53 protein-coding genes and 1 pseudogene (2 of these 54 only partly in view) are annotated in these 56814 nt (G+C 74.3%); 40 read left to right on the top strand and 14 right to left on the bottom strand.

All coding sequences use genetic code 11. The features are described from left to right. On the bottom strand, window positions 1-481 hold the 5' portion of the coding sequence (locus NRO40_RS05025; RefSeq protein WP_058941650.1) for a response regulator. The gene continues 191 nt to the left of window position 1, outside the view; the window shows 481 of its 672 coding nt (coding positions 1-481); it begins with the start codon at window positions 479-481; its stop codon lies beyond the left edge, outside the window. A 9-nt stretch (window positions 482-490) separates the two neighbouring features. Next, on the bottom strand, window positions 491-1351 hold the full coding sequence (locus tag NRO40_RS05020; protein ID WP_232791019.1) for a RecB family exonuclease: 861 nt from the start codon (window positions 1349-1351) through the stop codon (window positions 491-493). A gap of 121 nt (window positions 1352-1472) precedes the next feature. Here NRO40_RS05020 and NRO40_RS05015 point away from each other — a divergent pair, with 121 nt between their 5' ends. The 3 genes from NRO40_RS05015 (at window position 1473) to NRO40_RS05005 (ending at window position 4577) form a co-directional block, all read left to right on the top strand. Further along, window positions 1473-2729, top strand: coding sequence for a site-2 protease family protein (locus tag NRO40_RS05015; RefSeq protein WP_058941652.1), 1257 nt, complete (start codon window positions 1473-1475; stop codon window positions 2727-2729). 159 nt (window positions 2730-2888) lie between these two features. Beyond that, complete coding sequence (locus tag NRO40_RS05010; RefSeq protein WP_058941653.1) at window positions 2889-3776, top strand: tRNA (adenine-N1)-methyltransferase; 888 nt, start codon at window positions 2889-2891, stop codon at window positions 3774-3776. Window positions 3777-4004: 228 nt separating this feature from the next. Then, window positions 4005-4577, top strand: coding sequence for a hypothetical protein (locus NRO40_RS05005; RefSeq protein ID WP_058941654.1), 573 nt, complete (start codon window positions 4005-4007; stop codon window positions 4575-4577). A gap of 4 nt (window positions 4578-4581) precedes the next feature. Here the strand turns inward: NRO40_RS05005 and NRO40_RS05000 are convergent, their stop codons facing one another. After that, window positions 4582-4893, bottom strand: a complete 312-nt coding sequence (locus tag NRO40_RS05000; RefSeq protein WP_058941655.1) for a ferredoxin — start codon at window positions 4891-4893, stop codon at window positions 4582-4584. A 254-nt stretch (window positions 4894-5147) separates the two neighbouring features. Between NRO40_RS05000 and arc the strand changes: the two genes are divergently transcribed. The 5 genes from arc to prcA all read left to right on the top strand — a co-directional run bounded on the left by arc (window position 5148) and on the right by prcA (window position 10985). Next, window positions 5148-6914, top strand: coding sequence for a proteasome ATPase (arc, locus tag NRO40_RS04995; RefSeq protein WP_058941656.1), 1767 nt, complete (start codon window positions 5148-5150; stop codon window positions 6912-6914). A 261-nt stretch (window positions 6915-7175) separates the two neighbouring features. Next, window positions 7176-8687: a depupylase/deamidase Dop gene (dop, locus tag NRO40_RS04990; protein ID WP_079046969.1), complete on the top strand. Its 1512-nt coding sequence runs from the start codon at window positions 7176-7178 to the stop codon at window positions 8685-8687. A 143-nt stretch (window positions 8688-8830) separates the two neighbouring features. Next, window positions 8831-9049 (top strand): ubiquitin-like protein Pup, encoded by a 219-nt coding sequence (locus tag NRO40_RS04985; RefSeq protein WP_058941658.1) that lies wholly within the window; start codon window positions 8831-8833, stop codon window positions 9047-9049. Window positions 9050-9333: 284 nt separating this feature from the next. Further along, the gene (gene prcB, locus NRO40_RS04975) at window positions 9334-10182 is read left to right on the top strand and encodes a proteasome subunit beta (RefSeq protein WP_058941659.1); all 849 of its coding nucleotides are present in this window, start codon (window positions 9334-9336) and stop codon (window positions 10180-10182) included. A 35-nt stretch (window positions 10183-10217) separates the two neighbouring features. After that, complete coding sequence (gene prcA / locus NRO40_RS04970; RefSeq protein WP_079046970.1) at window positions 10218-10985, top strand: proteasome subunit alpha; 768 nt, start codon at window positions 10218-10220, stop codon at window positions 10983-10985. A 313-nt stretch (window positions 10986-11298) separates the two neighbouring features. Here prcA and NRO40_RS04965 read toward each other — a convergent pair whose 3' ends face one another. Beyond that, complete coding sequence (locus NRO40_RS04965; RefSeq protein WP_058941661.1) at window positions 11299-12330, bottom strand: LacI family DNA-binding transcriptional regulator; 1032 nt, start codon at window positions 12328-12330, stop codon at window positions 11299-11301. Between the two features lie 155 nt (window positions 12331-12485). Here NRO40_RS04965 and NRO40_RS04960 point away from each other — a divergent pair, with 155 nt between their 5' ends. From NRO40_RS04960 to NRO40_RS04910, 11 genes are all read left to right on the top strand, one after another. Beyond that, complete coding sequence (locus NRO40_RS04960) at window positions 12486-13769, top strand: MFS transporter (RefSeq protein ID WP_232791020.1); 1284 nt, start codon at window positions 12486-12488, stop codon at window positions 13767-13769. Window positions 13770-13778: 9 nt separating this feature from the next. Further along, on the top strand, window positions 13779-15140 hold the full coding sequence (gene pafA, locus NRO40_RS04955) for a Pup--protein ligase (RefSeq protein WP_058941663.1): 1362 nt from the start codon (window positions 13779-13781) through the stop codon (window positions 15138-15140). Between the two features lie 276 nt (window positions 15141-15416). Further along, the gene (locus NRO40_RS04950) at window positions 15417-16400 is read left to right on the top strand and encodes an FKBP-type peptidyl-prolyl cis-trans isomerase (RefSeq protein WP_058941664.1); all 984 of its coding nucleotides are present in this window, start codon (window positions 15417-15419) and stop codon (window positions 16398-16400) included. Window positions 16401-16442: 42 nt separating this feature from the next. Continuing rightward, the gene (locus NRO40_RS04945) at window positions 16443-16814 is read left to right on the top strand and encodes an FKBP-type peptidyl-prolyl cis-trans isomerase (RefSeq protein WP_058941665.1); all 372 of its coding nucleotides are present in this window, start codon (window positions 16443-16445) and stop codon (window positions 16812-16814) included. 206 nt (window positions 16815-17020) lie between these two features. Continuing rightward, window positions 17021-18007, top strand: coding sequence for a helix-turn-helix transcriptional regulator (locus tag NRO40_RS04940; RefSeq protein WP_058941666.1), 987 nt, complete (start codon window positions 17021-17023; stop codon window positions 18005-18007). A gap of 42 nt (window positions 18008-18049) precedes the next feature. Continuing rightward, window positions 18050-19009, top strand: a complete 960-nt coding sequence (locus tag NRO40_RS04935) for a helix-turn-helix transcriptional regulator (protein ID WP_058941667.1) — start codon at window positions 18050-18052, stop codon at window positions 19007-19009. 81 nt (window positions 19010-19090) lie between these two features. After that, a complete protein-coding gene (locus NRO40_RS04930) occupies window positions 19091-19363 on the top strand; it encodes a hypothetical protein (RefSeq protein ID WP_058941668.1) in 273 nt (90 codons plus the stop codon). A gap of 39 nt (window positions 19364-19402) precedes the next feature. Then, window positions 19403-19606, top strand: coding sequence for a hypothetical protein (locus tag NRO40_RS04925; RefSeq protein WP_058941669.1), 204 nt, complete (start codon window positions 19403-19405; stop codon window positions 19604-19606). Between the two features lie 177 nt (window positions 19607-19783). Beyond that, window positions 19784-20056, top strand: a complete 273-nt coding sequence (gene tatA / locus NRO40_RS04920) for a Sec-independent protein translocase subunit TatA (protein WP_058941670.1) — start codon at window positions 19784-19786, stop codon at window positions 20054-20056. A gap of 86 nt (window positions 20057-20142) precedes the next feature. Continuing rightward, a complete protein-coding gene (tatC, locus tag NRO40_RS04915; RefSeq protein ID WP_058941671.1) occupies window positions 20143-21096 on the top strand; it encodes a twin-arginine translocase subunit TatC in 954 nt (317 codons plus the stop codon). Window positions 21097-21342: 246 nt separating this feature from the next. Beyond that, entirely contained in the window at window positions 21343-24171 is a 2829-nt protein-coding gene (locus NRO40_RS04910; RefSeq protein ID WP_058941672.1) for a DEAD/DEAH box helicase, read from the top strand. 80 nt (window positions 24172-24251) lie between these two features. On the opposite strand, the gene NRO40_RS04905 is transcribed toward NRO40_RS04910, so the two are convergent. Beyond that, window positions 24252-24707, bottom strand: coding sequence for an ABA4-like family protein (locus NRO40_RS04905; protein ID WP_058941685.1), 456 nt, complete (start codon window positions 24705-24707; stop codon window positions 24252-24254). Then, window positions 24704-25906 carry a hypothetical protein gene (locus tag NRO40_RS04900; protein WP_408056977.1) on the bottom strand — a complete coding sequence of 401 codons (1203 nt, stop codon included), beginning with the start codon at window positions 25904-25906 and terminating at the stop codon, window positions 24704-24706. The genes NRO40_RS04905 and NRO40_RS04900 overlap by 4 nt, the downstream gene beginning before the upstream one ends. Before the next feature lie 114 nt (window positions 25907-26020). Here NRO40_RS04900 and NRO40_RS04895 point away from each other — a divergent pair, with 114 nt between their 5' ends. Next, window positions 26021-26662, top strand: a complete 642-nt coding sequence (locus NRO40_RS04895; RefSeq protein ID WP_058941686.1) for a MerR family transcriptional regulator — start codon at window positions 26021-26023, stop codon at window positions 26660-26662. Window positions 26663-26875: 213 nt separating this feature from the next. Here NRO40_RS04895 and NRO40_RS04890 read toward each other — a convergent pair whose 3' ends face one another. Further along, window positions 26876-27724, bottom strand: a complete 849-nt coding sequence (locus tag NRO40_RS04890; protein ID WP_198549308.1) for a siderophore-interacting protein — start codon at window positions 27722-27724, stop codon at window positions 26876-26878. A 47-nt stretch (window positions 27725-27771) separates the two neighbouring features. Beyond that, window positions 27772-28680 carry a 5'-3' exonuclease gene (locus NRO40_RS04885; protein WP_058941674.1) on the bottom strand — a complete coding sequence of 303 codons (909 nt, stop codon included), beginning with the start codon at window positions 28678-28680 and terminating at the stop codon, window positions 27772-27774. A gap of 135 nt (window positions 28681-28815) precedes the next feature. Between NRO40_RS04885 and NRO40_RS04880 the strand changes: the two genes are divergently transcribed. Then, window positions 28816-29373, top strand: a complete 558-nt coding sequence (locus tag NRO40_RS04880) for a helix-turn-helix domain-containing protein (protein ID WP_058941675.1) — start codon at window positions 28816-28818, stop codon at window positions 29371-29373. 64 nt (window positions 29374-29437) lie between these two features. Next, complete coding sequence (locus NRO40_RS04875; RefSeq protein ID WP_058941676.1) at window positions 29438-30160, top strand: helical backbone metal receptor; 723 nt, start codon at window positions 29438-29440, stop codon at window positions 30158-30160. Here the strand turns inward: NRO40_RS04875 and NRO40_RS04870 are convergent. After that, window positions 30087-31193 (bottom strand): SLAC1 family transporter, encoded by a 1107-nt coding sequence (locus NRO40_RS04870; RefSeq protein ID WP_257375561.1) that lies wholly within the window; start codon window positions 31191-31193, stop codon window positions 30087-30089. The genes NRO40_RS04875 and NRO40_RS04870 overlap by 74 nt on opposite strands. A gap of 208 nt (window positions 31194-31401) precedes the next feature. Here NRO40_RS04870 and NRO40_RS04865 point away from each other — a divergent pair, with 208 nt between their 5' ends. After that, window positions 31402-32304 carry a LysR family transcriptional regulator gene (locus NRO40_RS04865; RefSeq protein WP_058941678.1) on the top strand — a complete coding sequence of 301 codons (903 nt, stop codon included), beginning with the start codon at window positions 31402-31404 and terminating at the stop codon, window positions 32302-32304. Between the two features lie 146 nt (window positions 32305-32450). Here the strand turns inward: NRO40_RS04865 and NRO40_RS04860 are convergent, their stop codons facing one another. The 3 genes from NRO40_RS04860 to NRO40_RS04850 all read right to left on the bottom strand — a co-directional run bounded on the left by NRO40_RS04860 (window position 32451) and on the right by NRO40_RS04850 (window position 35476). After that, window positions 32451-33137 carry a gamma-glutamyl-gamma-aminobutyrate hydrolase family protein gene (locus NRO40_RS04860; RefSeq protein ID WP_058941679.1) on the bottom strand — a complete coding sequence of 229 codons (687 nt, stop codon included), beginning with the start codon at window positions 33135-33137 and terminating at the stop codon, window positions 32451-32453. A gap of 59 nt (window positions 33138-33196) precedes the next feature. After that, on the bottom strand, window positions 33197-34651 hold the full coding sequence (gene eat / locus NRO40_RS04855) for an ethanolamine permease (RefSeq protein WP_058941680.1): 1455 nt from the start codon (window positions 34649-34651) through the stop codon (window positions 33197-33199). Between the two features lie 99 nt (window positions 34652-34750). Next, window positions 34751-35476 carry a FadR/GntR family transcriptional regulator gene (locus NRO40_RS04850; protein WP_058941681.1) on the bottom strand — a complete coding sequence of 242 codons (726 nt, stop codon included), beginning with the start codon at window positions 35474-35476 and terminating at the stop codon, window positions 34751-34753. A gap of 76 nt (window positions 35477-35552) precedes the next feature. On the opposite strand from NRO40_RS04850, the gene NRO40_RS04845 reads away from it, so the two are divergent. From NRO40_RS04845 to NRO40_RS04830, 4 genes are all read left to right on the top strand, one after another. Beyond that, window positions 35553-36929, top strand: coding sequence for a glutamine synthetase family protein (locus tag NRO40_RS04845; protein WP_058941682.1), 1377 nt, complete (start codon window positions 35553-35555; stop codon window positions 36927-36929). A 73-nt stretch (window positions 36930-37002) separates the two neighbouring features. Next, the gene (locus NRO40_RS04840) at window positions 37003-38355 is read left to right on the top strand and encodes an aldehyde dehydrogenase family protein (RefSeq protein WP_058941687.1); all 1353 of its coding nucleotides are present in this window, start codon (window positions 37003-37005) and stop codon (window positions 38353-38355) included. 4 nt (window positions 38356-38359) lie between these two features. After that, the gene (locus NRO40_RS04835) at window positions 38360-39151 is read left to right on the top strand and encodes a 3-oxoacyl-ACP reductase (protein ID WP_058941683.1); all 792 of its coding nucleotides are present in this window, start codon (window positions 38360-38362) and stop codon (window positions 39149-39151) included. Window positions 39152-39171: 20 nt separating this feature from the next. Continuing rightward, window positions 39172-40107: a DUF2510 domain-containing protein gene (locus NRO40_RS04830; RefSeq protein ID WP_257375336.1), complete on the top strand. Its 936-nt coding sequence runs from the start codon at window positions 39172-39174 to the stop codon at window positions 40105-40107. A gap of 111 nt (window positions 40108-40218) precedes the next feature. Here the strand turns inward: NRO40_RS04830 and NRO40_RS04825 are convergent, their stop codons facing one another. Beyond that, the gene (locus tag NRO40_RS04825; RefSeq protein ID WP_058945521.1) at window positions 40219-41421 is read right to left on the bottom strand and encodes an amino acid deaminase/aldolase; all 1203 of its coding nucleotides are present in this window, start codon (window positions 41419-41421) and stop codon (window positions 40219-40221) included. A gap of 657 nt (window positions 41422-42078) precedes the next feature. Between NRO40_RS04825 and NRO40_RS04820 the strand changes: the two genes are divergently transcribed. The 3 genes from NRO40_RS04820 (at window position 42079) to NRO40_RS04810 (ending at window position 45192) form a co-directional block, all read left to right on the top strand. Next, window positions 42079-43158 carry a hypothetical protein gene (locus tag NRO40_RS04820; protein WP_257375335.1) on the top strand — a complete coding sequence of 360 codons (1080 nt, stop codon included), beginning with the start codon at window positions 42079-42081 and terminating at the stop codon, window positions 43156-43158. Further along, window positions 43155-44336, top strand: coding sequence for a type VII secretion-associated serine protease mycosin (mycP, locus tag NRO40_RS04815; RefSeq protein WP_058944924.1), 1182 nt, complete (start codon window positions 43155-43157; stop codon window positions 44334-44336). Before NRO40_RS04820 ends, mycP begins: the two co-directional genes overlap by 4 nt. 121 nt (window positions 44337-44457) lie before the next feature. Next, entirely contained in the window at window positions 44458-45192 is a 735-nt protein-coding gene (locus tag NRO40_RS04810; protein WP_058944925.1) for an SseB family protein, read from the top strand. Window positions 45193-45297: 105 nt separating this feature from the next. Here the strand turns inward: NRO40_RS04810 and NRO40_RS04805 are convergent, their stop codons facing one another. Beyond that, entirely contained in the window at window positions 45298-45660 is a 363-nt protein-coding gene (locus tag NRO40_RS04805) for a DUF1844 domain-containing protein (protein WP_058944937.1), read from the bottom strand. A gap of 293 nt (window positions 45661-45953) precedes the next feature. Between NRO40_RS04805 and infC the strand changes: the two genes are divergently transcribed. The 10 genes and pseudogenes from infC to NRO40_RS04755 form a co-directional block, all read left to right on the top strand. Further along, the gene (infC, locus tag NRO40_RS04800) at window positions 45954-46694 is read left to right on the top strand and encodes a translation initiation factor IF-3 (protein ID WP_079047479.1); all 741 of its coding nucleotides are present in this window, start codon (window positions 45954-45956) and stop codon (window positions 46692-46694) included. A gap of 117 nt (window positions 46695-46811) precedes the next feature. Then, window positions 46812-47006: a 50S ribosomal protein L35 gene (gene rpmI / locus NRO40_RS04795; protein WP_010476245.1), complete on the top strand. Its 195-nt coding sequence runs from the start codon at window positions 46812-46814 to the stop codon at window positions 47004-47006. Window positions 47007-47097: 91 nt separating this feature from the next. Continuing rightward, window positions 47098-47484, top strand: coding sequence for a 50S ribosomal protein L20 (rplT, locus tag NRO40_RS04790; RefSeq protein ID WP_058944927.1), 387 nt, complete (start codon window positions 47098-47100; stop codon window positions 47482-47484). A 167-nt stretch (window positions 47485-47651) separates the two neighbouring features. Next, window positions 47652-48509 carry a TrmH family RNA methyltransferase gene (locus NRO40_RS04785; RefSeq protein ID WP_058944938.1) on the top strand — a complete coding sequence of 286 codons (858 nt, stop codon included), beginning with the start codon at window positions 47652-47654 and terminating at the stop codon, window positions 48507-48509. Between the two features lie 54 nt (window positions 48510-48563). Beyond that, on the top strand, window positions 48564-49694 hold the full coding sequence (locus tag NRO40_RS04780; RefSeq protein WP_058944928.1) for a sensor histidine kinase: 1131 nt from the start codon (window positions 48564-48566) through the stop codon (window positions 49692-49694). Window positions 49695-49834: 140 nt separating this feature from the next. Beyond that, window positions 49835-50962 carry a phenylalanine--tRNA ligase subunit alpha gene (pheS, locus tag NRO40_RS04775; protein WP_058944929.1) on the top strand — a complete coding sequence of 376 codons (1128 nt, stop codon included), beginning with the start codon at window positions 49835-49837 and terminating at the stop codon, window positions 50960-50962. Then, window positions 50962-53490, top strand: a complete 2529-nt coding sequence (gene pheT, locus NRO40_RS04770; RefSeq protein WP_058944930.1) for a phenylalanine--tRNA ligase subunit beta — start codon at window positions 50962-50964, stop codon at window positions 53488-53490. The genes pheS and pheT overlap by 1 nt, the downstream gene beginning before the upstream one ends. A 201-nt stretch (window positions 53491-53691) precedes the next feature. Beyond that, window positions 53692-54774: a PP2C family protein-serine/threonine phosphatase gene (locus NRO40_RS04765; RefSeq protein ID WP_058944931.1), complete on the top strand. Its 1083-nt coding sequence runs from the start codon at window positions 53692-53694 to the stop codon at window positions 54772-54774. Window positions 54775-55071: 297 nt separating this feature from the next. Continuing rightward, window positions 55072-56426 (top strand): annotated as a pseudogene (locus NRO40_RS04760) (transcriptional regulator). Between the two features lie 60 nt (window positions 56427-56486). Then, on the top strand, window positions 56487-56814 hold the 5' portion of the coding sequence (locus NRO40_RS04755) for an NUDIX domain-containing protein (protein WP_058944932.1). It continues 203 nt past the right edge of the window; only the first 328 of its 531 coding nucleotides appear in the window; it begins with the start codon at window positions 56487-56489; its stop codon lies off the right edge, out of view.

Below are 56814 nucleotides of genomic sequence, written 5' to 3'. Positions count from 1 at the left end.
GGTCGGTGAGGGTGTTCAGGGCGTCCGGCACCGGCTCGTCGCCCGACGGCAGGTGGTCGGCGTACTTGTCCAGCAGCCGCCGCGTGATGCTCGGCGCCAGCATCGCCTCACCGGCCGCCACCACCCGGATCGCCTGGACGAGCTCGTTCGCCGGGGCGTCCTTGAGCAGGAACCCGCTCGCCCCCGCGCGCAGCGCCTCCACCACGTACTCGTCGAGGTCGAACGTCGTCAGCACGAGCACCTTCGCCGGCCCGTCCCGCCCCGGCCCGGTGACCTGGCGGGTGGCCTCCACCCCGTCCATCCGCGGCATGCGGATGTCCATCAGCACCACGTCCGGTTGGAGCGCGCGCACCTGGTCGAGCGCCTGGAGGCCGTCACCGGCCTCACCCACGACCGCGATGTCCTGCTCGGCCTCCAGGATCATCCGGAAGCCGGTGCGCAGCAGCGGCTGGTCGTCGACCAATAGGACGCGGATGGCCACGGGTACTCCTCACGGGATAGCTGGTCCCGGCCCATTCTGCCCCGAGCGGGGCGGCGGGACGGGCAGGGGGTAGACCGGGGGAGTCCCGCCGAACTCGGGGCAGAACGCCTGGTGGTCGCACCACCCGCACAGCTTGGTCCGCCGCGGCCGCCAGTCGCCCGTCTCCGTCGCCGTGCGGATCGCGTCCCACAGGGCCAGCAGCTTGCGCTCCACCCGCCGCAGATCGGCCATCACCGGGTCGTACGTCACCACGTCGCCGCTGCCGAGGTACACCAGCTGGAGGCGGCGGGGGACCACCCCCTTCAGCCGCCACACCACCAGCGCGTAGAAGGTCATCTGGAACAGCGCGCCCTCGCCGTACTCCGGCCGGGGGGCCTTGCCCGTCTTGTAGTCGACGATCCGCACCTCGCCGGAGGGGGCCACGTCGATCCGGTCGATCACCCCGCGCAGCCGCAGCCCCGACTCCAGCTCCGTCTCCACCATGAGCTCCCGCTCCGCCGGCTCCAGCCGCGTCGGGTCCTCCAGCGTGAACCACCGCTCGACCAGCTCCTCCGCCTCCCCGAGCCAGCGCGCCAGCCGCTCGCCGTCGGCGTCGTCCTCGAACAGCGTGCCCAGCTCCGGCCGCGACTCCAGCAGCCGGTCCCACTGCCCCGGCACCATCGCGCGGGCCCGCGGAGCCGTCCGCTCCACCGCCGGGTCGTCGAAGAGCCGCTCCAGCACCGCGTGCACCAGCGTGCCCCGCGTCGCCGCCGGGCTCGGCTTCTCCGGCAGCCTGTCGATCACCCGGAACCGGTACAGCAGCGGGCACTGCATGAAGTCACCGGCACGGGAGGGCGAGAGCGAGGCGGGCGGCTGGGGAGCGGAGGTCATGACGAAGACCCTACGGCCCGCCACGGACATCCGGCGGCATACCATCGACGGCAGACCACCACACACTGCATGATCGAGAGAGAAGCACCCGCAGCGCACCCTCCACCCCCGAAGGGAACCCGTGAACCAGGACGACGAGAGCGGCGACGGCACGCGCCCCCGGTCCGACACGGCCCGCACCCCCCGCCGCCCCGCCGGGCGACGGCGCGGCGACGAGCCGGGCGGCGGCCTGCTCATGGGCCGGGTCTTCGGGGTCCCCGTCTACGTGGCTCCGAGCTGGTTCCTCGTCGCGGCGCTGATCACCTGGGTCTTCGGCGGACAGCTGGACCGCGTCCTGCCGGAGCTGGGGAACGTCCGGTACCTCGTCTCGCTCTTCTTCGCCGTCGCCTTCTACGGTTCGGTGCTCGTCCACGAGCTGGCCCACACGGTCGCCGCCCTCCGCTTCAAGCTGCCGGTCCGCCGCATCCAGCTCCAGTTCTTCGGCGGCGTCTCGGAGATCGAGAAGGAGACCGAGACCCCGGGCCGGGAGTTCGTCCTCGCCTTCGTCGGGCCCCTCCTCTCCCTGGTCCTCGCCGGCGTCTTCTACGCCGGGATGTCGGCCGTCGAGCCCGGTACGGTGCCCGGCGTCCTCCTCGCCGGACTGATGATCTCCAACCTGCTCGTCGCCGCCTTCAACCTCCTGCCGGGCCTCCCGCTCGACGGCGGGCGCATGCTCCGCGCGGTCGTCTGGAAGATCACGGGCCGCCCCATGAGCGGGACGGTCGCCGCCGCCTGGGCCGGCCGGGCCCTCGCGGTGGCCGTCCTCATCGGCCTCCCCCTGCTCACCCACACAGGCGCCCTGGGCAACGCCGCGGACGAGCTCAGCGGCATGGACACCGTCATGGACGCCCTGCTCGCCGCGATCCTCGCCGCGATCATCTGGACCGGCGCGGGCAACAGCCTGCGCATGGCCCGCCTGCGCGAACGCCTCCCCGACCTGCGGACCCGGGCGCTGACCCGGCGCGCCGTCCCCGTCAGCTCCGACACCCCCCTCAGCGAGGCCCTGCGCCGGGCCAACGACGCCGGCGCCCGCGCCCTCGTCATCGTCGACGGCCAGGGCGAGCCGACCGCCCTCGTCCGGGAGGCCGCCATAGTCGGCGTCCCGCAGCACCGGCGGCCGTGGGTCGCCGTGAGCGGACTGGCGCAGGACCTCACCGACGGCATGCGGGTCCCCGCCGACCTCTCCGGCGAGGCGCTGCTCGAACGTCTCCGCGAGACGCCCGCCACGGAGTACCTCGTCGTCGAGGACACCGGCGAGGTGTACGGGGTGCTCTCCACCGCCGACGTCGAGCGCGCCTTCGTCCAGGCCATGGCCCGCCCGGGCAGCGGGCCCCGCTAGGGGGCCCGGCGGGCCCGATCGGGCCTGCCGGCGGCCGGCGCCACTCTCCGGACGGGACCCGGGGGCGTCTCGACCGGCCGGGCGGCCGCGGCCGGAGGCGCGCCGGGCGCGCCCGGCACCGTGGTCGGGCGCCCCGCCACCGACGGGTACCCTGGTCACATGTCCGAACCGACCGGTGCCGCCCGCCGTCGCGGGCCCTTCAAGGTCGGGGACCAGGTCCAGCTCACCGACCCCAAGGGACGCCACTACACGTTCACGCTCGAGGCCGGGAAGAACTTCCACACCCACAAGGGTTCCTTCCCGCACGACGAGCTGATCGGCGCCCCCGAGGGCAGTGTTGTCCGTACCACGGGAAACGTCGCCTACCTCGCGCTGCGCCCCCTGCTCCCCGACTACGTCCTGTCCATGCCCCGCGGGGCCGCAGTCGTCTACCCGAAGGACGCGGGCCAGATCCTCGCCTTCGCCGACATCTTCCCCGGCGCCCGCGTCGTGGAGGCCGGTGTCGGCTCCGGCTCGCTCAGCAGCTTCCTGCTGCGTGCCGTCGGCGACAGCGGCATGCTCCACTCCTACGAGCGCCGCGAGGACTTCGCGGAGATCGCCAAGGCGAACGTGGAGCGCTACTTCGGTGGCCCCCACCCGGCCTGGCGGCTCACCGTGGGCGACCTCCAGGACAACCTGACCGACGCCGACGTCGACCGCGTCATCCTGGACATGCTCGCCCCCTGGGAGTGCCTGGAGGCCGTCTCCAAGGCGCTGGTGCCCGGCGGCATCCTCTGCTGCTACGTCGCCACGACGACCCAGCTGGCCCGGACCGTGGAGTCCATCCGCGAGATCGGCTGCTACGCCGAGCCGCAGCCGTGGGAGTCGATGATCCGCAACTGGCACGTCGAGGGCCTGGCCGTCCGGCCGGACCACCGCATGATCGGCCACACCGGATTCCTCGTCACCGCCCGCCGCCTCGCGGACGGCGTGGAGCCCCCCATGCGCCGCCGCCGCCCCGCCAAGGGCGCCTACGGCGAGGACTACGAGGGCCCCAACAAGGGCTGACGCCCCCGCAACGCCACGCCGCCGCCGCCGGGTTCCCGTACGCACACGGGGAACTCCGCGGCGGCGTCGCCGCGTTCCCCCGCGGGGGGGGGCCACTCCGTGCGGCCCCGCCCCGTCACCCGCCGCACGGACCCCCGCGGTTCCCGCCGGGTGTGACGTGTGGCACGATGCTGGGCACTTCACCGGCCACGTACCACCGCCACCGCACGACCACAGGAGACGCTCCGCGTGCAGACCTCCGCCGCCCCGGACCTCGCGCACACCCACGTCCGCCCGACCCACTGGCTCGCGACCGCGGCCGCCATGGCCGGCGTCGTCGCGCTCGCCGCCCTGGCACAGCCGGCGCCCGCCGTCGCGACGCTTCCCGCCGCGGGTACCGGGACCGCCGTGGGGACGGTCGCCCCCGCGCCCGACGCGGCCTCCGCCACGTACCCGCTGACGTGCGCCGGAGCCCCCACCACCGTCGCCCGGACGGTCACCGGGGACCTCGACGGGGACGGCCGGCCGGAGACGGTCGCCGCGGCCCACTGCCAGGCGGGCTCGGGCACCCCGCCGCACGGGCTGTACGTACTGACCGCCGGCCGGGAGGCAGGCGCCCCCCGCGTCGTGGCCACCCTCCTCGACCCCGCGGACGGCCGCACGGTCGGCGCGCTCGCCGTACACGACGGCCTCGTCACGGCGGCCCTGCTCGGCTACTCCTCCACCGACGTGCCGCGCTGCTGCCCCGACGAGCGGGAGACGGTCGAATGGCGGTGGAGCGGAGGGACGTTCCTGCGCGCCACGGCCACCGGCGGTCGCTGACCCGTCACTCGGCGTCCGGGCCGTACACCTCGACCCTGTCCGAAACCCGCCGTACGTGGATGCAGTCGCCCGGGCACTCCTTGGCGGAGTCCACCACGTCCCGCAGCAGGGGCAGCGGCACCGGGGTCGTCGCGCCCGGCTCCTGGAGCAACTCGTCGTCGGAACTCTTGACGTAGGCCAGGCCGTCGATGTCGAGCTCGAACACCTCGGGGGCGTACTGCACGCAGATCCCGTCGCCGGTGCAGAGATCCTGGTCGATCCAGACCTCCAGAGCCTCTCCGGCGGCCGTGGTGGGAGCCTCGTGCTGCGCGGTCATATGCCCTGCCGTTTCCTGCGTCGGGTGATGCTTCGTCGGTTAAGTCCGGCCCGCCCTGACGGGTGTTGGCCACAGACGACGATACAACCGGCCGCTTTCCGATGTTGATGGGTGGGTATTCCCTTGACGTCGGGGAGAGCGCAAGGGTGAAGATCGGACACACCTCGAGAGTCTTTGTGATCTAGGGGTTTCAATCATCACCCACGCAGGTAGGGTCTGGAAGCGTCCAGCTCCCCTTGGAGGAGGTGAGGACCGTGGCAGCCCACGACGACGACATCAACCGCGGCATCCGGCCGGGGCGAGGGTCTGATGACCCCGCCGGTCAGGTTGCCTATCTCGAGCAGGAAATCGCCGTCCTGCGACGTAAGCTCGCCGACTCTCCGCGCCACACGAGGATTCTCGAGGAGCGGATCGTCGAGCTGCAGACCAACCTGGCCGGCGTGTCCGCGCAGAACGAGCGGCTCGCCAACACGCTCCGCGAGGCCCGCGACCAGATCGTGGCCCTCAAGGAGGAGGTCGACCGCCTCGCCCAGCCACCGGCCGGCTTCGGCGTCTTCCTGCAGGCCAACGAGGACGGCACGTGCGACATCTTCACCGGGGGCCGCAAGCTCCGGGTGAACGTGAGCCCCGGCATCGAGCTCGAGGAGCTCAGGCGGGGCCAGGAAGTCATGCTCAACGAAGCGCTCAACGTGGTCGAGGCCATGGCGTTCGAGCGCGCCGGGGACATCGTCACCCTCAAGGAGATCCTGGAGGACGGCGAGCGCGCCCTGGTCATCGGCCACACCGACGAGGAGCGAGTGGTCAGGCTCGCCGAGCCCCTGCTGGACGTCACCATCCGGCCCGGCGACGCGCTGCTCCTCGAGCCCCGTTCCGGCTACGTGTACGAGGTCATCCCGAAGAGCGAGGTCGAGGAGCTCGTCCTCGAAGAGGTGCCGGACGTCGACTACGACAAGATCGGCGGTCTGGGGAACCAGATCGAGCTGATCCGCGACGCGGTCGAGCTTCCGTACCTCTACCCCGACCTCTTCAAGGAGCACGAGCTGCGGCCGCCCAAGGGCATCCTGCTCTACGGCCCGCCCGGGTGCGGCAAGACGCTCATCGCCAAGGCGGTGGCCAACTCCCTTGCCAAGAAGGTCGCGGAGGTCACCGGACAGCCCGCCGGCAAGAGCTACTTCCTCAACATCAAGGGCCCGGAGCTCCTCAACAAGTACGTCGGCGAGACCGAGCGGCACATCCGCCTCGTCTTCCAGCGCGCGCGGGAGAAGGCGTCCGAGGGCACGCCCGTCATCGTCTTCTTCGACGAGATGGAGTCCCTCTTCCGCACCCGCGGCTCCGGTGTCAGCTCGGACGTGGAGAACACCATCGTCCCGCAGCTGCTCGCCGAGATCGACGGTGTCGAGGGGCTCGAGAACGTCATCGTGATCGGCGCCTCGAACCGCGAGGACATGATCGACCCGGCGATCCTCCGGCCCGGCCGGCTGGACGTGAAGATCAAGATCGAGCGTCCGGACGCCGAGGCCGCCAAGGACATCTTCGCCAAGTACCTCACCCCGTCGCTGCCGCTGCACGCGGACGACCTCACCGAGCACAACGGCTCCAAGGACGCCGCGGCACACGCCATGATCCAGTCGGTCGTGGAGCAGATGTACGCGGAATCCGAGGAGAACCGGTTCCTCGAGGTCACCTACGCGAACGGCGACAAGGAAGTCCTGTACTTCAAGGACTTCAATTCCGGCGCGATGATCCAGAACATCGTCGACCGGGCGAAGAAGATGGCCATCAAGGCCTATCTGGACCAGAACCAGAAGGGCATTCGCGTCTCCCACCTCCTCCAGGCGTGCGTGGACGAGTTCAAGGAGAACGAGGACCTGCCCAACACCACCAACCCGGACGACTGGGCCCGGATCTCCGGCAAGAAGGGCGAGCGGATCGTCTTCATCCGCACCCTCGTCACCGGAAAGCAGGGCGCCGACACCGGTCGGTCCATCGACACGGTGGCGAACACCGGGCAGTACCTGTAAGAGCGCGCAGTACCGGCTGCGGATGTCCCGGGACCCCCGTGAGGGGTGGGCGTCCGCAGCCGGCCGCGTTCCGAGGGGCCCACCACGGACGGACCACACCGGAGCAATGACGCAATCGATCTCCCCCCGGGCGCGAAGGCGCTCTAGGCTCTTCCGTACCGCCGAATCGCGCAGTGCGGGGTCGGGCACCGCACACGCATCGGAGAACCGGTACTCGAGCGCCGTTCCCGCGGGGGGACGCCGCCGGGCAAGGAGGGCCGCATGACCGTACGGCGAGTAATGGGCATCGAGACGGAGTACGGGATCTCCGTCCCCGGCCACCCGAACGCCAATGCCATGCTCACCTCGTCCCAGATCGTCAACGCCTACGCGGCGGCGATGCACCGGGCGCGCCGCGCCCGCTGGGACTTCGAGGAGGAGAACCCGCTGCGGGACGCCCGCGGCTTCGACCTCGCCCGCGAGGCCGCCGACTCCAGCCAGCTCACCGACGAGGACATCGGCCTCGCCAACGTCATCCTGACCAACGGCGCCCGGCTCTACGTGGACCACGCCCACCCGGAGTACAGCGCCCCGGAGGTCACCAACCCCCGCGACGCCGTCCTGTGGGACAAGGCCGGCGAGCGGATCATGGCCGAGGCGGCCGAGAAGGCCGGCCTGCTGCCGGGCGCCCAGCCGATCCACCTGTACAAGAACAACACCGACAACAAGGGCGCCTCGTACGGCACGCACGAGAACTACCTGATGAAGCGGGAGACCCCCTTCTCGGACATCGTGCGCCACCTCACGCCGTTCTTCGTCTCGCGCCAGGTCGTCACGGGCGCGGGGCGCGTCGGCATCGGTCAGGACGGCCAGGAGCACGGCTTCCAGATCAGCCAGCGCGCGGACTACTTCGAGGTCGAGGTCGGCCTGGAGACGACACTCAAACGGCCCATCATCAACACCCGGGACGAGCCGCACGCCGACGCCGAGAAGTACCGCCGGCTCCACGTGATCATCGGCGACGCGAACCTCTCGGAGATCTCGACGTACCTGAAGCTCGGCACGACGGCCCTGGTCCTGTCGATGATCGAGGACGGCTTCATCACCGTCGACCTCGCCGTCGACCAGCCGGTGCGCACGCTCCACCAGGTGTCGCACGATCCGACGCTCCAGCGGCTGGTCACGCTGCGCAGCGGCCGCACGCTCACCGCGGTCCAGCTCCAGATGGAGTACTACGAACTGGCGAGGAAGTACGTCGAGAACCGCTTCGGCGCGGACGCGGACGAGCAGACCAAGGACGTGCTGGCCCGATGGGAGGACACCCTCGGCCGGCTGGAGAACGATCCGATGAGCCTCGCCGGGGAGCTGGACTGGGTGGCGAAGCTGGAGCTCATGGAGGGGTACCGGCGCCGTGACCGGCTCGACTGGGACGCCCCGCGCCTGCACCTGGTGGACCTCCAGTACGCCGACGTGCGCCCCGAGAAGGGCCTGTACAACCGTCTGGCGGCCCGCGGGCGCATGAAGCGCCTGCTGGACGAGCCGGAGGTGGAGCGGGCCGAGAAGCAGCCTCCGGAGGACACCCGGGCCTACTTCCGGGGCCGCTGCCTGGAGCAGTACGCGGACGACGTGGCGGCGGCCTCCTGGGACTCGGTGATCTTCGACCTGCCGGGGCGGGACTCCCTCCAGCGGGTGCCCACCCTGGAGCCCCTGCGGGGTACCCGGGAGCACGTCAAGGACCTCCTGGACCGGTGCCGCACGGCCGAGGAGCTCGTCCGGGTCCTTTCGGGCGGCTGAGGAGGGCTTCAGGGGGCCACCGTGGGGAATCATGGAAGTGGCCCCCCTGGACGTCGGGAAAGACAGGGCCGATGTCAGACCGAACTTGTAGGGTCTGATCTTGAGACACCTGACCAAGCGGGCAATCGAGCGGGGTGAGGGACATGGCGACCAAGGACACCGGCGGCGGGCAGCAGAAGGCCACGCGCTCCACGGAGGAGGTCGAGGAGCAGGCGCCCGAGGCGCAGTCCTCGGAGGACCTCAAGGAGCGCCACGAGAAGCTCAGCGACGACGTCGACTCCGTCCTGGACGAGATCGACGACGTCCTGGAGGAGAACGCCGAGGACTTCGTGCGTTCCTTCGTGCAGAAGGGCGGCCAGTAACCGCCCCTCCCCTTCGATTCGATGATCATGGGGGCGGGCGTCCGGCCCGTTCGACGCAGCGCTGCTCGCGGCGGAGTCGTCTCCGTCCGCGAGCAGCCCGCGTAGGACCGGGCGCCGGCCGTCGCGCGGGCCGCGCGCGGCGGGGTCCGTCACCCGTGTGGATGATCGTCACGGGCCGGGTAAGGTCCGTGGCGTACCGTGCTTCAACCGCAATTCGGCCACCGGAGAGCCGGGAGACCTCCCGACGCCGCCGGCCGGGCTGCCGCCAACCTGGAGGGGAACTCGTGGAAGCCAACACTCGCAGCACCGGGCGTCTACCAGCTGCCTTCCTGACGCCCGGCTCCTCGTCCTTCATGGACTTCCTGAGCGAGCAGTCGCCGGAGCTGCTGCCGGGACGTCGGACGCTGCCGGTCGTACAGGGCGCCATCGAGGTGCCGCACGGCACGACGATCGTCGCGGCCTCCTTCCCCGGGGGCGTGGTCCTGGCCGGTGACCGGCGGGCCACCATGGGTAACATGATCGCCCAGCGCGACATCGAGAAGGTCTTCCCGGCCGACGAGTACTCGGCCGTGGGCATCGCCGGCACGGCCGGCCTGGCCGTGGAGATGGTCAAGCTCTTCCAGCTGGAGCTGGAGCACTTCGAGAAGGTCGAGGGCGCCCAGCTCTCCCTGGAGGGCAAGGCCAACCGGCTCTCCACGATGATCCGCGGCAACCTCGGCATGGCCATGCAGGGCCTCGCCGTCGTCCCGCTCTTCGCCGGCTGGGACGTCGACCGGGAGAAGGGCCGCATCTTCTCCTACGACGTCACCGGCGGGCGCTCCGAGGAGCACGTCGGGTACGCGGCGACGGGCTCCGGCTCGCTCTTCGCCCGCGGGTCGATGAAGAAGCTGTACCGCGAGGACCTCACCGAGCAGCAGGCCGTGACGCTGGTCGTGCAGGCGCTGTACGACGCGGCCGACGACGACTCGGCGACGGGCGGGCCCGACATGGCCCGCCGGATCTTCCCGATCGTCACGGTGATCACGGAGGACGGGTTCCGCCGGCTCACCGACGCGGAGGGGGCCGACGTGGCCCGTGCCGTCCTGGAGCGCCGCATGGAACACCCGGACGGCCCCCGCGCCGAGCTGCTCTGATGAACCCGCCACTGACAGAAAGGGACGGATAGCCGGTGTCGACGCCGTTCTATGTCTCACCCCAGCAGGCCATGGCCGACCGGGCGGAGTACGCCCGGAAGGGGATCGCCCGGGGCCGCAGCCTTGTCGTGATGCAGTACGCCGACGGCATCGTCTTCGTCGGGGAGAACCCGTCCCGCGCACTGCACAAGTTCAGCGAGATCTACGACCGGATCGGCTTCGCCGCGGCCGGCAAGTACAACGAGTACGAGAACCTCCGCATCGGCGGCGTCCGCTACGCCGACCTGCGCGGCTACACCTACGACCGGGACGACGTGACGGCCCGCGGCCTGGCGAACGTCTACGCGCAGACGCTCGGCACGATCTTCTCCAGCGCGGGGGAGAAGCCGTACGAGGTGGAGCTGGTCGTCGCCGAGGTGGGCTCGTCCCCCGAGGGTGACCAGATCTACCGCCTGCCGCACGACGGGTCGATCGTCGACGAGCACGGGTCGGTCGCCGTCGGGGGCAACGCCGAGCAGATCAGCGGTTTCCTGGACCAGCGGCACCGCGACGGGATGTCCCTGGCGGAGGCGCTGAAGCTCGCCGTACAGGCGCTGTCCCGGGACACCAACGGCACCGAGCGGGAGATCCCCGCCGAGCGGCTGGAGGTGGCGGTGCTGGACCGCACGCGGCCGCAGTCGCGGAAGTTCAAGCGGATCGTGGGCCGGCAGCTGGCGCGGCTGCTGGCGGCGCAGGAGCCGGCGACGGCCCCGACGGACGCCGCCGGCGACGAGTCGGAGGGCCCCGAGGCCCCGCAGGAGTAGGAGCCGCGCCCCGGCGCGCCCGCACGTACGCCCCGGTCCGCCCGCGAGGGTGGGCCGGGGCGCTGTCGTGCGCACGGCGGCGGGGGTCCCCGGCCGTGGGTCGGCTCCGCGGGCTGCGGCCGGGTGTGAGCCGCCTGCCGTGGCCCGCGGGGCCTCCGCCGTGCGGCTCGGTGCACGGACCGCCCCTGCTCGGCCTCCTCGCCCAGGGCGTCCCGGGCCGGGCGCGAGCCGGGCGTGAGCCGCCCCGGGGGCCCAGGGCGCGGCGGCGGCGAGGGCTTGGGTCCGGCCCCGTGCGAGGTCGACGCGGGCGGGGTCAGGCGGGCGGGGGTGGTGGGGCCGTGGAGGCGCGTACCCGGAGGGTGACGGGGAGGTCGGCGACGTCGGGCGTGCGGCCGTCCAGGACGGCGAGGAGGGCCTCCATGCCGCGTTCGCCGACCCGTTCGGCCGGGAGGGAGACGGTGGTCAGCTCCGGTTCGACGGCGGTCGCGAGGGCCAGGTCGTCGAAGCCGGTGACGGAGACGTCCTCGGGGACGCGCAGGCCCAGGCGCCGTACGGCCTTGCAGGCGCCCGCGGCGATGAGGTCGTCGTCGCAGACCAGGGCGGTGGGCCGGGCGCCGGGCCCGGCGAGGGCCCGGGCGGCGGCCTCGCGGGCGCCGGCCACCTCCAGGGGGGCGGGCACGGTGCGGACCTCCACGTCCGGCCGGCCGGCGAGGGCCGAGGCCACGGCCCCCGCCCGGACGTCGAAGGTCCAGGAGGGGACCGCCGACGCCAGGTGCACGAAGCGGCGGTGGCCGAGGGCGAGCAGATGATCCGTCACCTGCCGCATGCCGTCGGCGATGGCGAGGTTCACCTGGGCCGCGGAGCCGGGGTCCGCGGGATCGCTGTCGAGCATGACGAGCGGCAGGTCGGTGCCCCGGAACGCGGCGAGGGCGCCGGTGGCCATGGACGAGGCGATGACGCCGTCCAGTGAGGCGCGGGCCGAGGCGAACGGGTCCCTGGCGGGGCCCACGCCCTCGGGCGAGGGGTAGAGGACGACACCGAAGTCGTGACGGGCGGCGACGGCGGCGGCACCGGTGTAGACCCGGGCGAAGAACTCGTTGGTGAGGGCGGGGACGACGAGGAGCGCGGTCCGGGTGCGGCCCAGGCGCAGGTTCCGGGCGGCGAGGTTCGGCCGGTACCCCAGCCGCCCGGCGGCGTCGCGGACCAGGCCGGCGGTGCGCTCGGAGACGCGGCCGCGCCACTTGTCGCCGAGGACCAGGGAGACGGTCGCCTGCGAGACGCCGGCCTCCCGGGCGACGTCCCGGCTGGTGGGGCGGGTCCCGCCGAGGGGTTCCGGGGCCTTCACTCGCTTCCGCCTCCGTACGGTGCGCGTGACCGCGCCGAGGGTGCGGGCGGTCACCGGTGGTGCCCGGGGTGGACCCCCGGCTGTCCGACATGGTACGTATGACGCGACGACGTTATACGTAAAACCTCGGCATGGGGCCGGGGGGAGGAGCAGGCGTGGGCGCGGCAGGCGGCGGATACGCCGACATCTTCAGGGCTCCGCACGTCGTGCGGCTGCTCGTCGGCACGCTGGTCGGCAGGCTGCCCAACGGCACGGCCCACATCGCCATCGCCCTGTTCACCCGCGCCGAGGGCGGCAGCTACACGCTGGCCGGCGCCCTGGCCGCCGTGTACGGCCTCGCCACCGCCGCCGGGCAGCCGCTGCTGGGCCGCGCCGTCGACCTGTACGGCCAGCCGCGCGTACAGCTCCCCGCCGTGGTGGTCTCGGCGCTGGGCATGGCGTGGCTCGCCGTGGCCGGCACCGCCTCGTTGCCGGTGGCGTTCGCGGCGGTGGTCGTGGCCGGGTTCTTCACCCCGCCCCTGGAGGGCGGGCTGCGGGCGCTCTGGCCGACCGTCCTCGGCCGGGGCGACCGGGTGCACCGGGCGTACGCGCTGGACGCCGTGGCGCAGGAGGTGATGTACACGGTCGGTCCGCTGCTCGTGACGCTGCTGGTGTGGCTCTGGTCACCCGCCGCCGCGCTGCTCGTGATCAACGTCGCCGGTGTGGCGGGCGCCCTGGCGGTGGTCTCCTCGGCGCCGTCGCGCGCCTGGCGGTCCGAGCCGCGCGAGGCGCACTGGCTGGGCGCGCTGCGCTCGCGCGGCCTGCTGGCGCTGCTCGGCGCGTTCTTCTTCGTCGGCCTGGCGATGGGCTCCATCACGGTCGCCGCGCTGGCCTACGCGGACGGGCACGGCGGCGACGGCGTGTACGGCCTGCTGATGGCCGCCCTCGGCCTCGGCGCGCTCGCCGGCGGCGTGGTGTACGGGGCCCGGCCCTGGGCGGGCGCGCCCGAGGCCCGGCTGCGGGTCCTGGTCGGTCTGCTGGCCCTGGGGTACCTGCCCCTCGTCCTCGTGCCGGACGTCGCGATGATGACGGTGCTGGCCGCCGTGGCGGGCGTGTTCCTCGCGCCGGCCATCGCCTGCGCGTTCCTCGTCGTGGACCGGCACGCGTTGCGGGGCACGGTGACGGAGGCGTTCTCGTGGCTGGTGACCACCTTCGGCGTCGGCGCCGCGCTGGGGTCCGCGGCGGCCGGGCCCGCGGTGGAGCTCGCGGGCGTGCCGTACGGCTTCGGGGTGGCCGGCGCCGGGGGCGCCGCGGCGCTGCTGGTGCTGCTGGCGACCCGGCGGGTCCTCGCCACCGTGCCGCATTCCGGGCGTCCGCCGGTCGAAACCCCCGCGCACGTATCGGAAAATGATCGGAACGGTACCGTCGAACCCGGTTTCAGCGCGGGCCGTCAGGCGTAATGTTCCTTCATGGACCGCCGCATTTTCGGGCTGGAGAACGAGTACGGCGTCACGTGCACGTTCAGGGGACAGCGCCGACTGTCTCCTGACGAAGTGGCGCGCTACCTCTTCCGCCGTGTCGTGTCATGGGGCCGCAGCAGCAACGTCTTCCTGCGGAACGGCGCCCGCCTCTACCTCGACGTGGGATCGCATCCGGAATACGCGACGCCGGAATGCGACAACGTGACCGAGTTGGTCACGCACGACAAGGCGGGCGAGCGCATTCTCGAAGGCCTTCTCGTGGACGCCGAACGCCGCCTGCACGAGGAGGGCATCGCGGGCGACGTCTACCTCTTCAAGAACAACACCGACTCGGCCGGGAACTCCTACGGCTGCCACGAGAACTACCTCGTCGCGCGGCACGGGGAGTTCTCGCGGCTCGCGGACATCCTCATCCCGTTCCTCGTCACCCGCCAGCTGCTGTGCGGCGCGGGCAAGGTGCTCCAGACCCCGCGCGGCGCCGTCTACTGCGTGAGCCAGCGGGCCGAGCACATCTGGGAGGGAGTCAGCTCCGCGACGACCCGCTCCCGCCCCATCATCAACACGCGCGACGAGCCGCACGCGGACGCCGAGCGCTACCGCCGCCTGCACGTCATCGTCGGCGACTCGAACATGTCGGAGACGACGACGCTGCTCAAGGTCGGCGCCACCGACCTCGTGCTGCGGATGATCGAGGCGGGCACCGTCATGCGGGACCTCACCCTGGAGAACCCGATCCGGGCGATCCGCGAGGTCAGCCACGACATCACCGGCCAGCGCAAGGTCCGCCTGGCGAGCGGACGCGAGGCCTCCGCCCTGGAGGTGCAGCGCGAGTACTACGAGAAGGCCGTCGACTTCGTCGACCGGCGCGGCATCCGCACCGGCACGGTCGCGCAGGTCCTGGAGCTGTGGGGGCGCACGCTCGACGCGATCGAGGCGGAGGACCTCGACCGGATCGGCACCGAGATCGACTGGGTCATGAAGTACAAGCTGCTGGAGCGGTACCGCGCCAAGCACAACATGACCATGTCGAACCCGCGCATCGCGCAGATAGACCTCGCCTACCACGACATCCACCGCCGGCGGGGGCTGTACTACCTGCTGGAGAAGAAGGGCCAGGCCGCCCGGATCTGCAACGACCTGAAGATCTTCGAGGGCAAGTCGGTGCCCCCGCAGACCACCCGGGCGAGGCTGCGCGGTGACTTCATCCGCCGCGCGCAGGAGCAGCGCCGGGACTTCACGGTGGACTGGGTCCACCTGAAGCTGAACGACCAGGCGCAGCGCACGGTCCTGTGCAAGGACCCCTTCCGGTCGGTCGACGACCGCGTGGAGAAGCTCATCGCCGGCATGTGAGCGCCCCGGCGCCCCCGGCCCCCGGGCCCCGCACCGGACCACCGGTGCGGGGCCCGGGCGCGTTCGGCCCCGCCCGCGACGGCGCCCGGTCCGCTCCCGCGCCCACCCGCGCCCACCCGCCCCCGGCCGGGCGCGCGGTGGCGTACGGGTCCGTGCGCGGTCGGGGGGAACGCGGGCGGCAGGGGCGCACGTTCCTCGTACGGCGCCTTACGCACGCCGTAGAGTGGCGCGCACGCCAACCACAAGATCGATCCCCGACCAGATACGAGGCTTCCCGTGCGTCGTCGCTCCCTCCTCCTCGCTGTGCCCGCCGGCCTGCTCACCCTCTCGGCCTGCGGCGACGACAAGTCAGACCAGAAGAAGGACCAGGTCGGCGAGAGCCCGTCGGCCCCCCGGCCCAGCTCGTCCGCGAAGGTCGTCGACGGTCCGCTGCCCGCCATCACGGCCGGCACCAGGTTCGGCGAGAAGCCGACCGTCGCCAAGGGGTCGGGCCGGCCCTCCACCGACCTCGCGGTGAAGACCGTCGTCGCGGGATCCGGCACGGCCGTCGCCGAGGGCGACTACGTGCGGGCGCACTACCTGGGCCAGATCTGGGACACGGCGAAGGTCTTCGACAACTCCTACGACCGCAAGCAGCCGCTGGTCATCCAGCTCCAGCAGGGCGCGGTCATCGACGGTTGGCGGGTCGGCCTGGCCGGTCGCAAGGCCGGCAGCCGCGTCGAGATGGCCGTCCCGCCGGCCCTGGGCTACGGCGCCGAGGGCCGCGGCGACATCAAGGGCACCGACACGATGGTCTTCGTCATCGACGTCCAGGAGACCTTCAACGGCAAGAGCTCCGCCAAGGGCAAGGTGGTCCCGCAGGACGACGCGGCCCTCCCCAAGGTCGGCACCAACACCGACGGCAAGGCGCCCGCCGTCACCGTCCCGAAGACCGCCGCGCCGAAGAAGCTCGTCGCCGAGTACGTCCTGGAGGGTGACGGCGAGGAGGTGCGGGCCACCGACAAGCTGCTCCTCCAGTACAAGGGCGTGCTGTGGAACGGCGGCAAGGAGTTCGACTCCAGCTACTCGCGCCAGCAGCTCGCCGCCTTCCCGCTCCAGCAGCTGATCAAGGGCTGGCAGGAGGGCCTCGCCGGCAAGAAGGTCGGCAGCCGCGTCATGCTGGTCGTGCCGCCGGACCTGGGCTACGGCGCCGAGGCGTCCGGCGAGATCCCGGCGAACTCCACGCTGGTCTTCACGCTCGACATCCTGGCGAAGATGTAAGACTGTGCGGGTCGAAGACAAACGATCAACAGGAGCAGTGACGTGAGCATCGAGAAGCCCGAGGTCGACTTCCCGGGTGGCGAGCCGCCGGCGGAGCTGGAGGTCAAGGACATCTGGGTCGGCGAGGGCGCCGAGGCCAAGTCCGGCGACGTGGTGAAGGTCCACTACGTCGGTGTGTCCTTCTCCTCCGGCGAGGAGTTCGACGCGTCCTGGAACCGCGGCACCCCGCTGCAGTTCCAGCTCGGCGTCGGCCAGGTCATCCCCGGCTGGGACCAGGGCGTCCAGGGCATGAAGGTCGGCGGCCGCCGCCAGCTGATCATCCCGCCGCACCTGGCGTACGGTGACCGCGGCGCCGGCGGCAAGATCGGCCCGGGCGAGACGCTGATCTTCGTCTGCGACCTCGTCGCGGTCTGATCCCGTCCCCCGCCGCGCCCCGCGCGACGGGGACCACGGCCCCCGAGGGCCCGCGCCCCAGCGGCGCGGGCCCTCACCCGTGCGGTCCGCTTCCCCCAGGCCACGACGGGTGTTCGACCGATCCGGGGGCGACTTTCGTCACGCCACCCCGGGGCGGTACGGTCATCGGGCGATAGTGACTCCATACGAAGAGGTGCTGGGCGTCGATGGCCATTGCCAAGGCCGAGCGGCTGATGAATCTCGCGCTGTGCCTGCTCGGCACGCGCCGGCCGCTCAGCAAGCGCGAGCTGCGCGGCTCCATCGAGGCGTACGTCGAGGCGTTCGGGCCCGGTGACGGCGGTGCCGCGCCCGGCGACGACGCCTTCAACCGCATGTTCGAGCGCGACAAGGACGACCTGCGCGAACTCGGACTGGTCATCGAGACCGTCGAGAACCTCGACGGCGAGACCGGTTACCTCGCCCGCCGCGACTCCAACCGGCTGCCGGCCATCCAGCTGGACGCCGAGGAGGCCGCCGCGCTCACCCTCGCCGCCAAGGTCTGGCAGCAGGCCCGCCTCGCCGGCGCCGCGAGCGGCGCCCTGCAGAAGCTGCGCGCCGCCGGCATGCCCGAGGCGGACGACCCGTACGAGGACCGGCCCGGTGCGCTCGAACCGCGCATCCCGGTCCACGAGGCCGCCTTCGAACCCCTCATGCTGGCCTGCCGCGACCGGCGGCCCGTCGTCTTCGAGTACCGCAAGTCCAACTCCGCCCGCGCCGAGGCCCGGCAGGTCGAGCCGTGGACGCTGGAGTGCTGGCGCGGTCACTGGTACCTCGCCGGCTGGGACCGCGACCGCGGCGCCGAGCGCGTCTTCCGGCTGTCCCGCATCACCGGCAAGGTCCGCTCCCGGGCCGGCGCCTTCACCGCGCCGGTGCCCGACGTCTCCACCGTCCGCGAGGCGGTCGAGCGGTGGGCCGGCGAGAGCGCCACCCGGACGGCGCTGATCCGGCTGCGCGCCGAGTGCGGCTACCCGCTGCGCGCCCGCGCCCTGTCCGTACGGGACTGCGGCGACGGCTGGGACGAGCTGGAGATCCCCTACGGGCACGGGCTGGACGCCTGGCTGGTCGAGTTCGGCCCCGACGTCGTCGTCACCGAGCCCGCCGACCTGCGCGCGGACGTCGTGGACCGGCTGCGCGCCGTCGCCAAGGGCTGCTGACCCCCGGGCTGCTGGAACAACGGACGGACGGACGAGCGAGCGATGGCCCCCAACGCGATCGACCAGACCAGGCGGATGCTCTCCCTGGTGACCTACCTGCGGGAACGACCCGGCGCACACGTCGGCGACGTGGCCCGCGCCTTCGGCATCACCGAGGCCGAGCTCATCGCCGACCTCGACGTCCTGCCCATGTGCGGCACGAGCTTCCGCGGCGGCGATCTGCTCGACATCGACACCGACGGCGAGCAGATCTGGTGGCACAACCCGGACGACGTGGCCGCCCCGCTGCGCATCGCCGCCGACGAGGCCACCGCCCTGCTGGTCGCCGCCCGCGCCGTAGCCACCCTGCCCGGCCTGCGCGAGAGCGACCGCGAGGCGCTGCTGCGGGCGACCGCCAAGCTCGAGGCGGCGGCCGGGGAGGCGGCCGGCGCCAGCTCCCGCCTGTCGGTGACCTTCGAGTCCGAGGGTGGCGTCTTCGCCGAGGTCGACCGGGCCATCTCCGAGCGGCGCAGGCTCTGGCTGCGCTACTACTCCCCGGCCCGCGACGAGCTGACGGAGCGTGAGGTGGACCCGATCCGGCTCTTCGCCGTCGGCCACACCTACATGGAGGCGTGGTGCCGCCTCTCCGAGGCGCGGCGCACCTTCCGGCTCGACCGCGTGGCCGAGATCCGCATCCTCGACGAACCGTCCGCACCCCCCGAGGTCGAGCTGCGCGACCTCTCCGCGGGTCTGGTCCAGCCCTCCGCCGACGACCCCGAGGTCGTGGTCGAGGTGGGCCCCGGCGGGCGCTGGGTCGCCGAGTACTACCCGCACGACAGCGCCGAGGAGCTGCCCGGCGGCGGGCTGCGCATCACCCTGCGCACCCCCGACCCGACCTCCCTGCGACGGCTCGCGCTGCGCCTGGGGAGCGACGGGCGGATCGTCGCGCCCGCCGCGCTGGCCGACAGCGCGCGCCGCGCGGCCCAGGAGGCGCTCGCCGCCTACGACGGCCGGGACGCCTGACCGGCCCACCCGCCACGCCAGGTCACGTCACGTCGCGTCGCGCCGCACCACGCCACGTACGAGAGGGGAAGGGAAGACGTCATGGGGGACACGGGGGACACGCCGGTGCTGCCCGGCATCCCGGCACAGCGCGGCCCCGTGCTCTTCAAGGCCGCCTGCCCCGAGTGCCGGGCCCGGTGCGAGCTGGCGGCCGGCTCCCTGCGCCTGGCCATCGGCGCCAGCCGGCGCACGACCTTCTACTCCTTCACCTGCCCCGAGTGCGGCCGCGCCGTGCGCAGGCCCGCCAGTGAGCGGATCGTCGAACTCCTCACCGGCGGAGGCGTCCGGACGCTGCGGCTCCACTCCACCGTCTGACCCCGTCCGCCACCGCCCACCACCGTCTAGGCTTCCCCCATGTTCTGGCCCATGCTCGCCGTCGCCCTCGGGTTCCTCGGGATCGCCGTCCTCGGCGTCCTCGGTATCCGGGTCTTCATCGAGGCCCAGCGCCTCGGCCGTCAAGTGACGCGCACCACACAGCGCATCAACCGCGCCGCCGAAGACCTGGAGGCCGCCGCCGCGGACCTCGCCCGCACCGGCGAGACCCTGCCCGGTCGGTGACGGGGCGGGCAACGGCGCCGAACGCCCTCCCCCATACTCCGCCCACCGGAGGTATGCCGGGGGATTGCCCCGCGTTTACCGGTGAGGGTTACGATGAATGCCCGCGCGGGCGGTCTGAAGTCATGCGTCCGCACCGCTCCGGTACATGAAGACCTCGGTCTCAGAAGGTAGGGAAAAATGGGTCAGGTCGGCATCTGGCATCTGGCCATCGTCGTGGGGATCTTCGTGCTGCTCTTCGGCGCGAAGAAGCTGCCGGAGGTTGCCCGTTCGCTGGGCAAGTCCGCCCGCATCCTCAAGAGCGAGGCCGCAGCCATGAAGAACGACAGCCCCGCCAAGGACGACGCGCACCACTCCGACACGGCCGCGGCGCCCAGGACCATCCAGGCCGCCCCCGGTGACGTCGCGTCCGCTCGCCCTGTCGACGAGCCCAAGCGGACCTCCCAGGGCTGACGCCCCGGTCACACGGTTCACGGTTCATCACAGGTACACGGGTGATCGTCCCCACGGTCGGTCGCTCTCCGAGATAAGGACGTGGGTTGCTCAAGTCTGCCCGCAAGAAGCCCAGGGACCCCGAGGGGCGGATGCCCCTCGTCGATCATCTGCGTGAGCTGCGCAACCGGCTGGTCAAGTCCCTGCTGGCGTTCATCCCGCTGATGATCGTGGCGCTGTTCTTCTCCAAGGACATCGCCGAGTTCCTGAGCTCCCCCGTGCCCCGGTGCCTGAGCGAGCTGGACCCCGCCGCGCGGGTGGGCAAGTGCGCCGTGCTCTCCCAGATCGGCATCACGTCCCCGTTCACCACCTACGTCAAGGTGGGCGTCATGGCCGGGATCGTCGCGTCCGCCCCGGTCTGGCTCTACCAGCTGTGGGCGTTCATCGCGCCCGGCCTGCACCGCAACGAGAAGAAGTACGCCGTCTCCACCGTGGCGGTCGGTACGCCGCTGTTCCTCGCGGGCGCCTACCTCGCGTACTGGGTCCTGCCGCACGCCGTGCCGCTGCTGCTCAGCTTCAGCGTCGACGGCTCGGTGAACTACATCACCGTCGACGACATGATCGGCATGACGATCAAGCTCGTCCTCGCCTTCGGCCTGGCCTTCCAGCTGCCGCTGATCCTCATGCTGCTCAACGCGGGCGGCGTCGTCAGCGGCGCGCGGATGCTCAGCTGGTGGCGCGGCATGGTCATGGGCATCGCGATCTTCGCCGCCATCGTCACGCCCACCGACCCGCTCTCCATGATCGTGATGCAGGTGCCGCTGACCGCGCTGTACTTCGCCGCGGTCGGCTTCTCCCTGGTGAACGACCGCCGCCGGCGCCGTAACGCGGGGCCGGAGCTGAGCGACGACGAGGCGGCCCCGCTCGACCTCCGGCCGGAGGCCGTCGGTCCGGTGGAGCCCGTGGCGGCGGCCCCCGCCCCGGTCCTCCCGGAGCAGGCCGGCGGCGACGCCGACGGCACCCCGGTCCGGCGGGTCAACGGCTACGACGACGTGACCTGAGCGCCTTCCACCCCCGGTCCCACCGCGGCCGGTCGCGCACACCGCGCGGCCGGCCGCTCACCGTGTGCGGCCGGCCGCACGGGCCGCGACCGGGGCGGGGCGCCGGCGGGACGGGGCACCGGCGGGACGGGGCGGAGCGGGGCGGGAGCGCCGGGGGAGGGGCGGCGGCCCGGGGGCGAACGCCCGGCGACGGTCGGACAAACGCCGAGCTGAGTGTCGGTCCCGCCGGGTAGTCTCGAAGACAAGATGACAGACGACCTCACACCAGCGGAAGCGTATGCGGCCGCCCGGCGCAGGGCCACCGAGGAGGCCACCGCGCTCCACGCCTTCCGTGCCCTGTACGACTTCGACCTGGACCCGTTCCAGATCGAGGCGTGCCGCGCCCTGGAGACCGGCAAGGGCGTGCTCGTCGCCGCGCCGACCGGCTCCGGCAAGACCATCGTCGGCGAGTTCGCCGTCCACCTGGCCCTGGGGCAGGGCCGCAAGTGCTTCTACACGACGCCGATCAAGGCGCTGTCCAACCAGAAGTACACCGACCTCGTCAAGCGCTACGGCGCCGCCAAGGTCGGCCTCCTGACCGGCGACAACAGCGTCAACGCCGACGCGCCGGTGATCGTGATGACCACCGAGGTGCTCCGCAACATGCTGTACGCGGGCTCCCAGTCGCTGCGCGGCCTCGGGTACGTGGTCATGGACGAGGTGCACTACCTCTCCGACCGCTTCCGGGGCGCCGTCTGGGAGGAGGTGATCATCCACCTCCCCGAGTCGGTGACCCTCGTCTCGCTCTCCGCGACCGTCTCCAACGCCGAGGAGTTCGGCGACTGGCTCGACACCGTCCGCGGCGACACCGAGGTGATCGTCTCCGAGAGCCGGCCCGTGCCGCTGTGGCAGCACGTCCTGGCCGGGCGCCGGATCTACGACCTCTTCGAGGAGGAGACCGACCACGGCGGCCGCGGCGTCACCCGCCGGGAGGTCAACCCCGACCTCGTCCGCCTGGCGCGCATGGAGAACTCGCGCACGTACAACCCGCGCGACCGGCGCCGCGGCAAGATGGTCCGCGAGGCCGACCGGGAGCGGGAGCGCCGCCAGCGGTCGCGCATCTGGACGCCGGCCCGCCCGGAGGTCATCGACCGGCTCGACGCCGAGGGCCTGCTGCCCGCGATCACCTTCGTCTTCAGCCGCGCCGGCTGCGAGGCGGCCGTCCAGCAGTGCCTCGTCGCCGGGCTGCGGCTCAACGACGAGGACGCCCGCCACCGCGTCCGCGAGCTCGTCGAGGAGCGCACGGCGTCCATCCCCTCCGAGGACCTGCACGTCCTGGGCTACTACGAGTGGCTGGAGGGGCTGGAGCGGGGCATCGCCGCGCACCACGCCGGAATGCTGCCGACGTTCAAGGAGGTCGTCGAGGAGCTCTTCGTCCGCGGCCTCGTCAAGGCGGTGTTCGCCACCGAGACGCTGGCGCTCGGCATCAACATGCCCGCCCGGTCGGTGGTGTTGGAGAAGCTCGTCAAGTGGAACGGCGAACAGCACGCCGACATCACGCCCGGCGAGTACACCCAGCTGACCGGCCGCGCCGGACGCCGCGGCATCGACGTCGAGGGCCACGCCGTGGTCCTGTGGCAGCGGGGCATGGACCCCACGCACCTCGCGGGCCTCGCCGGCACGCGCACCTACCCGCTGAAGTCCAGCTTCCGGCCCTCGTACAACATGGCGGTCAACCTCGTCGACCAGTTCGGCCGGCACCGCTCGCGCGAGTTGCTGGAGACGTCGTTCGCGCAGTTCCAGGCGGACCGGTCCGTCGTCGGCATCTCCCGGCAGGTCCAGCGCAACGAGGAGGGCCTGGACGGCTACCGGGAGGGCATGACCTGCCACCTCGGCGACTTCGAGGAGTACGCCCGGCTGCGCCGCGAGCTGAAGGACCGGGAGAACGAGCTCGCCAAGCAGGGCGCGGTGCAGCGGCGCGCCGCTGCCGCCACCTCCCTGGAGCGGCTCAAGCCGGGTGACGTCATCCACGTGCCGACCGGCAAGTTCGCCGGGCTGGCGCTGGTGCTCGACCCCGGGCTGCCGGCCGGCCGGTCCAACGGCCACCGCGGGTTCGAGCAGCACGACGGGCCCCGGCCGCTGGTCCTGACGGCGGAGCGGCAGGTCAAGCGGCTGGGCGCGATCGACTTCCCGGTGCCGGTGGAGCCGTTGGAGCGGATGCGGATCCCGCGCTCGTTCAACCCGCGCTCGCCGCAGTCGCGCCGCGACCTGGCGTCGGCGCTGCGCACGAAGGCCGGCCACATCGTGCCGGACCGGCACCGCAGGGAGCGTTCCGCCGCCGTCGACGACCGCGAGATCGCCCGGCTGCGCACCGCCCTGCGCGCGCACCCGTGCCACGGCTGCGACGAGCGGGAGGACCACGCCCGCTGGGCGGAGCGCTACCACCGGCTCCAGCGGGACACGCGGCAGCTGGAGCGGCGGATCGAGGGCCGGACGAACACCATCGCGCGCACCTTCGACCGCATCGTGGCGCTCCTGACGGAGCTGGACTACCTGCGGGCCGACGAGGTCACCGAGCACGGCAAGCGGCTCGCCCGCCTCTACGGCGAGTTGGACCTGCTGGCGAGCGAGTGCCTGCGCGAGCGGGTCTGGGAGGGCCTCGGCCCGGCCGAACTCGCCGCGTGCGTGTCGGCGTTGGTGTACGAGTCCCGCCAGGCGGACGACGCGGTCGCGCCGAAGGTGCCGTCCGGCAAGGCGAAGACGGCGCTGGGCGACATGGTCCGCATCTGGGGCCGTCTCGACGCGCTGGAGGAGGAGTTCCGGGTCAACCAGGCGGAGGGCGTCGGGCAGCGCGAGCCGGACCTCGGCTTCGCCTGGGCGGCGCACCAGTGGGCGTCCGGCAAGGGGCTCGACGAGGTGTTGCGCGAGGCGGAGATGCCGGCCGGCGACTTCGTCCGCTGGTGCAAGCAGGTCATCGACGTGCTGGGCCAGATCGCCGCGGCGGCGCCGCGGGAGGAGAGCACGGTCGCGAAGAGCGCCCGCAAGGCGGTCGACGGGCTGCGGCGGGGCGTCGTCGCGTACAGCTCGGTGGGCTGACGCCCCCTCACCCCGGTCGACACGGGGTGGACACGCCCGGGAGGGCCCGGCCGGATCGTTCCGGCCGGGCCCTCCCGGCGTCAGGGGCGCGGGGGCCGGGCGGGACCGTGTCCCTGGCGCCGGGAGCCCACCGCCGCCCGCAGGGGCAGGAAGACGAGCAGGGCCAGCGGAGACAGCAGGACCGCCAGCACCAGCAGGGGGCCCGTCACCAGCGGGTGGAGGCCCAGCCTGCGGGACTCCAGGAACATCCACTGGCCGATCAACAGGTCCCAGGCGATGACCTGGGCCCAGATGGCGCCGGCCCCGTCCGCGAGGGCGGTGAGCGCCCGGAAGGTCTCCAGGTCCGGCTCCCGGACGGCGGTCCACAACTCCGGTACCACGGAAGCGGCGAGCCCCAGGTAGACCAGGAGGACCGGTACGACGGTCAGTGGGGACGCGGCGACGCGGGCCGTCCACGACCAGCCGGGGGCGAGGATCATCAGCAGCCAGACCGGCGCGGCGAGGAGGAACGCCAGCTCGAAGAGGGCGACGGTCACCGGACGGACTCCCGCGCCTGCCGCGGGCCGGCCGCCCGCTCCCACTCGGTGCCGGTGCCGGTGCCGCGCTCCTGCTCCCGGTCGGCGGGCCGCTCCGGCTCCGGGGCGGTCGTCCGCTCGTGGTTCGGCCCGGTGGCCCCGGTCGTGGTCCCCGTCCCGGTCCCGGTGTCGGTGTCGGTCCTGGTCCCCGTCCCCGTCCCGGTTCCGGTGTCGTTCCTCGGCCCGGCGGCCGCCGACCGGGGGCCGGCGGGTGTGGCGGGCGTCCGGTCGGGGCGGATCAGCAGAGCCACCGCGGCGCCGGCGGCCGTGAACGCCGCGGTGACCGCCGCCGCGGTGAGCGTGGCCGCGTCGGGGCCGAGCAGCGGCTGACCGCGCAGGGCCTGCCAGGAGACCAGGGCGAGGACCGCCGCGTACGCGCCGGAGGCGACGGCCATGAGGCGGAACCGGACCCGCGGGTCGCCCAGCCGGGCGAACCGCGGGGCCAGGGCGATCAGGACCAGCAGGACCAGGGGGAGCAGCTGCAGTGCGTGCATGCCGACGAAGTGCGGGACGCGCAGGTCCCCGGCGGTGGTCGACCAGCCGGTGAGCGCCGTACCGGCACCGCCGTCGGGCCCGCCGACACTGTGCGCGCCGACGATGTCGGAGACGCCGCGCTGCTGGCCGGGCGCCGGTCGGGTCATGACCGCGCCGAACGCCGCGCCGATGAGGGCGAGGACCGCGCTCGCCCGGACCGTCAGGGCGGCGGCGCGGTCGGCGAGAGGGGCGCGGAAGAGCAGGACGGCGATGACGAGGCCGGCGAACCAGAGCACCGCCGCCGTCGCGCCCATCGCGCCGTACACCGCGGCGTCGAACGGGGTCTCCTGGTTGAAGTGGCTGCGTCTGCCGCGGGCGGCCTGGCCGACGATGAGGAGCATCTCGACCGCGCAGGCCGCCGCGAGGACCGTCCCCGCCACCCGGGCGGTGCGCCGCCGGGCCCGGCCCCGGTCGGGGAGGAGGGAGAGCATCCAGGCGAAGGAGAGGCAGTAGGCGGCGAACGACACGGCGAACTTGAACGGCTTCGCCCAGATCGGCGCGCCGGCGAGCACGCGGTCGTCGACGACCAGCCCGACCGCGCAGACCACGGCCAGCGCGGCCATGGCGGCGGAGACGACGACGAGCGGCCGGTGCAGCCCGGGTAGACGGCGGAGTGGTAACGGCATGGGACCCCCCAGGACGCATGGATAGTGGCGCTGTCCACTATCTGATAGCGCCACTATCTATGATGGGGGTGGCCCTGGCAAGGGACGGGGCGTGAAGTGGAGGGTGACCAGGGCATGCGCGTGGGCGAGTTGAGCCGCAGGACCGGTGTGTCGGTGCCGACGATCAAGTACTACGTCCGGGAGGGGCTGCTGCCCACCGGGGAGCTGAGCAGCCCCAACCAGGCCAGGTACGACGAGGCGCACGTCCGCCGGCTCCGGCTGGTCCGGGCGCTGATCGACGTGGGCGGGCTTTCGGTCGCCGCCATCAAGGACGTGCTGGAGGCGGTCGAGGACCCCGGGCGTTCCGTGCACGCGGTCCTGGGCGCGGCGCACGACCACATCGCGCCGCGCCAGGGCGGGCCGGAGGACGCCGCGCGGGACGCGGCGCGGCGGCGGGTCACCGAACTGATCGCCCGCCGGGGGTGGGAGGTGGACGACGCCAACCCGGCCGCCCGCTCACTGGCCGACGCGCTCGCCGCGCTGAGCCGGCTCGGGCACGACCGGTTCGCCGAGGTGTCGCTGGAGGCGTACGCGGACGCGGCGGAGCGCGTAGCCGAGACGGACGTGGCCTACGTGGCGAGTGAGGTCGCGCGTGAGGACGTCGTGGAGGGCGCCGTCGTCGGTACGGTGCTGGGCGACGTGGTCTTCGCGTCCCTCCGCCGCCTGGCCCAGGTCGACGCGTCGTCCCGTACGTACGACCCGGAGCGGGGATGGTAGGGCTGGGCCGGCGACGACGGCGGACCCGGGGCTGAGGCCCCGGGCCCGTGGCCGCGCGCCCGGCGGCCGGACGGTGTCGGCACGGGCGGGTGTCGCCACTCCTCGGGCGGGGCCGTCACCCCCGGGCCGTCATCACGCGCATGACGGGCCGGGACGCCGGCCGCCGGACCCGGCCGGCGAAGCACGGGCCCGGGAGGGCGGCCCGCCGGGGTGTCAGGCCGCGGTCCCGGCCTGCTCCTCGCTCTCCACCTGGGCGTTCCACTCGCGCTTGACCGCGCGCCACGCCTCGTCCGTCTTGCCGAGGCGCCAGTACCCGGAGATGGACAGCCGGTCCAGCGGGATGCCGCGCTCCGTGCGCAGGTGGCGGCGCAGCTCCTTCACCGCGCCCGCCTCGCCGTGCACGAAGGCGTGCACGGTGCCCTCGGGGAAGGCGAGGCCGCGCACCGCCTCCACCAGCGGCTCGCCGACCGGGCGGCCGCGCCGCGGCAGCCAGCGGACCTCGACGCCCGCCGGAGCGGTGATCTTCAGCTCGTCGTCGGGCTCCTCGACCTCCACGAAGGCGTGCGCCACCGCGCCGTCGGGCAGCCGCTCCAGCGCCGCGGTGATGGCCGGCAGGGCGCTCTCGTCACCGGCCAGCAGGTGCCAGTCGGCCTCCGGGTCGGGCGCGTACGCCCCGCCCGGGCCGAGGAACCGGACCGTCTCGCCGACCCGCGCCCGGGCCGCCCAGGGGCCGGCCAGGCCCTCGTCGCCGTGGACCACGAAGTCCACCGTCAGCTCCCGCAGCCCGGCGTCCCAGGTCCGCACGGTGTACGTGCGCTGGGCGGGCCACTGGTCGCGCGGCAGCTCCTCGCGGATCCGCTCCAGGTCGAACGGCTCCGGGTAGGTCACGCCCTCGGGGGCGAGGAGGATCTTGATGTAGTGGTCGGTGAACCCGCCCGTGGCGAAGGAGGCCAGCCCCTCGCCGCCGAGGACGATCCGCACCATGTGCGGAGCGATCCACTCGGTGCGCACCACCTGTGCCTGATGGGCCTTCGGTGTCCTGCGGGCCGGCTGTTCCGCCACGACGTCTCCCCGGAAAGTGGTTGCTTAGGTATACCTAAGCTAACACCTCATCGGCCGAGGACGGTGAGGAGCCGCTCCAGGGAACCCCCGAGCCCCCACCTTTGCGCCAGCGCCCGCAGTGCCTCCGGGTCGGCGGGGGCGCTCGGCAGCGCCGGGTCGAACGGCGGCAGCGGAACGTCGTCCGCGACCCGCACGACCTGCGGCGCGACCGCCACGTAGGCCCGCGCCTCGTCCAGCCGGCGGCGCTGCGCGGGAGTGAGCCGCGCGCGGGGGTCGTCCACCGCCGCCATGATCCCGGCCAGATCGCCGAAGGCGTCCAGGAGCTTCGCCGCGGTCTTCTCGCCGATGCCCGGCACCCCCGGCAGGCCGTCGCTCGGGTCGCCGCGCAGGGTGGCCAGGTCGGCGTACCCCGGCCCGTCCACGCCGTACCTGCCGCGCAGCCACTCCTCGTCCACCGCCTGGAGCGTGCCGACGCCCTTGATCGGGTACAGCACCCGCACCCCGCGGGCGTCGTCGACCAGCTGGTACAGGTCGCGGTCGCCCGTCACGATGTCGACCGGGCCCGGCGCGCGGGCGGACAGGGTGCCGATCACGTCGTCCGCCTCGTACCCGGCGACGCCCACGCGGGCCACGCCCAGCGCGTCCAGCACCGCCTCGATCACCGGGACCTGCGGCGACAGCGTGTCCGGCACCTCCTCCTCGTCCGGCACGCCCGCGGCGGTCTCCGCGGCGACCCGGTGCGCCTTGTACGACGGGATCAGCTCCACCCGCCAGGCCGGCCGCCAGTCCGCGTCCATGCACGCCACCAAGTCGTCCGGGCGGTGGTCCTGCACCAGGCGGGCGATGAAGTCCAGCAGCCCGCGCACGGCGTTCACCGGTGTGCCGTCCGGGGCCCGCACCGAGTCGGGGACCCCGAAGTAGGCCCGGAAGTACAGGGATGCGGTGTCGAGGAGCATCAGGCGTCGCGTCACACTCGCATGATGCCGTACGGCACCGACAGGGCCGGCGCCCGGACGCTTCCGTCGTTTGCGCTACTCGGGCGTACCCGCGCTGCGTAAGGTGGTCGGAGAGGGAGGGAAGGGAGGGAAGACATGGACGACAAGGAAACGCCCCGGGTCGGCGCGGCCGTGCGCAGGAGGCGCCGCGCGCTGTCGCTGACCCTCGCCGCCGTCGCCGAGCGCAGCGGCCTGTCCGTGCCCTTTCTCAGCCAGATCGAGAACGAGCGCGCCCGCCCCAGCACCCGGTCGCTGGAGTGCATCGCGGACGCGCTGAAGACCACCGCCGTCGAGCTGCTCGACGCGGGTGACGCCACCCGTACCGTCGACGTCGTCCGGGCGGCGGCCCGCGGCGACGACCCGGCCGCGCCGCCCGGCGTGCGCCCGCTGGTGCGCGGCGAGCACCAGATGCACGCCGACGAGTTCACCGGCGACCACGACGCGGGCCGCGAACTCGTCCTGCGCAACGATGCGCTGCTGTACGTCGCCGACGGCAGCGTGGAGGTCGAGGCGGAGGGCCGCGCCTACCGGCTGGAGCGCGGCGACACGCTGTACCTGTCCGGCGGGGTGCGCCACCGCTGGCGGGCCTCCTCCGGGGCGGCCACCCGGGTGCTCGTCGTCTCCGTGGCCCCCCACATGGGGACGGCCGAGTGACGCGCGTGGCGGCTGTCACACCCGACGCGGGGGCGGCCGCCGCGTCCGACGCGGGGGTGGTCGGATGACGCGCGTGGTGTCGCTGGTGCCGTCCCTCACCGAGGCCGTCGCCGTGACCGCGCCCGGGGCGCTCGTCGCGCGCACCGACTGGTGCACCCACCCCGCCGCCCTCGACGTGCCCCGCGTCGGCGGCACCAAGAACCCCGACGTGGCCGCCGTCGTCGCGCTGCGGCCCGACCTCGTCGTCGCCAACGAGGAGGAGAACCGCCCCGCCGACCTCGCCGCCCTGCGCGCCGCGGGCCTCGACGTCCTGGTCACCGAGATCCGCGACCTCGACCAGGCCCTGACCGAGCTGGACCGCGTCCTGCGGGCCTGCGGCGTACGGTCCCGGCCGCGCTGGCTGGACGACGCCGAGGCCGCCTGGAGCACCGCCGCGCCCGCGGGGCCGCCCCGCACGGCCGTCGTACCCGTCTGGCGGCGGCCCTGGATGGTCCTGGGCCGCGACACGTTCGCCGGCGACCTCCTCGCCCGCCTCGGCGTGGCGAACGCGTACGCCGGCCACACCGAGCGCTACCCCCGGATCCCGCTGGAGGAGCTGCGCGCCCGCGGCGCCGACCTCGTCGTCCTGCCGGACGAGCCGTACCGGTTCACCGCCGACGACGGGCCCGAGGCGTTCCCCGGCCTTCCCGCCGCGCTCGTCGACGGGCGGCACCTCACCTGGTATGGCCCGTCCCTGGTCCGGGCGCCCGAGGTGCTGGGCCGGGCCCTGCGAGCAGCGTCCCGCTGAGCAGGCCCCGTACCGTCCCCGCCGCGGCGGCCAGCCACCCCGCGAGGAGCAGGCCGTACAGGGCGACAGCCGCCGCGCCGAACACCGCGAGGCCCGTGTGGCCCGCCAGCCCCTCCAGCCCCGTGACGCACGTCCCGACGGGGAAGGTGAACGCCCACCACGTCAGCGCGAAGCGCATCCCGCGCCGCCGGGCCCGCACCACCAGCGCTCCGGCCAACGCGAGCCACAGCAGGGCGAAGCCCGTCACCGGCACCCCGTACAGCACCGCCAGCGCCACCGCGTACGGCACGCCCGGCCCGGCCGCGTCCGCGAGGGCGCTCGCCGCCGTCACCGACTGGCCCAGCGGGCCCAGGACCAGCAGCAGCGCGGGCGTCGCCGCGGCCGGGGGCGGGCCGCCGGTCACCAGCCGGCCGAAGACCAGCGGTACCACCAGCAGCGTGGCCAGCAGGCTCACCCCGCACATGCCGAGGCACACCGCCAGCAGCGTCCCGCGCGCCTCACCGGCCGGGAGGTGCGCGGCGAACAGCGGGCCCTGCGCCGCCGACACCATCGGTGCCACCACCGGCAGCAGCCACAGCGGGGACGGCTCCTCGACCCGGTGCCGCACCACCATCAGGTACGGCACCACGGCCGCGGTCGCGAGCCCGGCCAGCGTGCCGGCCGTGTAGAGGACCACGCCCAGGGCCACGGCCGCGTCCGCGCCGAGCCAGTCCCGCCCGAGGAGCAGCGAGCCCCCGCCGACGGAGGCCAGCGCCATGGCGGCGCACCCGTGGAACGGGGCGACCGCCGGGTCCAGCAGGTGCGCCCGCGCCCGGTCGCGGTGGTGCGTCCAGTGCGCGGCCCGCGCGACCACCAGCGTGACGAGAGCGAGCAGCGACAGCGCCCACATGGCGGTGCAGGCCGTACGCACCCCCGGCACGCGCACCGGCAGGGCCGCGCCCGCGGTGCCGACGATCGCCGTGCCCATGACGGCCGCGTACCACTGCGGGCCCAGGTGGCGGACGGCGGCGGCCCGGGGACGGACGCCGGGCAGCGAGGCCCGGCGCGGGCGGGGGACCGGACCCGGTGGGTGGGCGACCGGTTCCGGTGGGCCGGAGGTGACTCCCGGCGGGTGGGGGAGTGGTCCGGGGTGGGCTGCGGGAAGCGGGAGGGGCCGGGCGGGGGTTGCCATGGTTCCAGCCTGGTGGCGCCCACCACCCCCGACCAGGGACCTTGTGGCTATGACCCCATAAGCTGGTCTTATGAGCCTCTCCCATCGTGTGCCCGACCTCGGAGCCCTGGAACTGCTCATCGCCGTGGCCCGGCACGGCAGCCTGGGCCGGGCGGCCCGTGAGGTCGGCATCACGCAGCCCGCGGCGAGCAGCCGGATCCGCTCCATGGAGCGGCAGCTCGGCGTCGCCCTCGTCGACCGCTCGCCGCGGGGCTCGCGCCTCACCGACGCGGGCGCCCTGGTGACGGACTGGGCGCGGCGCGTGGTCGAGGCGGCGGAGGCGTTCGACGCGGGCGCCCAGGCGCTGCGCGACCGGCGGGACTCGCGGCTGCGCGTCGCCGCGTCCATGACCATCGCCGAGTACCTGCTCCCCGGCTGGCTGATCGCCCTGCACGCGGACCTGCCCGACACGGCCGTGTCGCTGCGCGCCGGCAACTCCGCGGCGGTCGCCGCGCTCCTGCTGGCGGGCGAGGCCGACCTCGGGTACGTGGAGGGCCTCGCCGTACCCGACGGGCTGAACGGCGTGGTCGTCGCCCACGACCGGCTCGTCGTCGTCGCGGCCCCGTCCCACCGGTGGGCCCGCCGCCGGGCCGCGGTCACCCCCGCCGAGCTCGCGGCGACCCCGCTGGTCCTGCGCGAGTACGGCTCGGGCACCCGCCAGGTGCTCGACTCGGCCCTGGCGGCGCACGGCGGCCTCGCCGCGCCGCTGATGGAGCTCGCGTCGACGACCGCGGTGAAGTCCGCGGCCGTGAGCGGTGCGGGACCCGCCGTCCTCAGCGAGCTCGCGGTGACCGAGGAGCTGGCCTCCCGCCGGCTGGCGGAGGTCCCGGTGGAGGGTGTCGACCTGCGCCGCGCCCTGCGGGCCGTCTGGCCCCGCGGCCCGCGCCCGACCGGCCCCGCGCGCGACCTGCTGTCCCTGTCCCGGGCCCGCTGACGCCCCGGCGGCGCGGGCAACGCCCCGGCGGTACCCGGCAACGCCCCGGCAACGCCCCGGCCCGCCGTTCGACGCCCCGGCCCGCCGGTCGGCGCCCCGGCCGCCGGCGGCGACCAGGTGGCCGCGGACCGGCGGGGGCGCACCGCTCAGGCGGCGCGGGCGGCGCGGACCAACCCCCGCATGACGCGCGGGTCGTCGCCCGCCTCCGGATGCCACTGCACCCCGACGACCCAGGCGCCGGTCCCGTACGACTCCACCGCCTCGACCGTGCCGTCCTCGGCGTACGCCGACACGACGAGGCCGGCGCCGAGGCGGTCGACGGCCTGGTGGTGGTACGTCGGCACCTCGACGACCTCCGGCACCAGCGTGCCGTAGCGGGTGCCCGGTACCGGCTTGACGGTGTGCCGGGCGAACCGGCCCACCTCCCGCACGTGCCCGTCCAGATGCTGCACGAGCGTCCCGCCGAGGACGACGTTCAGCAGCTGCATGCCGCGGCAGACGCCCAGGACCGGGATGCCCGCCGCCAGGGCCGCGTCGAGCAGCGCCAGCTCCCAGGCGTCCCGCTCCGGCGCGGGCGGGCCGGTCCTCGGGTCGCGCGGGGCGCCGTACCGCGTGGGGTCCACGTCCGGGCCGCCCGCGACGACGAGCGCGTCGACCCGGGAGACCGCCGCCGCGGCGGCGTCCGGCGCGTCCGGCGGGAGCATGGCGGCGATCCCGCCCGCCACCTGCACCAGTCGCGGGTACGCGGCCGGGAGCAGCGCCGCGGGCATCTCCCACACGCCCCAGCGCGCGGGGTCGAGGTAGGTCGTCACTCCGATGAGGGGCCTGGTCACGCGCACCGCTCCTTCCGCTCCCGCCACCGCCGTCACCCGGCGCCGTCCCGGGGCACCCGTCATCCGCGGTCCAGTTCGGCCTCCGCCGCCGCCAGCGCCGCGAACTCCTCCTCCGGCGCGCTCGCGACGAGACGGTGCCGACTGTAGAGGGCGAAGTACGCGAGGGCGACGACGTACACCCCGAGCGCCATGAGCGCGGCGTCCGCGTCCACCAGGAAGGTCGCCACGAGCGCGCAGAGGGCGAGCACGAGGGCGACCGACGACGTCACCACGCCGCCCGGCGTGCGGTACGGGCGCTCCAGCAGCGGCTCGCGGCGGCGCAGCACGATGTGGGAGAGCGCCATCAGGGCGTACGAGATGGTGGCGCCGAACACCGCGATGTTCAGCATCCGCGCCCCGTCGCCCGTGCCGGCCGCCAGCGCGAAGCCGATCGCCCCCGGGACGAGCAGCCCGAGCCACGGTGCCTTGCGGCGGCTGGTGAGCGACAGGAACCGGGGCAGGTACCCGGCCCGGGAGAGCGCGAACAGCTGCCGGGACCCGGCGTAGATGAGCGAGAAGAACGACGCCAGGAGCCCGGCCAGCCCCGCGTAGTTGACGAACCGGCTGAGCGCCGTCGGCGCGCCGTCCCCCTCCAGGGCCACCACGAGGGGGTTGCCTGCGTCCTGGACGGCCGCCGCGCCCCGCGCCCCGGTCGCCGCGAGGAGGGTCACCGCGGCCAGCAGCACCAGCACGCCCATCGACAGCGCCATCGCCCGCGGCATCGACCGGACCGGGTCCTTCGCCTCCTCGGCGGCGAGCGGCACGCCCTCCACGCCCAGGAAGAACCACATGCCGAACGGGAACGCCGCCCAGATGCCGAGCAGCCCGTACGGCAGCCAGCTGCTCGCGCCGAACGCCCCGGGGTCCACCGGGATGTCGTCCAGCGCGTCCGCCCGGAACTCCGTGAACGCGCCGACCGCGAAGACCAGCAGCGCGGCGACCGCGACGGCCGTCACGACGAGGCTGAAGCGCAGTGCCTCGCCCACCCCCCACAGGTGGATGCCGACGAAGACGGCGAAGCATGCCAGGTAGACGGGCCACCCGGATTCCAGGCCGAAGAGGCCCAGCGACTCGACGTAGTCCCCGATGAAGATCGAGATCGCGGCGGGGGCGAGGACGTACTCGATGAGGATCGCCGTGCCGGTGAGGAAGCCGCCCCACGTGCCGAGCGCGCGCCGCGCGAAGCCGTAGCCGCCGCCCGCGGCGGGCAGGACGGCGGAGAGCTCGGCAAGGGCGAGGACCAGGCAGGCGTACATCGTGCCCATGAGGAGCGTGGCCACCGCGAGCCCGCCGAAGCCGCCCTTCGCGAGGCCGATGTTCCAGCCGGAGTAGTCCCCGGAGACGACGTAGCCGACACCGAGCCCCGTGAGCAGCAGCCAGCCCGCGCTGCCGCTCCGCAGGGCGCGGCGCCGGAGGTAGTCGTCGGCCGGTGGGGCGCCGGGCGGCGCGGTGTCGGGTTTCTCGTCCAGGGTCATGGCAGCGTCAGCTCCCCGCCTCGGTCCAGCCCAATGGGATGGCCCCATACCTTTGCGGTGGTCGGGGATCGGCGCAAGCCCCCCGGCGGGACTGCGGCGTCACGCCAGGAAGCCGCGCAGCAGCGCCGCCGTCCCCGCGCAGTGCTCCCGGGCGACCTCCCGCGCCCCCTCGGCGTCGCCCTCCAGGACCGCCTCCACCAGCGCGTCGTGCTGGTGCTGGGCGTGCTCCAGGTTCCGCACGAGCAGCGGTATGCAGTCGAGCAGGTCGTTGACCGTGGCCCGGACGGCCGCGTACCGCTCCGCCAGCGTCGGCGAGCCGGACAGCCCGGCGAGCGTCAGGTGCAGCAGCGTGTCCCGGCGGCGGTACTCCTCCAGCGGCGCGTCGTGCGTGGCCCGCAGCGCCGCGCGCAGCCGGGTGGCGTCCGCGCCGGCCAGTCCGCGCGCGGCGCACAGCCCCGCCGCCCCGGTCTCCAGCACCTCACGGAAGAGCAGGACGTCCGCGAGGTCGACCGCCGCCGTGCGCCGCCGCAGCTCCTCCCCGCCCGGCCGGACCTCCCGGCGCAGGACGAACGTGCCGCCGTACCGGCCCCGCCGGCTCTCCACCAGGCCCTGCTCCTGGAGCACCCGCAGCGCCTCGCGCAGGGTGACGCGGCTGATCCCCATCCGCTCCGCGAGCTCCCGCTCGGCGGGCAGCCGCTCCCCGGCGGGCACCAGGCCGAGCCGCACCACCTGGAGGAGCTGCTCCAGTGCCTCCTCGAACCCGCTGCCCGCGCGCACCGGCCTCAGCACCGGCGTGAGCCGATCGGGCGCCTGCTCCGTCGCCATGTGTCCGCCCCCTTCCCAACCAAAGGTCCACGGCAATACCTTATGGCTCCCGGCTGACCCAAGGAGGACCCACCCCGTGGCAGACCGCACACCCCCGCTCTCCGTCGACGACCTCCGCGCGCTCGTCGCGGACGGCGAGATCGACACCGTCGTCCTGGCCTTCCCCGACATGCAGGGCCGGCTCCAGGGCAAGCGGTTCGCCGCCCCCTTCTTCCTCGACGAGGTGCTGGAGCACGGCGCCGAGGGCTGCGACTACCTGCTGGCCGTCGACCCCGAGATGAACACCGTCGACGGCTACGCCGCCTCCTCCTGGTCCACCGGGTACGGGGACTTCGCCCTGCGCCCCGACCCGGCCACCCTCCGCCGCGTCCCCTGGCACCCCGGCACCGCGCTGCTCCTCGCCGACCTCGCCCTGCGCGACGGCTCCCCGGTCGGCGTCGCGCCCCGCGGGATCCTCCGCCGCCAGCTGGAGCGGCTCGCCGCCCTCGGCTACACCGCCCACGTCGGCACGGAGCTGGAGTTCATCGTCTTCAAGGACACCTACGAGCAGGCCTGGGACGCCGGCTACCGCGGCCTCACCCCGGTCAACCAGTACAACGTCGACTACTCGATCCTGGGCACCGGCCGCGTCGAACCCCTCCTGCGCCGCGTCCGCACCGAGATGGCCGGGGCCGGCATGACCGTCGAGTCCGCCAAGGGGGAGTGCAACCCCGGACAGCACGAGATCGCCTTCCGCTACGACGAGGCGCTCACCACCTGCGACCACCACGCCGTCTACAAGACCGGCGCCAAGGAGATCGCGGCCCAGGAGGGCGTCTCCCTCACCTTCATGGCGAAGTACAACGACCGCGAGGGCAACTCCTGCCACATCCACCTCTCCCTCCAGGACGCCGACGGCCGCAACCCCTTCGCCGGCGACGGCCCACCGGGCAGCCCCGACTCCCTGTCACCCGTGATGCGCCACTTCCTGGCCGGGCAACTCGCCGCGCTCCGTGAGTTCTGCCTCCTCCACGCCCCCAACATCAACTCCTACAAGCGGTTCCAGCCCGGCTCCTTCGCCCCCACCGCCGTCGCCTGGGGCCATGACAACCGCACCTGCGCCCTGCGCGTCGTCGGGCACGGCCCCTCCCTCCGCTTCGAGAACCGCCTCCCCGGCGGCGACGTCAACCCCTACCTCGCCGTGGCCGCGCTCGTCGCCGCCGGCATCCACGGCATCGAGCAGCGGCTCGAACTCCCCGATCCGTGCACCGGCAACGCCTACGCCGGCGACCACGACCACGTCCCCACGACCCTGCGCGAGGCCGCCGAGCTGTGGGAGGGCAGCGACCTGGCCCGGGCCGCCTTCGGGGAGGACGTCGTCGCCCACTACCTCAACATGGCCCGCGTCGAACTGGCCGCCTACGACGCCGCCGTGACCGACTGGGAGCTGCGCCGCTCCTTCGAACGCCTGTGAGGCCGCGTTGACCACCGCCCGCCCCGCCCCGGACCCCGCCACCGAGCGCTCCGCCCCCGACCCCGTCACCGAGCTGCGCGTCCTGAACCCCGCCACCGAGGAGCACGTCGCCACCGTCACGGCCACCAGCGCCGCGGGCGTCGACGCCGCCGTCACCCGCGCCGCGCGCGCCCAGCGCGCCTGGGCCGCCGCCGCCCCCGGCGACCGCGCCCGGCTGCTGCGCCGCTTCGCCGCCGTCGTCGACGACCACGTCGAGGAGCTGGCCCTGCTGGAGGTCCGCGAGGCGGGCCACACCCTCGGCAACGCCCGCTGGGAGGCCGGCAACGTCCGCGACCTCCTCGACTACGCCGCCGGCGGCGTCGAGCGCCTGACCGGCCGCCAGATCCCGGTGGCGGGCGGCGTCGACGTCACCTTCCTCGAACCGCTCGGCGTGGTCGGCGTCATCGTGCCCTGGAACTTCCCGATGCCGATCGCCGCCTGGGGCGCGGCCCCGGCCCTCGCCGCCGGCAACGCCGTCCTCCTCAAGCCCGCCGAGACCACCCCGCTCACCGCCCTGCGCCTGGCCGAACTCGCCCTGGAGGCCGGTCTGCCCGAGCACCTCCTGCAGGTGCTCCCCGGCGAGGGCCCCGTGGCGGGCGCCGCCCTCGTCGGACACCCCGGCGTGGCCAAGATCGTCTTCACCGGGTCGGCCCGCGTCGGCAAGGGCGTCATGGCCGCCTGCGCCGACCGCCTCACGCGCGTCACCCTCGAACTGGGCGGCAAGAGCCCCAACGTCGTCTTCGCCGACGCCGACCTTGAGGCCGCCGCCCTCGCCGCGCCCATGTCCTTCCTCGACAACGCCGGCCAGGACTGCTGCGCCCGCACCCGCATCCTCGTCCAGCGCACCGTCCACGACCGCTTCCTGGAACTCCTCGCCCCCGCCGTCGAGGACATCGTCGTGGGCGACCCGGCCGACGAGCGCACCCAGATGGGCCCCCTCATCTCCCGCGCCCAGCTCGACCGCGTGCGCTCCTACGTCCCCGACGGCGCCGACGCGCTCCGCGGCAGCGCGCCCCGCGGCCCCGGCTTCTGGTACCCGCCGACGGTCCTGACCGGCGTCGACCCCGACGCGCCGGTCGCCACGGAGGAGGTCTTCGGCCCTGTCGCCGTCGTCCTGCCCTTCGACGACGAGGCCGACGCAGTACGCCTCGCCAACGCCACCGACCACGGCCTCTCCGGCTCCCTGTGGACCCGTGACGTCGGCCGGGCCCTGCGCGTCTCCCGCGCGGTCCAGGCCGGCAACCTCTCCGTCAACTCCCACTCCAGCGTCCGCTACTGGACTCCCTTCGGCGGCTTCAAGCAGTCCGGCATCGGCCGCGAACTGGGACCCGACGCCCTCACCTCCTTCACCGAGACCAAGAACGTCTTCATCAGCACGGAAGGCTGACCCCATGACCGAGAGCACGGACACCGCCGTCTGCCGCCGCCTCGTCGGCCGTACCGCCGTCGTCACCGGCGCCGGCAGTGGCATCGGCCTCGCCACCGCCCGCCGCCTCGCGTCCGAGGGCGCGCACGTGGTGTGCGGCGACATCGACGAGACGGCGGGAAAGGCCGCGGCGGACGGGGTCGGCGGCCTCTTCGTCCGCGTGGACGTCACCGACCCCGAGCAGGTCGAGGCGCTCTTCCGGGCCGCGGACGACACCTACGGCAGCGTCGACGTCGCCTTCAACAACGCCGGCATCTCGCCGCCCGACGACGACTCGATCCTGGAGACCGGCCTGGAGGCGTGGAAGCGCGTCCAGGAGGTCAACCTCACCTCCGTCTACCTGTGCTGCAAGGCCGCCATCCCCTACATGCGCCGCCAGCGCCGGGGCTCCATCATCAACACGGCCTCCTTCGTGGCCCGCATGGGCGCCGCGACCTCGCAGATCTCGTACACCGCCTCCAAGGGCGGCGTCCTCGCCATGTCCCGGGAGCTGGGCGTGCAGTTCGCCCGCGAGGGCATCCGCGTCAACGCCCTGTGCCCCGGCCCCGTCAACACGCCGCTGCTGCGCGAGCTGTTCGCCAAGGACCCCGAGCGGGCCGCGCGCCGCCTCGTGCACGTGCCGGTCGGCCGGTTCGCCGAGGCCGAGGAGATCGCCGCCGCGGTCGCCTTCCTCGCCAGCGACGACGCGTCGTTCGTCAACGCCACCGACTTCCTGGTCGACGGCGGGATCGCGGGAGCGTACGTCACCCCGCTCTGAGCGCTGACTACCCTGACCGCATGAGCATGACGACACCGCCGGGCTGGTACCCGGATCCGTCCGTCCCCGCCGTGGAGCGCTGGTGGGACGGGACCGCGTGGAGCGCGCACACCCGCCCCGCGGGCGGGGGCGCGCCCCCGGCGGTGGCCGCCGTCCCCGCGCGGCGGGTGTCCGGCGGGCGCGGGGCGCGGATCGCGCTGGCGGCGGCCGTGGTCGCCGCTGTCGCGGTCACCGCCGTGGTCGTCCTGCGACCGGGCGACGACGGGACGCCCGGCGCGCGACCGCCGGCCGCCGCCACCTCCGGGCCCGCCGCGGCGACCGGCTCCCCGGGCGCGGCGCCGCCCACCCCGTCCACGCCGGTCACCCCGTCCGCCACCGAGGAGGACGCCACGATCCTCCTCGACCAGCTCAACGGCATCGACCTCCCCATCCCGCAGGGCTGGTCGAAGGCGGAGATCGGCATCGACCAGGCGCCGACGATGGTCACGATCGGCGACGCGCAGTGCCCGAACTCCACGCGCCTGTGCAAGCCCGGCCGGGTCCTCTCCCGCACGCTGACCTCCACCGCGACGACCCACCGGGCCATGGCCGAGCAGGACGTCGTGGACGCCGCCGAGCAGATGTACGGCGAAGACGGGCTCGGCAACCAGCACTACGGCGGCGTCACCGGCCACACCGTGGTCGCCGCGCGCCAGGCCGTCGTCGCCGGGCGCACGGGCTACCTCGTCCGCTGGCGGGTCACCACCGGCAAGGGCCCCGGCGGCTACGTCCAGTCGCTGGTCTTCCCGTCGCCCAACGGCGTCGAGCAGCCCGTCACCGTGCGGTTCGCCTTCGACGCCGGGCCGGACGGGCCGCCGCTCGCCCTGATGGACCGCATCGCGCGGGGAATCCGCCCCATCGGCAGCGCCACGGGCGGCGGCGTGGGCAGCAGCCTCGCGCCGGGCGGCACGCGCTAGACGGTGCCGCGGGACGTACGGCGCAGGACGCGGGACGTACGGCAGCGGCACGCGCGGCGCGGGAGGCGGAGACCGGGGGAAAGGGCGCCGGGGGAGCGGGCGCTCGCGGGGCTAGAGGAACGTCCGTCCCTCGCCGCGGTACGTCGGCACGACCGCCGTCACCCGGTCACCCTCGACCAGGTGGAGCCGGTCGAACCGCTCGCACAACTCGCCCGCCTTCGCGTGCCGGAACCACACCTTGTCGCCGATCAGCAGGTCGTCGGCGGGCGGTCCGACCAGCGGTGTCTGCACCTCGCCGGGCCCCTCCCGCGCGTCGTAGCGCAACCCCTCCGGCAGGTACGGCACCGGCAGCCGGTCGCGGCCCGGGGCGCCCGACGCGGGGTAGCCGCCGCCCAGCACCGTCACGACGCCCACGCCCGGCCGGCGCACCACCGGCTGCGCGAAGAGCGCGGCGGGCCGGCCGGCGAAGGACGAGAAGTCGTCGAACAGCCGCGGCACGTACAGCCCGGAGCCGGCGGCGACCTCCGTGACCGCGTCCTCCGCGACCGTGTACTGCACGCTGCCCGTGCCGCCGCCGTTCACGAACTCCAGCTCCGGGGCCACCCCCCGCACGGCCGCCACCACGGCCGCCCGGCGCGTGGCCAGCTCCCGCCGCGCCACCGACTGCATCAGCCGCACCGCCCGCGACCGCAGCGGCCGCCCGGCGACCGCGTCACCGACCCCGGCCACGTGCCCCTCGTACGCCATCAGCCCCACGAGCCGGAACCCCGGCCGCCGGGCCACCGAGCGCGCCAGCTCCGCGAGTTGGGCGGGCTCGCGCAGCGGCGACCGCAACGCGCCGATCCGCACCCGCCCGCCGAGCAGGCGCAGCGATGTGTCCAGCTCCAGACAGACCCGCACCTCCTCCCGCCCGTCCCCGCGCGCGGCGTCGACGAGGTCCAGCTGCGCCGGGTCGTCCACCATCACGGTGACCGCGGCGGCCAGTTCGGCGTCCCGGGCCAGCTCCGCGAAGCCGGCGCGGTCCACCGACGGGTAGGCCAGCAGCACGTCGCGGAACCCGGACCGCGCCAGCCACAGCGACTCCTCCAGGGTGAACGCCATCACCCCCGCGAACCCCGGCCGCGCCAGCACCCGTTCGAGGAGCGCCCGGCAGCGCAGCGACTTGCTCGCGACGCGCACCGGCTTGCCGGCGGCACGCGCCACGAGGCCGTCGGCGTTGGCGTCGAAGGCGTCGAGGTCGACCACGGCGAGCGGGGCGTCGAGATGGGCGGTGGCCCGGTCGTACCGGGCGCGGTCGGCGGCACGGGGAGTCATGGCCCGAGGGTGCCAGACGGGGCTACCGGGGGGTAGGGGTGATCGAGGGGACGTTCCGGTCAGATCCGCCCCGACCTGCGGCCTCGTTCCCGCCACCGTCCGGCCAGCCCTTAGAGTGACGCCTGCACGCTGACGCCTGCACGCCGACGAACGGGCCTGCCCGGAGGCGTCCGGGTACGACGACGAGGGGGGCGGATGAGCACCGAGGCACGGCGCCCGGAGCCGCCCGGCACACCGGCCCCGCGCCGCCCCGCCACGGATACCGGGACGGACACGGAGACCACCACCCGCCTCCGCCCCGTACCCCCCTCCTCCTCCCCGCGGCCCCCCGCCGCGCGCGACCCGCGCGCCGGCACCCCCGCCCCCCGCCCGGGAACCCACCCGGCACCTCCGGCCGGTACGCCGACGGAGCCCTCCGGCACGCCGGCGGGCTCGTCCGGTACGCCGGCGGGGCCCTTCGGCGGGCCCTTGCCGCCGGACGTGCCCCGGCAGCCCGCCGCCCCCACCCGTCGGCCGGCGGCCCCCGCGGCGTCCGCGGACGCGCCGGGCGCCGGGCCGGACCCGCGCACCACGACCCCGCGCCCCGTCCGGGCCCCCGGACCGGCCACGGACGCGCGAACGGGCACCCACACCGGTACCGACACCGGCGCCGGCGCCGTGACGACCCCGCCCGGCGTCCCCCGGCAGCCCGCCCCCGGCCGGACGCCGACCGCACCCGCGGCCCCGGCCCCGCCCGCCACCGCCCCGCGGCCGTACCCGGAGTCCGCGCCGCCGCACCCCGCGCGACCACCGCACCCCGCGCGACCGCCGCACACCGCACGGGCACACGCCGCGCCGCCCCGCACGGCGCCGGCGTCCCACTCCGGGACGGCGTCCCCCACCGCGCCGGCGCACCACTCCACGCCGCCGCACTGGCCGCCGCCCGAGACGCCCGACGAGACCACCACGCGGCTGCGCCCCGTCCCCGCCCCGCGCCCGGCGCGGACCGCCGTGGCCGTCGCCTGCCTGGTGCTCGGGCTCGGGCTGGTCGGCGGCGCCGGGGCCGGCGCCTGGGTCCTGCGCGACCCCGGCACCACCACCGAGCGCACCGCCTACACCGAGACCGCCACCCTCTGGCACAGCACCCCGGTCGACACGCTCTTCCCGCGCAGCCTCAGGGGCGCCGGCGCGGGGCCCGGCGGCGCCGACCGCACCTGGACCCGCGTGGCCGTCGCCCCCGACGCGCCCTGCGCCACCGTGCTCCAGCCGCGGCTCGCCGCCGCCCTGCGCCCGGCCGGCTGCCTGCGGGTCCTGCGCGCCACGTACACGGACGCCACCTCGACCCACGTCACCACCGTCGGCCTGGCCTTCATGCGGACCGACGCCGCGGGCATGACCGCCCTGCACGACAGCTTCACCACCGGCGGCCTCGACCGGAACCCCGAGCTGATACCGCCCGCCCTCGCCGCCCCCGGCACCGTCGCCGCGGGCTTCGGCAACGCCCAGCGCGCCAGCTGGCACATCAGCGTCCTCACCGAGGTCCCGGCGGTCGTCTTCGCCGTCTCCGGCTTCGCCGACGGCCGCGCCGTGACCCAGCCCCAACCCGCCCACCAGGCCATGGCCAAGGGCCAGTCGACCACCGCCGCGCAGGCCGGACTCGGCCACGAGTCGCGCGGCATCGCCGACCGCGTGGAGCAGCAACTGCGCTCCGCGGTCACCCGGGCGACCGAAGGCCCCGCGGCGAAGGGGGAGCGGTGAAGCACACCCCCGGCGCCCGCCGCGCCCGCCTCCTGCTGGCCGCCCTCACCGCCACGGCCTTCGCCGTCCTCCCCGCCGCCCCCGCCCGCGCGGACGCCATCCGGGCCCGCCAGTGGGGCAACGAGGCGCTCAACGCCGAGCAGGCGTGGCGCACCACCAAGGGCGCGGGCGTCACCGTCGCGGTCCTCGACACCGGCGTCGACGACAGCCACCCGGACCTCGCGGGCAACGTCCTGCCCGGCAAGGACCTCGTCGGCTTCGGAGCCCGGCGCGGCGACCGCTCCTGGGCCCGTCACGGCACCGCCATGGCCGGCATCATCGCCGGCCACGGGCACGGCCCGGGCAACGGCGACGGCGTCCTCGGCGTCGCGCCCGAGGCGAGGATCCTGCCCGTCCGGGTCATCCTGGAGGGCAGCGACAAGGCCCGTGCCCGCGCCCGCCACACCCGGGGCAACGCCCTGGCCCAGGGCATCCGATGGGCCGCCGACCAGGGCGCCGACGTGATCAACCTCTCGCTCGGCGACGACAGCGAGTCCGCCCACCCCGAGCCCGCCGAGGACGCCGCCGTCCAGTACGCCCTCGCCAAGGGCTCCGTCGTGGTCGCCTCCGCCGGCAACGGCGGCGAGAAGGGCGACCGCGTCTCCTACCCGGCCGCCTACCCCGGCGTGATCGCCGTGACCGCCGTGGACCGCTTCGGCACCCACGCCTCCTTCTCCACCAGCCGCTGGTACGCCACGGTCAGCGCGCCCGGTGTCGACGTCGTCATCGCCGACCCCGACCGCAAGTACTACGAGGGCTGGGGCACCAGCGCCGCCTCCGCGTTCGTCTCCGGCGCCGCCGCGCTCGTCCGCGCGGCCCACCCGGACCTCACGTCCTCCCAGATCCGCAAGCTGCTCTCCGACACCGCCCGCGACCGGCCCGCCGGCGGCCGCGACGACGACAAGGGGTACGGGACGGTCGACCCGGCCGCCGCGATCGAGGCGGGCGCGAAGCTCCGCCCGGCCGACCTCAAGGCGGCGAGCGCCGGCTACGCGGGCCGGTACTTCGGGTCGGGCCCCCGGCCGGCGGCCCGACCCGACGGCTCCACGGGGCTCGTCGCCCCCGTCGCGGGCGGCGCCGGCGCGCTCCTCCTGGCGGTCGCCGCCGTGCTGTGGCGCGCGGGCCGCCGTACCGGCTGAGCACCGCGCCGTACGAGGCGAGGCGAGGGGGAGCGGGCGCCGCACCGGGCCGGCCGCGCGCCGTACGCGGTGGGCGGGGCGCCGTACGGGGCGGTCCGCCTGCCCGGATAGGCTCGGCGGCGTGGCGCTCAAGAACATCCCCGATCCCGGTTTCTCCGACGACGACGGCTCCGCCGATCCCCGGCTCGCCGAGGCGCTCGCCGCCTGGGCCGAGGACCGCGCGGCCGAACCGCGCGTCCTGGAAGCCCTCCAGGGGGCCCGCCTCCTCGTCCCGGTCGTCGCGGTGCTCGGCGAGGTCGAGGTGGACGAGAACGGGCTGCGCCGCGAGAAGACCAGCGACATGGCCGTGCCGACGCTCACCGCGGGCGACCGCCGCGCGCTGCCCGCGTTCACGTCCACCGAGGCGCTGGCCCGCTGGGACCCGGCCGCCCGGCCCGTCGCCGTACCGCTGCGCCAGGCGCTCCAGGCGGTCGCCCACGAGAAGGCCGACACGCTCGTGCTCGACATGGCGGGGCCCGTCCCGTTCCAGCTGACCGGCCGGACGCTGCTCGCCGCCGCCGAGGGCCGCACGAGCACCGATCCGCTCGCCGACCCGGCCGTGACGGCCGCCGTGCGGGCGCTCCTCGCCGCCGAGCCCGCCGTCCTGCGCGCCCACCTCGGCCGGGGCGGGGACGCGGACGGCACCCTCGCCCTGGTCCTGGCCCCGGACGCCGCCCCCGCGGAGGCGGCCCGCCGGGTCGCGACGGCCATGGCGGCCGACGAGACACTGAGGGCCCGCCTGGTGCGGGGCCTCGACCTGGCGCTGCTGCCGGCCGGGGCCGCCACGCCGGGCGAGCCCTTCTACGTACGGGGATAGCCCCCGGGACAGGGGCAAGGGGCTGTGGGCCCGGGACCGGGCGTCCGGGACCGGGGGCCGGGGCCGGAGGCCGGGGGAGGGGCGGCGCGGACGCCGCCCGTCGCCTCAGCCGTAGACCGGGCCGGTGTACTTCTCGCCCGGGCCCTGGCCCGGCTCGTCCGGCACCAGCGACGCCTCGCGGAACGCCAGCTGCAGGGACTTCAGCCCGTCCCGCAGCGGCGCCGCGTGGAAGGAGCTGATCTCGGTCGCGCCCGCGTCCAGGAGGCCCGCCAGGGCGTGGACGAGCTTGCGGGCCTCGTCGAGGTCCTTGTGTGCCTCGCCCTCCTCGGTCAGCCCGAGCTTCACGGCCGCGGCGCTCATCAGGTTGACGGCGACCGTGACGATCACCTCGACCGCCGGGACCTCCGCGATGTCGCGGGTCAGGGCGTCGAAGTCGGGCTGGGACGGGCTGGGCGTGGCGTCACTCATGACCCACACGATAGGCGGTCCCCGCCGGGGCGGACGCCGCCCGCCCGGTTGGGCCCACCCCCGGGCAGCTGGTAGCCTGGTGTGACGACCGGCCGGAACCGATGAGCTCCGGCCCACAAGTGGAGGCTCCGCTCTCCCACCTGGCCGCCCTCAGGGTGGCGGGTCACCGGTCAGGCGGTGCCCATCGTTCCGTACGGACGATGGAACCCGCCCGATGTGCGCCCCGCGGTACGCCGTGGCGGTGCTCCGGTATGACGAGGAGCCCCGCCTGTGTCCCGTCCGGGGCGTTTTTCATGCGCCGGCGCGGTTGGTCACACAACAGACGTTACGCGTCCGTCCGCCAGGCGGTCGCGTGGTGCTACCGAGGAGGATCCATCAGCGCCGAGCCCCGCATCAACGACCGGATTCGCGTTCCCGAGGTGCGACTTGTCGGTCCCAGCGGCGAGCAGGTCGGGATTGTTCCGCTTGCCAAGGCCCTGGAGCTTGCACAGGAGTACGACCTCGATCTCGTCGAGGTCGCGGCGACCGCCCGTCCGCCGGTCTGCAAGCTCATGGACTACGGGAAGTTCAAGTACGAGTCGGCCATGAAGGCCCGTGAGGCGCGCAAGAACCAGGCGCACACGGTCATCAAGGAGATGAAGCTCCGGCCGAAGATCGACCCGCACGACTACGACACCAAGAAGGGTCACGTCGTCCGGTTCCTCAAGCAGGGGGACAAGGTCAAGATCACGATCATGTTCCGTGGTCGCGAGCAGTCCCGGCCGGAGCTCGGCTTCCGGCTGCTGCAGCGGCTCGCGGAGGACGTCCAGGACCTCGGTTTCGTCGAGTCGAACCCGAAGCAGGACGGCCGGAACATGATCATGGTTCTCGGTCCGCACAAGAAGAAGACCGAGGCCATGGCCGAAGCCCGCGAGGCGCAGGCCGCCCGCAAGGCGGAGCGCCAGGGCCAGCCCGCCCAGGCGGACGAGACCGCCGAGGTGGAGCAGCCCACCGACGCGGAGCAGCCCGCCGAGGCGGAGCGGTCCGCCGAGTAGCCCACAAGGCCGTGTCCGGGGCAACACCGCCCAGGACTCGCAACGATCCAACTGACGCTCCCGAGGGCCGGTCCCCGGACCGGCTGGGAGCGCCACTGACGAGGAGATAACGGCGCTATGCCGAAGAACAAGACGCACAGCGGTGCCAAGAAGCGCTTCAAGATCACCGGCTCGGGCAAGGTGCTCCGCGAGCGCGCCGGCAAGCGCCACCTGCTCGAGCACAAGTCGTCCAAGCTGACGCGCCGCCTCACTGGCAACGCCGAGATGGCCCCGGGTGACAGCGCCAAGATCAAGAAGATGCTGGGCATCTGACCCCGATCGTCTGATCAAGCCCCCGACACCGGGACCCATTCGTTTCCGGGCCGTGTGAACCCCCCACGGCCCCGCTACAAGGAGTCAACAAGTGGCACGCGTCAAGCGCGCAGTCAACGCTCACAAGAAGCGCCGTGCGATCCTCGAGCAGGCCAGCGGTTACCGCGGCCAGCGCTCCCGCCTGTACCGCAAGGCCAAGGAGCAGGTCACCCACTCGCTGGTCTACAACTACAACGACCGCAAGAAGCGCAAGGGTGACTTCCGTCAGCTGTGGATCCAGCGCATCAACGCCGCTGCCCGCGCCAACGGCATCACGTACAACCGCTTCATCCAGGGTCTGAAGGCCGCCAACATCGAGGTGGACCGCAAGATCCTCGCCGAGCTCGCGGTCAACGACGCGGGTGCGTTCGCCGCCCTCGTCGAGGCCGCCCAGAAGGCGCTCCCGAGCGACGTCAACGCTCCGAAGGCCGCCGCCTGATCGCCCAGGCCGCGTACTTCCCACCGGACCCGCAGGCGCCGTGAGCGCCTGCGGGTCCGATGCGTTCGCCGTCCATCGCGCCGCCCCCGTCCCGCCGGACCCACGTCCGCCACGCCGCCCCCGCCCCGTCCGCCGCCGGACACCGCCAGAAAGAGTCGCCGAGCACCATGGGCACCCCCGAGCTGATCTCCTCGCGTTCCCCGCGCGTCGCCGCCGCCAGGCGACTCGCCAAGCGGAACTTCCGGGGCAAGGACCGTCGGTTCATCGCCGAGGGGCCGCAGGCCGTCCGCGAGGCCGTCGCCCACCGCGGGCCCGACGGCGAGCCGACCCTCGTCGAGCTGTTCGCCACCCCCGAGGCCGCCACCCGGTACGCCGGCATCGTCGAGGCCGCCCACGCCGCCGGTGCCCGCGTCCACCTCGCCCCCGACACCGTCCTCGCCGAGGTCTCCCAGACGGTCACCCCGCAGGGCATCGTCGGCGTGTGCCGCTTCCTCGACTCGCCGTTCGAGGACGTCCTGCGCGCCCGCCCCCGGCTGGTCGCCGTCCTCGCCCACGTGCGCGACCCCGGCAACGCCGGCACCGTGCTGCGCTGCGCCGACGCGGCCGGCGCCGACGCCGTCGTCCTCACCGACGCCTCCGTGGACCTGTACAACCCCAAGTCCGTGCGAGCCTCTGTGGGCTCCCTCTTCCACCTGCCCGTCGCCGTCGGCGTCCCCGTCCGGCAGGCCGTCGCCGGGCTGCAGGAGGCCGGGGTGCGGATCCTCGCCGCCGACGGGGCCGGCGAGGACGACCTCGACGCCGAGCTCGACGCCGGGACCATGGGCGGCCCCACGGCCTGGATCTTCGGCAACGAGGCGTGGGGCCTGCCCGAGGAGACCCGCGCCCTCGCCGACGCCGTCGTCCGCGTCCCCATCCACGGCAAGGCCGAGAGCCTGAACCTGGCGACCGCCGCCGCCGTATGCCTCTACGCCTCCGCCCGTGCGCAGCGTGCTGCGGGAGGGTGCCGCTCCGTCACCCCGAGCTAGTAGGGTGACGGGCTCGGGGGCCCGTCGCGCAGCACTGAGGGGTGGGGTACGGGGATGACGCTCGGCACGAGCAGCCACGCGGAGGACCGCGGCGCCTTAGCGCGCCCGGCGGCCCACCACGGCGTCCCCGGGTACGACCCCGACGACCTGCCCGACGGGCTCGTCGTCGCGGACGCGCGCGGCCGGGTCGTCTGCTTCAACGCGCAGGCCGCGCGGATCACCGCCGTCCCCCGCGACCGGGCGCTCGGCCGCCCCCTGGAGGAAGCCCTCCCGCTGGAGGATCTCAAGGGCCGCCGCTGGTGGGCGCTGACCGACCCGTACGACGGCCTCGCCACGCGCACCGGTCAGCCCGAGCGCAACCTCCTCCTGCCCGGCGGCCGCGAGGTGCTCGTCGCCGCCCGGTACGTACGGGAGCGGCCCCTCGCCCCGGTGGACCGCGTCGTGGTCACCCTGCGCGGCACCGAGGCGCGGCGCCGGACCGAGCGCAGCCACGCCGAGCTGATCGCCACGGTCGCGCACGAGCTGCGCTCCCCGCTCACCTCCGTCAAGGGCTTCACGGCCACGCTCCTCGCCAAGTGGGAGCGGTTCACCGACGACCAGAAGCGGCTGATGCTGGAGACGGTCGACGCCGACGCCAACCGCGTCACGCGCCTGATCACCGAGCTGCTCGACATCTCCCGCATCGACTCCGGGCGTCTGGAACTGCGCCGCCAGCCCGTCGACATCGCCGCCGCCGTCGACCGCCACCTCCAGGCGCACACGGCGCGCGGCCAGGCACCCGACCGCTTCTGCGTCCGCGTCCTGGGCCCGCTGCCGGACCTCTGGGCCGATCCCGACAAGGTCGACCAGGTCCTGTCCAACCTGCTGGAAAACGCGGTGCGGCACGGCGAGGGAACCGTCACCATCGAGGTGGCCCCCACCGGCCCGCAGGACGACGAGAAAGGAACGGCGGTCACCGTGAGCGACGAAGGACCCGGCATCCCCGAGGAGTCGATGGGCCGGGTCTTCACCCGCTTCTGGCGGGGCAGCACCCGCGGTGGCACGGGCCTCGGCCTGTACATCGTCAAGGGGATCGTCGAGGCGCACGGCGGCACCATCACCGTCGGCCGCGGCCCCGCCGGGGGCGCGGAGTTCCGTTTCACCCTGCCCGTGGCGGCCCCGGCCTACCTGACCCAGGGCTTCTGACCCGCCGGTGCGCATCCGGCGCCACCCCGGGCGGACTCATCCGGGTCCGCCCCGCCCCGTTAGACTCGTCCTTTGGCACCTTTGCGTCCTCGGTCGTCGAGCGGGGGCTCCAGCCAGCCCATTCGGAAGCACGGGAAGAGATGTCCGCACCCAACAAGTCGTATGACCCAGTCGAGGTCGAGGCACTGAAACCGGAAGAGATCGAGCGCATGCGGGACGAGGCGCTCGCCGCCTTCGCGGCCGCGGGCGACCTCGAGGAGCTCGCCCACGCGAAGGTCGCCCACACCGGCGGCACCTCGCCCCTCGCCCTCGCCAACCGCGAGATCGGCGCTCTGCCCCCGCAGGCCAAGGCCGAGGCCGGCAAGCGCGTCGGCCAGGCGCGCGGCGCCGTCTCCAAGGCCCTCGCCGCCCGCCAGGCCGAGCTGGAGGCCGAGCGCGACGCCCGCGTTCTGGTCGAGGAGGCGGTGGACGTCACCCTCCCCTACGACCGCACCCCGGCCGGCGCCCGGCACCCGCTGACCACCCTCATGGAGCGCGTCGCCGACGTCTTCGTCTCCATGGGCTACGAGGTGGCCGAGGGCCCCGAGGTCGAGGCGGAGTGGTTCAACTTCGACGCCCTGAACTTCGTCCCGGACCACCCGGCCCGCCAGATGCAGGACACCTTCTTCGTCCAGGGCCCCGAGGGCACGACGGGCGACGAGTCCGGCATCGTGCTGCGCACCCACACCTCCCCGGTGCAGGCGCGCACGCTCGTCGACCGCGAGCCGCCCGTGTACGTCGTCTGCCCCGGCCGCGTCTACCGCACCGACGAGCTGGACGCCACGCACACCCCGGTCTTCCACCAGATCGAGCTGCTCGCCGTGGACGAGGGCCTCACCATGGCCGACCTCAAGGGCACCCTCGACCACATGGTCCAGGCGCTCTTCGGCCCGGACATGAAGACCCGGCTGCGGCCGAACTTCTTCCCGTTCACCGAGCCGTCCGCCGAGATGGACATGCTCTGCTACGTCTGCCGCGGCGAGTCCGTCGGCGACGCCGACCGGCCCTGCCGCACCTGCGGCAGCGAGGGCTGGATCGAGCTGGGCGGCTGCGGCATGGTCAACCCGAAGGTGCTCGTCGCCTGCGGTGTCGACCCGGAGCGGTACAGCGGTTTCGCCTTCGGGTTCGGCATCGAGCGGATGCTGATGTTCCGGCACAACGTGGAAGACATGCGAGACATGGTCGAGGGTGACGTCCGGTTCACCCGGCCGTTCGGGATGGAGATCTGATGCGGGTCCCGCTTTCGTGGCTGCGGGAGTACGTCGACCTGCCGGCGTCGGAGACCGGCCGTGACGTACAGGCCAAGCTGGTGTCCGCCGGGCTGGAGGTCGAGACCGTCGAGCGGCTCGGCGCCGGTCTGACGGGCCCGCTGGTGGTGGGCAAGGTCCTCACCATCGAGGAGCTCACCGAGTTCAAGAAGCCGATCCGCTTCTGCACCGTCGACGTCGGCCCGGCCAACGGCACGGGCGAGCCGCAGGAGATCATCTGCGGCGCCCGGAACTTCGCCGAGGGCGACAAGGTCGTCGTCGCCCTCCCCGGCGCCGTCCTGCCCGGCGACTTCCGCATCGCCGAGCGCAAGACCTACGGCTGTGTCTCCCGCGGCATGATCTGTTCCGGCGACGAGCTCGGCATGGGCGACGACGGCACGCACGGCATCATCGTGCTGCCGCCGGAGCACGAGGTCGGCACCGACGCGACCGCCCTGCTCGAGCTGTACGACGAGGTCCTCGACATCGCCGTCACGCCCGACCGCGGCTACTGCCTGTCGATGCGCGGCGTCGCCCGCGAGACCGCCACCGCGTACGGCCTGCCGCTGCGCGACCCGGCGCTCCTCGACGTCCCCGCGCCGAACAGCTACGGCCACCCCGTCCAGGTCTCCGACCCGATCGGCTGCTCCCGCTTCACCGCGCGCACCGTCGTCGGCCTCGACCCGGAGGCCCGCTCCCCGATCTGGCTCCGCCGCCGCCTCCAGAAGGCCGGCATGCGCCCGATCTCCCTCGCCGTCGACGTCACCAACTACGTGATGCTCGAACTGGGCCAGCCGCTGCACGCCTACGACCGCGCCCGCCTCGACGGCGCGATCGGCGTGCGCCGCGCCGAACCCGGCGAGAAGATCACCACCCTCGACGGCACGGTCCGCGCGCTCGACCCGGCCGACCTCGTCATCACCGACAACCGCGGCCCCATCGGCATCGCGGGCGTCATGGGCGGGGCCAACACCGAGATCGCCGACGCCGAGACCGACCCGGAGACGGGCCAGGTCCGCGGCACCACCGAGGTCGTCATCGAGGCCGCGCACTTCGACGCGATCTCGATCGCCCGCACCGCCCGCCGCCACAAGCTGTCCTCCGAGGCGTCGAAGCGGTTCGAGCGCGGCGTCGACCCGCAGGCCGCGGCCGCCGCCGCGCAGCGCACCGTCGACCTGCTGGTCCTCCTCGCGGGCGGCACCGCCGAGGCCGGCGTCACCGAGATCATCGCGCCGAGCGCCCCGCGCACGGTCGCCATGCGCGCCGACCACCCCGACCGCGTCGCGGGCGTCGCCTATGGCCGCGAGACCGTCGTGCGCCGCCTCCAGGAGGTCGGCTGCGACGTCTACGGGCAGGACGAGCTCGTCGTCACCGTCCCGTCCTGGCGCCCCGACCTCAACGAGCCCAACGACCTCGCCGAGGAGGTCATCCGGCTGGAGGGGTACGAGAACCTCCCCTCCACGCTGCCCCGGCCGCCGGCCGGACGCGGGCTCACCGAGCGCCAGCGCACCCACCGCCGCGTGGGCCGCGCCCTCGCGGGCGCCGGGTACGTCGAGGCGCTGAACTACCCGTTCATCGGCGAGCAGGTCCTCGACCAGCTCGACATCCCGGCCGACGACCCCAGCCGCGCGGTGGTCCGGCTCGTCAACCCGCTCTCCGACGAGGAACCGGCGCTGCGCACCACGCTGCTCCCCGGCCTCCTCGCCGCGCTGCGCCGCAATGACGGCCGCGGCAGCCACGACCTGGCCCTCTTCGAGACCGGCCTCGTCTTCCGCCTCCCGGCGGAGCCCGGCGTCGCGGTGCGGCTGCCCGTCGACCGCCGCCCGACCGACGCGGAGATCGCCGGCGTCGACGCCGTCCTGCCCGAGCAGCCGCGGCACGCCGCCGTGGTCCTCGCCGGGGCGCGCGAGCAGGCCGGCTGGTGGGGCGCGGGCCGCCCGTCCGACTGGGCCGACGCGGTCGAGGCCGCCCGGACCGTCGCCCGCGAGGCCGGCGCCGAGCTCGTCGTCCGCCAGGGCCAGTACGGGCCGTGGCACCCGGGCCGGTGCGCCGAGCTGGTCGTCGTCGTGGACGGCGCCGAGCGGACCGCCGGCCACGCGGGCGAGCTGCACCCGCGGGTCGTCAAGGCGCTCGGGCTGCCCGCCCGCACCTGCGCCATGGAGCTCGACCTCGACCTTGTCGAGCGGGCCTCCGCGGGCCCCGTGCGCGCCCCGCGGATCTCCACCTTCCCGGTGGCCACGCAGGACGTCGCCCTGGTCGTCGACGCGGCCGTGCCGGCCGCGGAGGTCGAGCGGGCGCTGCGCGAGGGCGCGGGCGAGCTGCTGGAGTCGCTCCGGCTGTTCGACACGTTCACCGGCGAGCAGATCGGCGAGGGCCGCAAGTCCCTCGCGTACGCGCTGCGCTTCCGCGCCGGTGACCGCACGCTCACCGTCGACGAGGCGTCCGCCGCCCGTGACGCCGCGGTGGCGCTCGCCGCCGAGCGCACCGGCGCGGTGCTGCGCGGCGCCTGACGCGATCGCCGTCACCCCCACGGAGGGGCGCACCCGGGCCACCGGGCGCGCCCCTCCCGGCGCGTCCGCCCCCTGGTTCTGGGGCGCGCGCACGGTTGCTCACTCATTCGGGTGAGAACCCTGGTGGACGTTCCCCGCGAGCCGGGACGATCGACAGAATCGTCCCGACCGCGACAAGGGGCCTGAAGAAGGGCGGTCCGCATGATCCGTTGGTGGTCCCGGCGACCCCGGGCTCGCGGACGCGCCCCGCTCGCCCCCCTCGCACCGCCGGTGCTCTGGGCCGCCGTCGCCCTCGTCTGGGAGATGGCCAGCCCGCTGGCCCGGCGGGCCGACACGCCGACCCGGGTCGCCACCAGCGCCGTCTTCTGCGTCGTCGGCGTCGCCCTGGTCCTCGGCGCCTTCCAGCGGCTACGGCGCGAGCTGCGGCAGGTCCACGCCGTCGCCGAGGCCGCCCAGCAGGTGCTGCTGCGGCCGCTGCCGCACCACCTCGACGGCCTCTCCGTCGCCGGGGTCCAGCTGCCCGCCGTACGCGGAGCGGCCGTCGGCGGCGACCTGTACGAGGCGGTGGCGACCCCGTACGGCGTGCGCGTGATCATCGGTGACGTGCGAGGCCACGGGTTGGCCGCGCTCGGTGCCGTCGCCGCCGTCCTCGGCAGCTTCCGTGAGGCGGCGCACGAGGAGCCCGGCCTCGGCGGCCTTCTGCGGCGACTGGAGCGGGCGCTCCAGCGGTACGTGGGGGAGCGGGTGCGCGACGAGGGGGCGCTCGGGGCCGCCGGGAGCCCGTCGGCGGAGGAGTTCGTCACGGTGCTGCTGCTCGACCTCCACCCCAACGGCGATGTCCTGGTCCTCAACTGCGGCCACCCCTGGCCGTACCGGATCGGCGACGGGGCGGAGCCGCTCGCCGCCGGGGAGCCGCTGCCGCCGCTCGGCGCGTTCCCCCTGCCGGACACGCTGCCGGTCCGGCGGTGCGCGCGGCTGCTGCCCGGCGAGGCGCTGTTCCTCCACACCGACGGCGCCGAGGAGGCCCGCGACGCCGCCGGGCGGTTCTTCCCGCTGGAGGCCGTACTGGCCGACGTCGCCGGACCGCCACGGTCGCCCGCGGACGTCATCCACCACGTGCGCACGGCGCTGCTGGCGCACACCGGGGGACGCCTCACCGACGACGTGGCGTTCGTCGTCGTGCGGGACGACCGGGTCCCGGCGGCGGCGCCGTGCGCCCCGGTCTCGGGGCACACCGACCGGCCCGGCCCGCGGCCCGCCCGGACCGCACCGTCCTCCCGATAGCGGCTGGACACGGACGGTGCGGCCGGCGCCACCCACCCCTCCCCGGGGAGCACGTCCCCGGGGAGCTCCCAGGCGCGTCGGGCGGACCGGCGTGACGGGTGGCGGGCGAACGGGCCGCCGCACTGTACGAGGGGGGAGCCGGCGGCCCGGCCGTCTCCTGGGAGGCACCAAGTCAAGCGGGACCCCGCGCATGCCGACAGAGCGCGTGGGGCACGGATACGGACACTTCATTCACACCCCGTGCGAACCGGGCCCCACCGCGCCTGGCCCGGCGGAGACACGGCACCGGAGGGGCACATGCAGCCCAACACCCTGCCCAACACGCTGCTCGACGCCCTGCTCGACGAGGCGGGGATGTCGCACGCGGGTTTCGCGGCCCACGTCAACCAGGCGGGTCGCGTGCGCGGACTGGCGCTGCGGTACGAACACACGGCCGTCGCCCGCTGGTTGAAGGGCCAACGGCCGCGCGGCCAGGTGTGCCGGACCTGATCTGCGAGGTGCTCGGCGCGCGGCTGCGCCGCCCGGTCGCCCTCGACGACATCGGGCTCGGCGTGCCGGGGGACACCGCGGTGCCGCACGGGACGCCGCTGTCCGGGTTCGTGGAGCGCGCGACGGCCCTGTGGCGGTCGGACGAGCAGAACCGCCCGCATCTGATGGGCGTGGCGGCGGTGACCGGGACGCCCGCGGTGATGCCCGTCTGGGAGTGGGAGAACCCCCCGGAGGACGCTGACGTGTCGCGCAGCGGCCGGACGCGGGTCGGCACGGGTGACATCGAGACCCTGCGCGCCGCCCGGGCGCACTACGAGCTGATGTACCGCAGGGCCGGCGGCATCGCGACCCGTTCGCGGATCGTCGGCTTCCTCAACGCGGAGGCCGCCCCCCTGCTGCGCGGCGCGTACGGCGACGCGGTGGGCCGCCAACTGCACCGGGCCGCCGGCGGACTGGTCGCGGTGGCGGGCATCTGCGCGTACGACTCCGACGCCCTCGGGCTCGCCCAGCGCTACTTCCACCAGGCACTGCGACTGGCCAAGGCGAGCGGCGACCGCGGACTGGGCGCCTACGTGATCGCGCTCCTCGTCAACCAGGCGCTGTTCATGGGGGAGTACCGGCAGGCGGTGGCGTTCGCGGAGGCGGCGCTGCGGGCGGCCCGGCGGGAGATCACGCCCGCGCTCGCCGCCGACCTGTACGCGATGCAGGCCAAGGCGTACGCGCACCTCGGTGACGCGACGGCGGCGCTGCGGTGCATCCACCGCGCCGAGGCGGACGCCGAACGGATCAGTCCGGGGCGCGAGCCGGACGAGACGGGGTACGTCCAGCCCGGTCTGGTCAACGTGCGGGCCGCGGAGGCGCTGCTGCGTCTGGGGGACCTCGTCGGGGCGCGGGAGAACGCGGCGGCCGCGGTGAAGACGCCGACGCACGACCGCGGCCGGGTGCACCGGCTGGCGATTCTCAGCCAGATCCAGCTGCGGCAGGGAGAGGCGGACGGGGCGGCGCGGACGGCGGTCGAGATGGCCGAGGGGGTGCGGGGAATGGAGTCACAGCGGCTCAGGGACCGTCTGCGTGAGGTGCGCGGGCACCTGGTGGCCAGTGGTTCGGGTGACGCCGGGGAGGCGGCGGATCTCATCGAGGCGGCCTTGCGCGTTCCGCTCTGACCGGGCGCCTGCTGCGATATTGCCCCCTGGACGACCTACACGTCGGAAGGTGGCAGAGCAGTGCGGTGGACCAACTTGAGTGAGACGACCGTGTACGAGAACCGCTGGTTCAAGGTGAACCTGGCCGATGTCGCCCTCCCGGACGGACGGCACCTCGACCACTTCCTCATCCGGTTGAGGCCGGTCGCGGCGGCCACCGCGGTCAACGAGGCCAACGAGGTGCTGCTGCTGTGGCGGCACCGCTTCATCACCGACAGCTGGGGCTGGGAGCTGGCCGCCGGCGTCGTCGAGGACGGGGAGGACGTCGAGGCCGCCGCGGCCCGTGAGATGGAGGAGGAGACCGGCTGGCGCCCCGGTCCGCTGCGGCACCTGCTGAGCGTCGAACCGT

Origin of the sequence: Streptomyces changanensis, from assembly GCF_024600715.1 — a bacterium.
GTDB lineage: Bacteria > Actinomycetota > Actinomycetes > Streptomycetales > Streptomycetaceae > Streptomyces > Streptomyces changanensis.
Note: the sequence above shows the minus strand (reverse complement) of the source record. Positions and strands in the feature narration are given on the sequence as shown.

What these genes read in the sequence shown, in the direction of transcription:
- NRO40_RS05020 (WP_232791019.1), bottom strand. Translation starts at nt 1,351, where the DNA reads ATGACCTCCGCTCCCCAGCCGCCCGCCTCGCTCTCGCCCTCCCGTGCC.
- NRO40_RS05010 (WP_058941653.1), top strand. Translation starts at nt 2,889, where the DNA reads ATGTCCGAACCGACCGGTGCCGCCCGCCGTCGCGGGCCCTTCAAGGTC.
- NRO40_RS05000 (WP_058941655.1), bottom strand. Translation starts at nt 4,893, where the DNA reads ATGACCGCGCAGCACGAGGCTCCCACCACGGCCGCCGGAGAGGCTCTG.
- dop (WP_079046969.1), top strand. Translation starts at nt 7,176, where the DNA reads ATGACCGTACGGCGAGTAATGGGCATCGAGACGGAGTACGGGATCTCC.
- NRO40_RS04985 (WP_058941658.1), top strand. Translation starts at nt 8,831, where the DNA reads ATGGCGACCAAGGACACCGGCGGCGGGCAGCAGAAGGCCACGCGCTCC.
- pafA (WP_058941663.1), top strand. Translation starts at nt 13,779, where the DNA reads ATGGACCGCCGCATTTTCGGGCTGGAGAACGAGTACGGCGTCACGTGC.
- NRO40_RS04940 (WP_058941666.1), top strand. Translation starts at nt 17,021, where the DNA reads ATGGCCATTGCCAAGGCCGAGCGGCTGATGAATCTCGCGCTGTGCCTG.
- NRO40_RS04935 (WP_058941667.1), top strand. Translation starts at nt 18,050, where the DNA reads ATGGCCCCCAACGCGATCGACCAGACCAGGCGGATGCTCTCCCTGGTG.
- NRO40_RS04930 (WP_058941668.1), top strand. Translation starts at nt 19,091, where the DNA reads ATGGGGGACACGGGGGACACGCCGGTGCTGCCCGGCATCCCGGCACAG.
- NRO40_RS04925 (WP_058941669.1), top strand. Translation starts at nt 19,403, where the DNA reads ATGTTCTGGCCCATGCTCGCCGTCGCCCTCGGGTTCCTCGGGATCGCC.
- tatA (WP_058941670.1), top strand. Translation starts at nt 19,784, where the DNA reads ATGGGTCAGGTCGGCATCTGGCATCTGGCCATCGTCGTGGGGATCTTC.
- NRO40_RS04910 (WP_058941672.1), top strand. Translation starts at nt 21,343, where the DNA reads ATGACAGACGACCTCACACCAGCGGAAGCGTATGCGGCCGCCCGGCGC.
- NRO40_RS04900 (WP_408056977.1), bottom strand. Translation starts at nt 25,906, where the DNA reads ATGCCGTTACCACTCCGCCGTCTACCCGGGCTGCACCGGCCGCTCGTC.
- NRO40_RS04895 (WP_058941686.1), top strand. Translation starts at nt 26,021, where the DNA reads ATGCGCGTGGGCGAGTTGAGCCGCAGGACCGGTGTGTCGGTGCCGACG.
- NRO40_RS04885 (WP_058941674.1), bottom strand. Translation starts at nt 28,680, where the DNA reads ATGCTCCTCGACACCGCATCCCTGTACTTCCGGGCCTACTTCGGGGTC.
- NRO40_RS04880 (WP_058941675.1), top strand. Translation starts at nt 28,816, where the DNA reads ATGGACGACAAGGAAACGCCCCGGGTCGGCGCGGCCGTGCGCAGGAGG.
- NRO40_RS04875 (WP_058941676.1), top strand. Translation starts at nt 29,438, where the DNA reads ATGACGCGCGTGGTGTCGCTGGTGCCGTCCCTCACCGAGGCCGTCGCC.
- NRO40_RS04865 (WP_058941678.1), top strand. Translation starts at nt 31,402, where the DNA reads ATGAGCCTCTCCCATCGTGTGCCCGACCTCGGAGCCCTGGAACTGCTC.
- eat (WP_058941680.1), bottom strand. Translation starts at nt 34,651, where the DNA reads ATGACCCTGGACGAGAAACCCGACACCGCGCCGCCCGGCGCCCCACCG.
- NRO40_RS04850 (WP_058941681.1), bottom strand. Translation starts at nt 35,476, where the DNA reads ATGGCGACGGAGCAGGCGCCCGATCGGCTCACGCCGGTGCTGAGGCCG.
- NRO40_RS04835 (WP_058941683.1), top strand. Translation starts at nt 38,360, where the DNA reads ATGACCGAGAGCACGGACACCGCCGTCTGCCGCCGCCTCGTCGGCCGT.
- NRO40_RS04830 (WP_257375336.1), top strand. Translation starts at nt 39,172, where the DNA reads ATGAGCATGACGACACCGCCGGGCTGGTACCCGGATCCGTCCGTCCCC.
- NRO40_RS04825 (WP_058945521.1), bottom strand. Translation starts at nt 41,421, where the DNA reads ATGACTCCCCGTGCCGCCGACCGCGCCCGGTACGACCGGGCCACCGCC.
- NRO40_RS04805 (WP_058944937.1), bottom strand. Translation starts at nt 45,660, where the DNA reads ATGAGTGACGCCACGCCCAGCCCGTCCCAGCCCGACTTCGACGCCCTG.
- infC (WP_079047479.1), top strand. Translation starts at nt 45,954, where the DNA reads ATGCGCCGGCGCGGTTGGTCACACAACAGACGTTACGCGTCCGTCCGC.
- rpmI (WP_010476245.1), top strand. Translation starts at nt 46,812, where the DNA reads ATGCCGAAGAACAAGACGCACAGCGGTGCCAAGAAGCGCTTCAAGATC.
- NRO40_RS04785 (WP_058944938.1), top strand. Translation starts at nt 47,652, where the DNA reads ATGGGCACCCCCGAGCTGATCTCCTCGCGTTCCCCGCGCGTCGCCGCC.
- NRO40_RS04780 (WP_058944928.1), top strand. Translation starts at nt 48,564, where the DNA reads ATGACGCTCGGCACGAGCAGCCACGCGGAGGACCGCGGCGCCTTAGCG.
- pheS (WP_058944929.1), top strand. Translation starts at nt 49,835, where the DNA reads ATGTCCGCACCCAACAAGTCGTATGACCCAGTCGAGGTCGAGGCACTG.
- pheT (WP_058944930.1), top strand. Translation starts at nt 50,962, where the DNA reads ATGCGGGTCCCGCTTTCGTGGCTGCGGGAGTACGTCGACCTGCCGGCG.
- NRO40_RS04765 (WP_058944931.1), top strand. Translation starts at nt 53,692, where the DNA reads ATGATCCGTTGGTGGTCCCGGCGACCCCGGGCTCGCGGACGCGCCCCG.